The following is a 57,671-nucleotide window of genomic DNA, read 5'->3' as shown; positions in this document are numbered from 1 at the left end:
CGCCATTCGCGGCAAATACTCCTGAATAAAAAAACATAAATCAGCCTAAAGTTTTCCCGGCGAAGGACGATGAGGCAAGCAACAGGACGTGGAAAACCGTAACGGATCGGCCAACGCGGTTATCCATAGGCAAGGAAGCCTAACAGTTTCAAGGAGGAAACCATGTCTCTCGTTATCAATCACAACATGTCTGCAATGAATGCAGCACGTAACCTGTCGGACTCCTTCGGGTCTCTGTCTGAATCCACCAGGCGCCTGTCTTCCGGTCTTCGCATCGGAACCGCGGCGGACGACGCAGCAGGCCTTGCGGTTCGCGAACTCATGCGTGCGGAAATCTCTTCCCTGAACCAGGGTATCCGCAACGCCAACGACGCGATATCCATGATCCAGACCGCTGACGGCGCCCTCGGCGTCATCGACGAAAAGCTCATCCGCATGAAGGAACTCGCACAGCAGGCATCCACGGGTACCTACAACTCCGACCAGCGTCTGATTATCGACTCCGAATATCAGGCCATGGCTTCGGAAATCACCCGTATCGCCAGCTCCACCGACTTCAACGGCATCTACCTGCTCAACGGTGCCATGTCCGGTGAGAACAGCGACCACAGCGGCTCCGACCTCAAGTCCACCGGCCCCATGAAGGTTCACTTCGGTACCGGTAACGACTGCGCCGAGGACTACTACTACGTGTCCATCGGCACTTCCACCGCATCCGCTCTGGGTGTCGGCCTCGGCGCCACCACTTCCGCCGGTAAGTCGATCTCCACCCAGCAGCTCGCGCAGGAGTCTCTGGACCAGCTGAACGACTCGATCATCTCCAAGGACAAGATTCGTGCAAACCTCGGTGCGCTCCAGAACAGGCTCGAGAACACCGTTTCGGTTCTGGGTATCCAGGCCGAGAACACCCAGGCCGCAGAATCCCAGATTTCCGACGTGGATGTGGCAAACGAAATGACCCGCTTCACAAGGAACCAGATCCTGACCCAGGCCGGCGTGTCCATGCTGTCTCAGGCCAACAGCCTGCCGCAGATGGCCCTGTCCCTCATCGGCTAACGATGACGGCAGTCGCAGCCTAAAGACGACTCAAGGGGCCGGGCACCGAGAGGTTGTCCGGCCCTCGTCTTTAGATGGCACCGACCTTGCAAAATGACGGGCGAACCATCGAAAAAGGAAATTTTTTCCCCACGAGGACGCCTCAATGTCTGACTACCTTTCTGGAGAGATAAACTTCGCCGGACTCGGCAACGGCACCGACTTCAATGAGCTCATCGACGGGCTCATGAAGATCGAGAAGCGTCGTGTCACCAGTCTTGAGCAATGGCGATCCAGCTGGGAAGCCAAGGTCGAGCAGTTCGACGAGCTCAACTCCAAGATGGTCTCGCTCAGGTCCACGCTCACCTCGCTGGACACCATGAACGAGTTCCTGTCCAAGAACGTCAGCAGCTCCAACAGCACCATCCTCACCGCCACAGCCACTTCGGACGCGCAAGAGGCCAGCCACTCCGTCGTGGTGGGCAATCTGGCGACAAACGACGTGCTCATCACCACCTCGGGCGTCGGAGCGCTCTCCGACTCCGTGGTCACCGCGGACAGCGACTTCACGTTCTCCTACGCCGGCACCAGCCACACCATCAGCAATATTTCCGCCGGCACAAACCTCGAGACCCTGGTCAACATCATCAACACCCACCCGGAATCGCAGCAGCACATCCGGGCCTCCACGGTCTACGACGGGACGAACTACCATCTGCAGATCACTGGGCGCGACCTCGGCGCGGACAATCAGGTCATAATTTCCAACACCGGCAGCATCGTCTTCGCGGCGGGGGACTTCGACGAGACGCAGGGGGCGTCCAACGCCAAGATACGCGTGGACGGCTACCCAAACGACGGCACATGGATCGAGCGATCCAGCAACACCGTCAGCGATGTCATCGAAGGCATTTCGCTGAACCTCAAGCAGGCCGACCCGTCAACCACGGTCACCATCGGCGTCAACACCGACACCGAGAAGATCAAGGAGAACGTGCGCACCGTCGTCGACAAGATCAACGAAGTGCGAACCATGATCATGGCGTTGACCAAGGTCGACTCGTCGGGCGGCGACGACGAGGTAAAGGGGTCCATCCTCACGGGTAACTACGGCGTGGAGATGATCAACCAGAACCTGAAGAACATCACTGCCTCGAAGGGCCTCGGGTTCCAGTATTACGATCCTGATACCGGAAGCGGCGATTTCTACTCCGCGCTGGGTCAGATCGGCATCACCACCGACACGGACGAAAGCTCGCCGACGTTCGGCATGCTGACCATCGAGGAGACCACGGACGATCCGGACAAGCAGAAGTTCACGCTGGACTACGCGCTTGACAACAATCCCGAGGCGGTCGCCAGACTTTTCGCCGCGGACAACGAGGGGACGTCCCTTTCTTCGGATTTCACTTTCGATTCGCAGCTCGACACGACTCAGCCCGGAACATACGAGGTGGAGGTCGTCACCAGCGGCGGCGGCATCTCGAGCGCCACCATTGGCGGCGAGCCGTGCAGCATCTCCGGCTGGACCATCACCTGTACGTCGGGCGACCCCAAGGGTCTGGCCGTCACCCTCAACGACCAGTCCACGGTGGGCACCATCACGGGCGAAGTCGCCATCAGACAGGGCAAGGTCGGCGAAATGGTGGACGAACTCACCGAACTGACCAAGCCCTACAACCACGCCACTCATGAAGGCGGAACCCTCGCAATTCTCAAGGAGAACTACGGGGACATCATGGAGGGCATCGACAAGAAGATCGAACGGGAAAACGAGCGCATCGCCCGCAAGGAGCGCATGCTCAGGAACAAATACGCCCGTCTCGACGCCCTTCTTGGAGAACTGAACAACCAACAGCAGGCGCTGAGCAGTCAGCTCGCGCAGCTTGCGGGATAAGAAAAAGACGACCTTCACGGTAAGGAGCGCAGCACATGGCCAATCCGGCAAAGGCATACCTCGCGGTACAGGTGGAAACCACCTCACAGGGACAACTGCTGCTCATGCTTTACGAGGCATGCATCAAGTTTCTCAGGCAGGCCAAGGTCGAAATAGAGAAGAAGGACTACGCCAAGAAGGGGATTCTCATTTCACGGGCCCTGTCCATCATCCATGAGCTCACCGAGAGCCTCAACAAGGAAAAAGGCGGCGAGATCAGCCAGAACCTCGCCGGGATCTACATGTTCTGCACCAACGAGCTGACGCAGGCCAACATCAAGCTCGACGTGGAGAAAATCGAAAACGTCATCAAGATGTTGGACAGCATCCGCTCGGCCTATGAACAGATCATCCCCGAGGCGCAGAAGAAAAACGGCACCGCTGCGACGCAGCCAGCCGCCCCCGCTGCTCCTCAGGCCGTTCCCCGGCCCGAAACGCAGAAACCGGCGGAACAGCAGACAGCGCAGCAGGGCCAGCAGCCCGCTCAGGAACAGAAGCAGCAGCCGACGCCCTCCACGCCGCCCAACGGATATCCCGGGACCATGCGCCCCGGACAGCCCGGCGGACCGCAGCTGCGCCCGGTTTCACCCAAGCCGCAGGTCAACGCGGCCAAGAGCAGGGCCAACAGCGCCTACAGCAACGCCAACCGATAGACCGCACCAACGGGGACCGGCAACAAGCCGGTCCCCGTTTTATCCGGGGCAATTTACTTCCGCCCCGCCATGTGTCACGTTCCCCCCATGTCCTCAGAAAGAATCAAAGTCCTGCACTGCGCAGGGTCGCTCGGAATCGGCGGCACGGAGAAGGTCATGCAGACCTTTGCCGAGACGCTCGACTCCGACCGCTTCGAGGTCGCCGTTCACAGCCCCGTGGACGGAGTTCGCGCAGCCATGCTCAGGGAAAAGGGCATACCCACGCATATCGGCACGGACCTGTTCCGGACGCTGGAACGCTTTCGCCCCCACATAGCGCATATTCACCGCGCGGGCTGGCCTGAACCCGGCAGCCTCAAACCGTTCCGCACGGCCGGAACGCCTGCCGTCATCGAAACCAACGTCTTCGGCAGGCATGATCCCAGCCCGGAGGCACGCGTCATCTCCCGCACCCTTTTCGTTTCCCGCTTCTGCCTCGACCGCTTTCACCGGCTCAACGGGATTCCGCCAAATCCGCCCCGCTACGACTTCCTCTACAATCCAGTGGACACCGATTGTTTCGAATCCGCGGCACGATCCGAGCGCGACTTTTCCCTCCCTGCCGCAGCGCGCATCTCCCGGCCCGACCCGGGAAAATGGAGCGCGCTGGCCCTGACCTTTCTCCCAGCGCTGGTGGAACGGGTGCCCGACTTCCGCTATCATGTCATCGGAGCCATTGAAGAAGCGCGCGACTTCGTGCGCAAGCTCGGGCTGGAAGCCAACATCGTCTTTCACGACCCGGTGGAGACCGATGATGAAATCGCGTCCTTCCTTGACAAGGCTTCGGTGCTGGCCCACGCCAACGACACAGGGGAATCCTTCGGGCTCGTCATCGCCGAGGCCATGGCCTGCGGGCTGCCCGTTGTCACCCATCCGGCACAGGGCGAGCGAGACAACGCCCAGCTGGAGCTCGTCGACGACGGCGTCACCGGAATCGTCGCCCGCAACGCCGCAGAATACGGCGCGGCGCTGGAGTGGCTATTCGCCCACCCCGACCGCGCCCGCGCCATGGGTCAGGCCGGACGCGACAAGGCCGCAAGGCTGTACCGCAGGCAGACCGTGACCCGAAGACTCGAAGCCGTGTATGAAGAAGTCCTTGCAGCCGTGGAGGAAGCGTGAACCTACCGCTCATACGACGATACACCGACGCCGTCCTGGCCTTTCATCTGCAGGAGGAGCCCGGCCCGGCCATTCCGGCATCCGACACGGCCCGCCATGCCCAGCGTTGCCTCAAGGCTTTCACCCGCGTCCCCTCCCCGGTCCTGATCCTGTTCGGGTTCGGCTCCGGCCAGCTTGCCGGCGAGCTGGACGCGACGCTTCCCCCGGAAGCCGTGCTGGCGGTCTGCGAGACCTCCCCCGAGGCAGCCCGGAACGCCCGCGACAATCACTCCGACTTGTTTGACGACAGCGGTCGCACCGTCCTGCTCGCCGACACGTCGGTCTGGGCGATTCTTCTGCTGCTCCATATGGCCGACCTGCGACCGGATGAAGCCTGCCTCATGCTGAACCCGGAGATCGGCAAGGGAGCAAAACGCGACGAACTCGAAGCGCTTCGGCGCATCACCGCCGCCGCCAGACCGGAAGCGTATCCGCAGACACACGCGAATCCATCGCTTTCGGCCGGGGCCATCCTGCACCCGCAGGACGAAGGCCTCGATCGTTTTTTTGCGCAGTTCCCGTCTTGGCTGGAGGAACTCGTGGTGGTCTGGGACGCGGAGCAGCCGCCCGGCACCCGGTTTCCCTGCGCCTGTCCTGTGAGACACCTCGCCAGCCCGCTCGACGATTTTGCCTCGCAGCGGAACCGGATGCTGGAGGCATGTCGGGGCGAATCGGTGCTGTATCTGGATGCGGACGAGACCCTTCCACGCGGCGCGTGGGACGAGGTGGCAAAACTGGCTGCTTCGGATTTTCAGGCCGTGTGGTTTCCCCGGCGCACCCTGTTTCCGGACGAAACCCGCTGCAAAGTGGGGTACGGCCTGTGGCCCGACCTGCAGATGCGCCTTTTCCGCCGCGAAGGAACACGCTTCGTGCGTCCGGTGCACGAACGGGTGGAAGGGCTTGACGGCCCCGCCGCCATTTTGCTGAACTTGCCCATCATGCACGAAAGCCGCATCCGCAAGGACGACTCGCGCATCCGGGAGAAGCTGGCCCGCTTCGACTCGGCCTCCGGCGGCAGCCTGAGCCATACGCTCAACGAGGACTACCCGACGCTGTCGCACGGGCGGCTTTCCGGCGGCCCTTCACTGCTTCGCCTGCGTCGCAATCCCGGATGATTCCTGCACGCATTGCGGCCTTGATTCCCGGGGTGTTTCCCGGTAGAAATCGGCAAACCTGAAAATTACAGCCAATACAGGATTTTCATAATGATCATCACCTGCCCGGAATGCAAATTCGAGCGTGAAGTAAATCTGGACAAGATTCCCGCGCGCGCCCAGACCGCGACCTGCCCGAAATGCAAGACCAAATTCAAGTTTCGTGAAATCGACGACGAGTTCGACTTCCAACCCGAAGCCGTCGGACAGGAACCTGCGGCCCCCTCTTCGGAGGAAGCCCCCGGCGAACCGCAGGCCACGCAGGACGACTCCGCTGCCACAAAGCCTGAAAAGGCTGACTCCGAAGCGCCCGCCGATCCTCCGACATCCGAGGATCTGCTGCCCGGACTGGACGATCCCTCCAAAGACAAGGGCGAGGAGCTCTGGGACAAGCTCGGCGTCATGACGCCGCCGGAGGAGCGTCGTCGGGAGGAGGGCGAAAAGCAGTCCCCCGCCGGATACGACGACGCGCCGCTGCCGGACTGGGCCCGCAAGCGCGAGGAGCGGGCGCAGGCAGAGCAGGCGGAACAGGCCGCTCAGGAGGAAGAGGTCCCGGTGGTTAAACCGCCTTTCGAGGACCTCGAACGCTTCGGCTTCTTCCCCGGCCTCTTCGAGACCATCAAGCGTATCGTCCTTGCCCCGCGCATGTTCTTCGATTTCATGCCCATCGGTGGCGGCATCGGAAGGCCGCTGGTCTTCGCCCTGCTCATCATCCTCATTCACGACCTGTTCAATTCCATTTATATTTACGCCGGGCTCGTTCCGCCCCCGCAGCTCAACGGCCAGACCGCCGAGTTCATGACCGACAGCCTCGGGATGCAGATGGGCCTCGTGCTGCTGCTCTCTCCCGTGGCCGGGGCTGTGGCCCTGTTCGCCGCGGCATGGCTCTATCACGCGGTGCTCTCCATACTGCGCGCCGCCAACGGAGGCTTCGAGGGCACGTTCCGGGCCGTGGCCTATTCAACGCCGCCCCTGCTGCTGGGTCTGATCCCCGAGGTCAACACCCTCGTGCAGCAGGGAAGCCTCATCGCCTCCTCTTCATGGTTCATGGTGCTCGTTATCATTGCCTGGAAGCACCTGCACAGGACAACGTACCTGAAAGCCGGACTGACCATCGTGCTGCCGGTGCTGGTGATGATGGTCCTCGTGTTTTTCTCCATGAGCTACATGCCCACGGTCTAGGAGGAGCATGGCCGTATTCGACAGGCTGAAGAACTGGTGGGGGGATTTCAAGGCCCGCCGCGCACTCGCAAGGGAGGTGGCCCCGAAGAACATCAGGGCCATGGCCAGCGAGGTGGGCGAACTCGCACGCCTCGCCTCGCAGGTCTCCCCCGCCTCACCCGAACTGCACGAACTCATTGAGAACGTCCGTGCCGAGATGGCCCGTCTCGAAGAGCTCGCCGGCAAGCCCGAATTCCGCAAGCTCTCCACGGGCAAACGCATCCTGCTCAGGCAGGGACTGATCCAATCCAAGGAACAGCTCCTCGAATCCATCGACAAGGCGCCCACTCCGACCGAGCGGTTGCAGTAACTCTTTCACGGTACGATACTTGCTTCAAACGGGGCGACCGAGGCCGCGCCGTCAAGAAACCGGCGCGCTGAATCGCGAACCCGAACTCCGGTACCGCCATGAAACGAATATTACTGCTTTCGATGCTGCTCCTGCTTGGAGCGTGCGCCTATGTAGACCCGAGCCTGACCGACCAGACCGAGGTATACACCGACGCCGAGACCCGGCGCTCCGATCTCGTGGTGGCAGTGGCTCCCAAGGCCAAAAGCCGCAAGCCCCTTACCGCGCTGTTCTATCCCTTTCACGTTCAGCAACCCACGCCGGACCACAAACATCTCGGCCGCACGTTCGGGCAGATTTTCCAGAACGAATGGCTCAGGCGCCGCCTCTTCACCACGCTGGAGATGGACCCGCAGCTCACCTACTACAACAAGCGCCGCTCACTGGCCGAAGCGCGCAGGCGCGGCGCCGACCTGCTGATCCTCGGCTTCATCCCGTATTTCTATGCAGGTTCCACGCTGGACGATACCGCCATGACGCTTCAGGTGAACATCTACAACGTGGAGACCGGCATTCTGCTGTTCAGCATGGCGCAGTCAGGCCGCATCGAAGAGCGCATGGAGGAGGACTGGATCTACTTCCGCTACAAAACGCGGATGACGGAAAGCCCGTTCTTCCGGCTGGTCACCGACATCGCCGGAGACATGTCCGTGCCCGTCAAGTCGTGGCTGCCGGACCCTGACGCAAGGCCTTACTCCTTTGCCGGAAACAAGGGGCAGATCGTCACCGCTCTGACCACCCCGCCGAGCGCGACATCACGGGGCGCCGATTCCAATGCCCCCTCCGGCAGCTCTCCCCGCGATTCCGGGGACACTTCGGGAAGCACGGGTGACAGCCCGGACACCCCCGGAGTCCAGTCGCGGGGCGGCGAGGATTCGACCATGGAGCGCGACCTGACACAGTCCGGAAAGGATGTGCCCGGCGTAAACCTCGACATCCGATTCGATCTGGACAAGGCCACCATCCGTCCTGAATCCTATCCGCTTCTGGACGAGCTGGCCCGGGCGCTGAAATCCCCGGAGCTGAAAGGCAAGCCCATCATCGTCGCCGGACACACCGATTCCAGCGCCAGCCAGCGGTACAACCTCGACCTCTCCGCCCGGCGAGCGGACGCCGTGAAAAAGTATCTGGTCATGAAACACGCAATACCGCCCAAGCTCATCGAAACCGTCGGCTACGGGGAATCACGCCCCATCGCGGACAACGAGACCGAACAGGGCCGGATGCAGAACCGACGCGTGGAAGTCCGCATGGCGGAATAGGAATGATTCTTGACTTGAAGTCCCGCATCCCTACATAGTACGGGGGCGGGCCAAAGGGGTGGACACCGGTTCCATCCCTTCTTTTTTCGGGTTTTCGCCCGTCCGCATTTGTGATACGCCAACCGCACACCTTTCAATACCGAGGAACGAACATATGATCGGCATTTCGAAACTATACTGTGGTACCGTGGAGCCTTCGGACGCACTGCGCTACGGTCGCGAGTCCGGCAAGCTCCCCTCCCACCTCCTCCAGTTCGCCGAGGACAAGAAGCCCGTCGTGGTCTGGAACATGACCCAGCGGTGCAACCTCAAGTGCGTGCACTGTTACGCACAGGCCGTGGATCCCAGCGAGCACAAGGACCCCATCGACACCGACAAGGGCAAGGAAATCATCGACGACCTCGCGCAGTTCGGCGCTCCGGTCATGCTCTTCTCCGGCGGCGAACCGCTGGTTCGCGAAGACCTGCCGGAACTGGCCAGCTACGCCACCGAAAAAGGCATGCGCGCCGTCATTTCCACCAACGGCACCCTCATCACCAAGAAAAAAGCCAAGGAACTCAAGGAAGTCGGCCTCTCCTACGTGGGCATCTCCCTTGACGGCGCCGAAGAAGTGCACGACAAGTTCCGCGGCGTGAAGGGCTCCTACAAGCAGGCCCTCAAGGGCGTCGAAAACTGTCAGGCCGAAGGCCTCAAGGTCGGCCTGCGTTTCACCATCAACAAGTGGAACGCCCCCGAGGTTCCCCACCTCTTCCGCCTGCTGGAAGACATGGAGATCCCCCGCATCTGTTTCTATCACCTCGTCTACTCCGGACGCGGTTCCGAGCTCATCAAGGAAGACCTCTCCCATCAGGAGACCCGCGACATCGTGGACCTGATCATGGACGAGACCCGCGCCCTGTTCGAAAAGGGCAAGGAGAAGGAAGTCCTCACCGTGGACAACCACGCCGACGGACCCTACGTCTACTTCCGACTGCTCAAGGAAAACCCCGAGCGCGCCAAGGAAGTCCTGGAACTGCTCAAGTGGAACGAGGGCAACTCCTCGGGACGCGGCATCGGCTGCATCTCCTGGGACGGCAAGGTGCACGCGGACCAGTTCATGCGTCACCACACCTTCGGCAACGTGCTGGAACGCCCGTTCTCCGAGATCTGGACCGACAGCAACATCGAGCTGCTGCACAAGATGAAGGACAAGCGTCCGCATGTGAAGGGTCGCTGTGCCCAGTGCCGCTTCCTGAACATCTGCGGCGGCAACTTCCGCGCCCGCGCCGAAGCCTACTACGACGACTTCTGGGCGCAGGACCCGGCATGCTACCTCACCGACGAGGAAATCTCCGGCGAACCGCTGTAGCAAGGGAGCAACCATGTCGTTTCTCGACTTCCATCGCGGCCGCAGGCTGCGCACCTCCGCCTCCATGCGGGAGCTGGTGCGCGAAAACGAAGTACGCCCGCAGGACCTGATGATGCCCTACTTCGTCGTCGAAACCGACGACGAGGACTTTTGCAAACCCATCGGTTCCATGCCCGGCCAGCACCAACTCTCCATGAAGCAGCTGAAAAAGCGCGTGGGCGAGGCCGTGGCCATGGGCATGAAGAGCTGCATCCTCTTCGGCATCCCCGCCGAAAAGGACCCCAAAGGCTCACAGGCCTATGCGGACGAGGGCATCGTGCAGGAGTCCATCCGCATGCTCAAGGACGCCTATCCGGACCTGATCGTGGCCGCGGATACCTGCCTGTGCGAGTTCACCTCCCACGGGCACTGCGGCCTGCTCAGCCCCTCCGGCGAAGTGCTCAACGACCCCACCCTCGACCTGCTGGCGCAGACCGCGCTCTCGCAGGTTCGCGCAGGGGCCGACATTGTGGCCCCGTCCGACATGATGGACGGCCGCGTTGCCGCCATCCGCGACACGCTGGACGAGGCCGGGTTCGTGAACACGCCCATTATGAGCTACGCGGTCAAGTACGCTTCGGCCTTTTACGGTCCGTTCCGCGAAGCTGCGGAAAACAGCCCCACCAGCGGCGACCGCAAGAGCTACCAGATGGACCCGGCCAACCGGCGCGAAGCCCTTCGCGAGGCCGAGGCCGACATCGCGGAAGGCGCGGACATCCTCATGGTCAAACCCGGCCTGCCCTATCTGGACGTCATCCGCTCCCTGCGCGAGAACTTCGACGCTCCCGTGGCCGCCTATCAGGTCAGCGGGGAGTACAGCATGATCAAGGCCGCCGCGCAGAACGGCTGGATGGACGGCGACGCGGTCATGATGGAGTCGCTGGTCTCCTTCAAGCGCGCCGGGGCCGAACTGATTCTGACCTACTTCACCGAGGACGCCCTGAGGCTCCTCAACGGGTAACGATATGCACGGAAACAAAGGCTGCCCGCCCGAAGGGCACCCCGGAGGCCATCCCGGCGGACACCCGCACGGCAAGGGCCATCCCGGAGCCGAGACCAAACCGAAGATGACACTCGAGGACGGCAGCCCGGTCTGCCGCCTCGTGGCATGGGAAGTCACCCGTTCCTGCAACCTCGCCTGCAAGCACTGCCGGGCCGAGGCGCATGTGGAGCCCTACGAGGGAGAGCTGTCCACCGAGCAGGCCAAGGCGCTGATCGACACCTTCCCCGAGGTGGGCAACCCCATCATCATCTTCACCGGCGGCGAACCCATGATGCGCCACGACGTGTACGAGCTCATCGCCTACGCCAAGAGCAAGGGCCTGCGCTGCGTCATGGCGCCCAACGGCACGCTGATAACCCCGGAGACCGCCGCGAAGATGAAGGAAGCGGGCATCGAGCGCTGCTCCATCTCCATCGACGCGCCCACCGCCGCCCAGCACGACGAGTTTCGCGGCGAGATCGGCGCGTTCGACAAGGCCATGCAGGGCATCCAGTACCTGAAGGACGCGGGCATCGAGTTCCAGCTCAATACCACCGTCACCCGTGACAATCTCCCGTTCTTCAAGGACATCTTCCACCTCTGCGACGACCTTGGAGCCGCCGCGTGGCACATCTTCCTGCTGGTTCCCACCGGACGCGCCGAGGAGCTCGGCGCACAGGTGATCACCGCCGAGGAATACGAGGAAGTGCTCAACTGGTTCTACGACTTCCGCAAGACCACCAACATGCAGCTCAAGGCCACCTGCGCGCCGCACTACCACCGCATCCTGCGTCAGCGGGCCAAGGAGGAAGGCGTTCCGGTGACCTTCGAGAACTTCGGGCTGGACGCGGTGAGCCGCGGGTGTCTCGGCGGCGTGGGCTTCTGCTTCATATCCCATCGCGGGCAGGTGCAGCCCTGCGGCTATCTGGAACTGGACTGCGGGAACGTGCTGGAGACCCCGTTCCCGGAACTGTGGCGCAACACGCCCCACTTCAGGAACCTGCGCAACCCCGAAGTTTACGAAGGCAAATGCGGCCACTGCGAGTACGAGCGCGTCTGCGGCGGCTGCCGGGCCCGGGCCCAGACCATGAAGGGCAGCTACCTTGAGGCCGAACCCCTGTGCTCCCACCAGCCCAAGAAAAAGCCCAAGGGGGAATGATGGACAGCTACGACAAGGAAATCCTGAACATCATTCAGTCCTATTTTCCCCTCACCTCCCGGCCATATCAGGAGATCGGGGATCAGGTGGGGTTGACCGAAGGCGAAACCCTTGCCCGCGTTCGCGCGCTCAAGGATTCCGGACTCATTCGCCGCATGGGGGCCAACTTCCAATCCAAGCAGCTTGGCTGGCAGTCCACCTTGTGCGCCGCGAGCGTCCCCGAAGAAAAAATGGACGAGTTCGTCGCCGAGGTGAACCGGCATGACGGCGTCACCCATAACTATCTTCGCGAAAACGAGTTCAACGTCTGGTTCGCCCTCATCGCCCCGGACATGGACGCGGTGGAAGCGATTCTAGCGGAAATCACGGAAAAAACAGGAATCAAGATATTGAATCTTCCTGCCGAAAAAATGTTCAAAATCAAGGTCGACTTTCAAATGGAGAAATGATTCTCCACCGACATGGCCCTGCTATGCAAAGGGAACCGTTCAAACGGTTCCCTTTTTTAGTGCACGCGGTCAGTCGATATCAGATATTCGTATACAATTTTGTGCGACAACCATGTGACGAACCGAGCATCTTGTGGTAGCGGCAAACCTTCAAGACGCTCACGCAGGAGGTTCTCGTGTTCAACAAAATCAGTATGCTGGGCAAGCAGCTGGCGCTTGCCTGCATCACTCTCGCAGCAGCCGCACTGATCATTTTCGCCGGGTACAGGGGCATCAGTTCCGTGGGGCAGGAGCTGACCATCTACAGCAACTGGACCGAAATCGACAGCACCATGCAGCAGCGCGTGGTCATGAATCTTCTGAAAGCAAACAACAAGATTCATATCTACATGCACAGCCCGAACCAGCCCAACTACATTCAGTACGCGCGGGCCATGAGCAAGGCGCGGGGCGGGTTCAGCAGATGGGCCGAGTCCGTGAAGGGCCACCCGGAGCTGCTTGAGCAGGGCCGGCCGGTGGCCAAGCGCATCAAGGCCATCGAAAGCGCCATGGCCGACTACCGGAACCTCGTCCGAGAGCGCAAGAAGACCCTCGGATATACCGACACCCTTGCGCAGAGCCTTTCCAAGAAGCTGCGCCAGTCGGTGACCATGGTAATCTCCCCCGAAAGGCAGTTCAGCCAGGCCGATGGCGACATGGAGGCCGTGGTCCGCTGGTACAACATGCAGGTGATTCTCGAAGAAAAGATCGCCGGGCCGGTGAGCAAGGCCGTGGCCGGTATTCATGAATACGTCTACTCCTCCGACCCCAAGCTGCTCAACGCCATCGAGAACGACCTCGCCATGGCAGGCAGCGGCCTCTTCGAGTGGGAGGATGCGGTGGCTGGAAACAAGGAACTGGAACAGACCGCCAAACAGATTGGCGACATCCTCAAGGGGCTCAAGAAGAACCTCGACAAGCTGACTGAAATCAGCAAGCAGGAAGTCGTTATTCGCAAGCAGATCAATGACAATTCGCAGGCAGCCACCGACGCCGTGGACTCCTTGATCTCCAAATTCATCGCCCCGGCCAAGGCCGAAGCAGTCGAGAGCGCCAACAAGGCCGAATCCGCCGCACTGGTCGGCATGGGCGTCATGGCCGCCATCGCGGCAGGCATCTCGCTTCTGGCCTCGCTGTTCTTCGCGCTGTCCGTCTCCCGCTCCCTTCGCAAGGCTGAACGGTTTGCCCAGTCCGTGGCCGAAGGCGACCTCAACGCCGAACTGGACGTCCACCGGGGCGACGAGATAGGCCGCATCGCAACCGCCATCAGCCACATCCCACAAAACCTCAAGCAGGTGCTGGGCGACTTCGAGCATGTGGCCGAGAATATCCGTGAGGGTCGCCTGAACACGAGAGGCGACGAGGCCAAGTTCCAAGGCGCGTATGCCGAGATGATCGAGAACGCCAACGGCATGGCCGACACCCTGATCGGCCTGCTGGACGACCTGCCGCTTCCGGTCATGGCCGTGGATACCGACAAGAACATCATTTACATAAACAAGCTCGGCGCACAGCAGGGCGAGGCCGAACCCGACGCCCTGGTTGGTTCCAAATGCTTCGAGCACTTCCGGACCACCGACTGCAACACCGAGGACTGCGCCTGCCTCAAGGCCATCAACGGCGACGAGGTTTCACGTGCCAACACCGAAGCCCGTCCCGACGCCGGACGCATGGACATCGAATACATCGGCACGCCCATTCACGACGAGCGCGGCAAGGTCGTGGGCGCGTTCAAGATCATCATGGACCAGACCTCCATCAAGGACGCCCAGAAGCGCATGATGGAGTCCGCCGACCGCGCCGAGGAGATCGTTTCGAACCTCTCCTCAGCAGCCGAGCAGCTCACCGTGCAGATGGAACAGATCAAGCGCGGGGCCGCCAACCAGAAGTCCATGAGTGCGGAAGCAGCCAGCGCCATGGAGCAGATGAGCTCCACGGTCATCGAAATCGCCCGCAACGCTTCCGACGCCGCCGAGAACGCCGCCAACGCCAACCAGCACGCCACTGACGGCGGGCAGGTGGTCAAGCAGGTGGTCAGCGCCATTCAGGAAGTGCAGCACCGGGCCGACGCCATGGACAGCTCCATCAAGGACCTCGGCGTCAAGGTCGAGAACATCGGCGACATAATGAACGTCATTAACGACATCGCGGACCAGACAAACCTGCTGGCGCTCAACGCGGCCATCGAGGCTGCCCGCGCGGGCGAGGCCGGACGCGGATTCGCAGTGGTCGCGGACGAAGTCCGCAAGCTGGCGGAAAAGACCATGCAGGCCACCGGCGAGGTGGAAACCGCGGTTTCCTCCATCCGCTCCGGCGCGGAGCAGAACGCCACCGCCATCCGCGAAGCCGTCACCGCCGTCGGACAGGCCACGGAGCTGGCGGACAACGCGGGCGAGGCTCTTTCCTCCATCGTGGGCATCGTCGCCACCACGGACGACCGGGTGCGCAACATCGCCACCGCCGCCGAGGAGCAGTCCGCCACCAGCGAGGAAGTGACGCGCACCGTGGCCAACGTGGACGAGCAGGCCTCCGAGATGGACGAGGCCATGTCGCAGTCCGCCTCCGCCGTGGCAGATCTGGCCCGCCTGGCCGCAGAAGTCCGCACGCTTGTGGAGGAGCTCAAGGCCTGATCAGCTCCGCCACGGGTTGCCCTTCGGCAATAAACGAACTACAAGACCGTTGCCGCGCCTGATGCGGCAACGGTCTTACTCATTACAAGAAACGGAGAAGTGCAATGATTCTCTCCCCGTCCATGCTTTCCTCGGACTTCGCCAACATGCAGGCGGAACTTGAAGCCCTCGAAGCCGCCGGGCTCGAATGGGTCCACCTCGACGTGATGGACGGCAGCTTCGTGCCCAACATCACCTTCGGCCCGCCCATCATCAAGGCCATGCGCAAACGCTCCAACCTCTTTTTCGACTGCCACCTGATGATCGAGGATCCGGGCCGCTACATCGAAGAATTCGCCAGCGCCGGGGCCGACCTCATCTGCGTACACGCCGAGGCCTGCACCCATCTGGAACGCGTCTGCGCCCAGATTGTGGACGCCGGATGCAAGCCGGCCGTCTCGCTCAATCCGCACACTCCGCTGGAAGTCATCAAGTACCTTATCCCGCAGCTGCACATGGTGCTGCTCATGTCCGTAAACCCCGGCTTCGGCGGTCAGAAGTTCATCCCGTTCACCATGGACAAGCTTCGCGAACTCAAGGGAATGATCACCGCCCACGGCGCCGAGACGCTCATCCAGATCGACGGCGGCGTGACTCCGGACAACACCCCGGAACTGGTGGCGGCAGGCGCGGACGTCCTCGTCTCCGGCTCCGCGTTCTTCAAACATCCGCCCTACGACGAACGCCTCAAGACCTTCATGGACGCCGCGGCAAAGGCCGAGTAAGCGATCATGGCGCTGCTGAACGTCAAAGACGTCACCCTCAACTTCACCGGAACCACGCTGCTCGACAACGTGAGCTTCCTCGTGGAACCGGGCGAACGCGTCTGTCTCGTGGGCCGGAACGGCGAAGGCAAGTCGACGCTGCTCAAGATCGTCAGCGGCGACACCGCCGCCGATTCGGGCGACATCGCCCACTCGCAGGGCACCAAGGTGGCCATGCTGCCGCAGGAAGTGCCCGAAGGCGTAGAAGGCACTGTCTACCAGGTGGCCTGTCAGGGGCTGGGGAATCTGGGCAGGCATCTTGTCGCATACCACGAAGCCAGCCACCGCCTGCAAACCGGTGAAGGCGACGAGACCGAGCTCATCGCCGCCATGGAACGCGCCCAAGGGGCCATCGAAGCCGAATCCGGCTGGGAGGCGCACCGCACCGTGGAGACCGTTATCTCGCACCTCGACCTTGACGCGGACCAGCAGTTTCACACTCTCTCCGGCGGCAACCAGCGCCGCGCTCTGCTCGCCCGCGCGCTCGTGAGCGAGCCGGACCTGCTGGTGCTGGACGAGCCCACCAACCATCTGGACATCGAGGCCATCGTCTGGCTGGAGCAGTTCCTCAAACGCCGGGTCAAGACCATTCTTTTCGTGACCCACGACCGGGCCTTTCTGCGCAACCTCTCCACCCGCATCCTCGAACTCGACCGCGGGGTGCTCACCAGCTACGACTGTGGTTACGAGGCGTATCTCGAACGCAAGGAACACGACCTCGAATCCGAAGAACGGCAGCGCAAGAACTTCGACAAGAAGCTGGCGCAGGAAGAGGCGTGGATCAGGACAGGCATCAAGGCGCGCCGCACCCGCAACATGGGCCGCGTGCGTGAATTGCGCAAACTGCGGGAACAGCGCTCCCAGCGTCGCGAACGTCCCGGCAAGGCCGACATGCTCATGCAGGAGGCGTCGCGCACCGGCAAGCTGGTGACCGAGGCCCGGGACCTGTGCTTCGGCTACGACGAATCCCCCGTGGTCTCCGGCCTGAACACCGCCATCATGCGCGGGGACAAGGTCGGCGTCATCGGTCCCAACGGGGCGGGCAAGACCACCCTCTTGCGCCTGCTGCTGGGAAGACTCGAACCCCAGTCCGGTTCGGTGCGCCACGGCACCAACCTCGAAGTGATCTACTATGACCAGCACCGCGAGACGCTGGACATGAGCAAGACCGCCCGCGAGAACATCGCACAGGGAGCGGACTTCATCACCGTCGGCGAGCGGCGCGTCCACGTCATGGGCTGGCTCAAGCGTTTCCTGTTCACGCCGGACCGCGCACAGCTTCCGGTGCACGTCCTCTCCGGCGGCGAACGGAACCGCCTCCTGCTGGCGCGGCTGTTCACCCGCCCGTCCAACGTGCTGGTCATGGACGAACCCACCAACGACCTCGACGTGGAGACCCTAGCCCTGCTTGAGGAGATTCTGCTCGACTACTCCGGCACCCTGCTTCTGGTCAGCCACGACCGCGAATTCCTCAACAACGTCGCGACCTCCACGCTCGCGCTGGAAGGCGGTGGCCGCGTGAACGAATACGTGGGCGGTTACGACGACTGGCTGCGACAGCGTCCCTCCGAGCAGCCAGCCCCCGCCTCCTCCTGTCCTCCGAAAGAGGAAAAGCCCCGCAGGGAGAACACTCCCGTCCGCAAACCCAAACTCAGCTACAAGGACAAGTTTCGTCTGGAAAAGATGGCCGAGGACATCAAGGAGATGCCCGGACACATCGAAGAGCTGGAAAAAGGCATCGAAGCGTGTCAGGAAAAACTCGGCGATCCGGAACTGTACAAGTCTGCCGGCACCGAGGTCGCGAACCTGACCGAGCGGATGGAATCGCTCGAGGCGGAACTCGAGTCAGCCTTCGCCCGGTGGGAAAGCATGGAGGCGGAGCTGTCCGAGCACGGTCTGCTGGAATAATACTTGTGTGCAAGAGCAGTATTGGTATGCTTTGCGTTGTCCTAGACAGATAACCGAAGCTCCGGGAACACCATGCCGCACAAAACATCTTCCCCATACCGGGCCGCGCTCTTCATTGCGGGCGTTTACGCATTGGTCGGATGTCTCTGGATTCTTCTTTCCGACAGTTTGCTCGAGTGGCTGGTGCGTGACCCTGAACTGATCTACCGACTGCAGACCTTCAAGGGTTGGTTCTACGTCATCGTCACCGCCCTGCTCGTCTACTCCCTTGTACAGGGACACCTGAAAACTGTCAGAAGAGAACAGCGCAAGACCCTGCAGAACCACCGAGACCTCGAACTGACCATCACCGCATCCGGGTCCGGATACTGGAGATGGGAAGGTGCGGAAGGCCGCATGTTCTACAGTGAACAGGCCGGAGCGATACTCCGCATGTCTCCAGAAGAGATGCCTTCGCTCCCATCGGAGTGGAAGGATCGAATTCACCCTGACGACCGCAGTGAAGTGTTCAACCGCGCGTTCGAACACATCACCGGCAACTCGGACGCCTTCAGCGTGGAATGCCGTATGCTTGACGGAAACGGCGGCTGGATATGGGTGCTTGGAGCAGGCAGGGTGGTGTCCAGAAACGAAGAGGGCGCCCCCATTCGGGCCATGGGCATCATTCAGGACATCGCGGAACGAAAGTTCGCCGAGGAGCACGTCCATCAAGCCAGGCGGCAGGCCGAGCAGGCCAACCGCTCCAAGACCCACTTTCTCGCCAGCATCAGCCACGAGCTGCGCACCCCCCTCAACGGCGTGCTTGCCATGCTCCAGCTTCTGCACGGCTCCGAACTGGACGAAAAACACAAGGAGCAGGTGGAAGTCGCCTACGACTCGGGACAGTCGCTGCTCCGGATCATCAACAACCTGCTCAGTCTGACCAGCGCTGAGTCCGGCAACCTGAAGCTGCATGAAGAGCCCGTGAACATCCGCCGGATGATCGCCTCCATAACCCGCAGCATGCAGGTCCAGCTGCCGGACAGTGTCCGCATGAACGTAACCATCCCGGAGGACCTGCCCACGAAAGTCATCACGGACCTCGGCAAATTGGAACAGGTCCTGTTCAACCTCCTGGGTAACGCCATCAAATTCACCCATCACGGGCAGATCAGCGTCAGCGTCACGCGGCTGCACCATGTCCTGCACGGCAAGCGGCACTACCTCTTCATGGTGGAGGACACCGGCTCAGGCATACCGGAAGGCAAGCTGCCCAGAGTCTTCGACGCTTTCTATCAGGCCCGGAGCGGTCCCAACCCCAAGCGCCCCGGCGCAGGCCTCGGTCTCAGCATCATCAGCAGACTGGTGAACATGATGAACGGCAGCGTCTGCATCGACAGCGAGGAAGACCGCGGCACCACCGTGGCAGTTCTGCTGCCGCTTTCGGAGGATGTTCCCGACGAACAGACGCCGGAGCCGGAAGACGCCGATTCCCTGCGGGTGATGGTGACCGACGACGACCGCGTCAACCGCATCGCGGCCCTGCGTCTTTTGGAAAGCCTCGGACACAGCGCGGTGGCCTGTCAGGATGCGCGCGAAGCTATCGACACCTTGCACAGAGAACGGTTCGACTGCGTGCTCATGGACATAGAAATGCCGGAAATAAACGGCATGGACGCTACGAAAATGATTCGCCGAATGCGGGAGAGCGCCACCCCGACAGACGTGCCGGTCATCGCCATGACAGCACACGTCCTTGAAGAGGAGCGGCACAAATTCGCTCAGGCGGGCATGGACGGCTTCGTGGCCAAACCCATGGAGCTCGAACAGCTACGGGCCGCCCTGAACCGGCTGGATCAGGAGAGTGATCCGGAAAAAGCCGAAAGCAGATCCGACTCCAGCGCGGAATAAATATCGGTTGTCGCCGCGTTCATGGCCTTCACCAGCGCCTCCGGCGACTGCTCCGTCAGAGGAGTGCGTCGCAGATAGGTCTTGTTGAAGAGCACCCCGGTCCCGCCCCGTTCATCCACGAGAAAGAACTGCATCTCCACCACCGCCTCGGCATCCGCCTTGCTGAAGTCACCGTAAAGAGCCGTCACCACGCCCTCCAGTGAGGCGTCCGCAATGGCGGCGCTGTCCTGCGGCACAACGTCGACGAAATCGGCGTCACGCAGCCAGCCCGAAAGCTCCAGAGAAAGCATGAGCTCGGGCGAAGAGAAAAACTCGTTGTAGTAATCCGACTGCACTTCGCCGTTCTCCAGACGGTACACCAGCCCCTTCCCGCCGTAGACCGGCGTGATGCCGAGCCTGCCCAGCCGCAACAGCTTTCCGGTGTCCTCGTGCGACGGCGCGTCGCGCTGCACTTCAAGCACGAAGCTCCGCCGCTCAAGGGGACGGCTCTTGAGGTTGACGCAGGCCGCGGTGACGGAAACGGCGAGCAGCAGCGCCAGCAGGATGCATGAGGTCTTTTTCATCGGGATTCTCCGGGGGTGCGTTTTTCAGGGGGCGCGCCGAAAATGACGCCCGAGGGGTATTCCTTGGCTTCGCCGCTGATTTCCTTGAGATTCTCCATGAGTACGCGGGCATCGTCCAGAATGGAGCGAATGTTGCCCTGCTGCCCGGCGCTGATGGCGTTGAGGCGGTTGAGCACGGCGTGGAGCTTGGTTATGGAAACCTTCACTTCTGCCGAGGCCTCGCTGATGTTGCGCAGCGCCTTGCCGAACTCTTCCATGTTGTCGGCCATGTCCGGATTGCTCAGGAAGCGGTCCAGAGAACTCGAAGCGCTCCGGAACGCCTTCATGGCCCTCCTCGCGTCGCCGAGCGCGGCCACGGCGTCGTCCCCACCCTTCTCCACGATCTCGCGCAGCCCGGCCATGGCGTGGGCACCGTCGGGGATGATCGTCTCGGCCTCGGGCGCGGCCAGCAGTTCGTTCAGGCGCCTGAGAGTCTTCTCCGTCTGCACCAGATTGGCCCGGATCAGCTTGCCGATGGCCTTGCCGTCGTCGGTCTTCACGAACTTGCCGACGGCCTCCACTATGTCGCGGATCTTGGAGATGATGGTCTCCACGTCCTCCTTGGAGAGGCCCTTCACGAAGTTGCTCACGTTGTCCACCGCCGCTTCCAGCCGGTTCATTGTGCTGGAAACAGAGGGGATATAGACGTTCTCCGGCTGCCAGTCGATGAGCAGGGGCGGGTTCTCCTTGGGCGGAACGTAGTCGATGTTCAGGTACAGCTGGCCCGTAAGCCCGATGGTACTCGGCTTGATGCGCAGGCCGCGCTTCACGTCGTCGCGGATTTTCTTCGCATAGCTGTTGGCGTTTTCCGCACCGAGCCTGTCGAGGTCAAGCTCGCACTCCACGAGCACGTAGCGGTACTCGTCGGTATACCGGTTATGGACAAAGCCGATCTCCGAGACGGACCCGACCTTCACGCCCTTGAGCTTGACCGGAGAGCCGATGTCCAGCCCGTTCACGGACTCCTTGATGTACGTCTCCACGGTCATGGTCTTCTTGAAATAATGTCCGGCACCGAGGATCACCACCATGGCCACCAGCAGCAGCGTGCCGAGGATGACGAAGGTCCCGAGCTTGAGATAGTCCTGTTTGCGGATCATGCATCCTCCTCGACCGGAACGCGACAGGCCTCGCGCTCCGCCGACTGGGGCGGTTGCCTGTTGAAGAAGCGTCCCACCACTTCATTGCCGGGACGGTCGCGGAGCAGGCGAGGGTCCCCCTCCGCCACGAGCCCCTTGCTGGTCCTGTCGAGCATTATCACGCGGTCCGCGATGCTGTAGATGCTGGCCAGCTCGTGGGAAACGATGACGAACGTAATGCCGAGGTTGCGCGAAAGCCCCCGGATCAGTTCGTCCAGTTCGGCCGAGGTAACGGGATCGAGCCCGGCGCTCGGCTCGTCAAGAAAAAGGATGCCCGGATCAAGGGCCATGGCGCGGGCGATGGCCGCGCGCTTCTGCATCCCGCCGGAGAGGGTGGACGGCTGATTGTAGGCGAACTGCTCCAGCCCCACCATGGCGAGCTTGGCCATGGCCACCATCTCGCGCGCCTGCCTCGGCAGGTCCGTGAACTCCTCGAGCGGCAGCATTACGTTCTGCATCAGCGACATGGACCCGAACAGCGCGCCCATCTGATACATGACGCCGAAATCGCGCATGATGTCCTGCCGCTGCGTTTCATCGGCGGCGGCCATATCCCTGCCGTGAATGAGGATGCTCCCCTCTGCGGGCTCGTACAGGCCGATCATGTGCTTGAGCACCGTACTCTTGCCGCACCCCGAACCGCCCAGAATCACGAAGACCTCACCGGCGCGCACGTTGAAACTCACATTGCGCACGACCACGAAGTCGTCATAGGCGCATGTGAGGTTCCGAACCTGTATGACATGAGAATCGTGCATGATCACAGTCCAAGGTAGTAGTAGACCACGGCAAAGATGCCGTCGGCAAAAGCGATGAGGATAATGGCGGAAACCACGGCGCTCGTTGTGGAGTCACCCACCGAGCTGGCTCCCGAACGGGTCTGCAGGCCGCGCAGGCATCCCACGCCAGCCACGAGCACGCTGAACACGAAGGCCTTGACCATGCCTCCGAGGAAATCCGCGTACTGAAGATTCTGGAAAACTCGCGAGGTGAAGGTCACGCTCGGATATCCCAGCGAAAGCATGACGAGCAGCCCGCCCAGCAGGCTGGCAAAGTTGAAGAAAAGCGTCATGAGCGGCACCATGGTCACCGAGGCGATGAGCTTGGGCGAGACCAGAAAGCGCGCCGGGGAAAGCCCCATGGTTTTCAGGGCGTCCACTTCCTCGTTGACCTTCATGGTCCCGATCTCGGCGGCGAACGCCGATCCGGACCGCGCGGCCAGCAGGATGCACGTCACCAGCGGCCCCATCTCGCGGAACATCACCAGCCCCAGCATGTTGGGCACGAATATCTCGCCGCCGAAGCGCTGCAGGGTTACGGCAGACTGGAAGGAAAGGATCAGCCCCATAAGGAAACCGATGAGCAGGATGATGGGCATGCTGTCAACGCCGACCCGCACGCAGGAGAGCAGAATGTCCTTCCAGCGCAGCGTCCCCGGACGCCGCAGGCTGAGGTAGAAGATGTAGATCATCTCCCCGGCGAAACTCAGGGACTGGAGCAGGTCGTTCACCCCGATCGAGGCTTTGGCCCCGACCATTTCGCGCAGCCCCCTGCGCTCGTCCTCTCGCCCTTCCCACTTCGGACGCTTGCAGGCCCAGGTCATCTCAAGCACGCGAAGCAGCTCTTCGCGCAGGCCGCGCACCCGCACCAACGCGCCGCGCTCCTGCGCGATGTCGCGCATCATGACCATGAGCGCGGCACCGGAGCCGTCGAGATAATCCACGGCGGCGCAGTCGAGGACCACCTCCTGCTGGCTTCCGGCCACGGCGCGCGAGGCGCTCTCCCAAAGCGCTCCCACGGAACTGCCGTCAAGGCGACCGAAGAGCTCCACAACGGCCTCGTCGCCGGAAATCCGGCTCCGGATTTCCGCGCCACCGGGAAGGTTCATACCGCCTTTTTCGACCATGCCCACCATTTACGTTTGAAAGATTCCACCATTTCGCAACCATACCTCAGCGCACGACGATTGGCAAAACCTGTTTGCCGCGCGGCCTCCATGCTTGACAGGACTTGGACAGAAGAATATTCTTTATTATTATGAGTGAGAGAACTATCGACGAACTTGACAGAGTAATCCTGAACATACTTCAGGAGAACGGCAGAATTTCCAATGCCGAGATCGCCAGACAGGTCGGCAAGGCCCCCTCGGCGGTGCTGGAGCGCGTTCGCAAGCTCGAACGCAAGGGCTTCATCACCGGATACGAGGCGATAGTGGACCAGAGCAAGGTGGGTCGCAAGCTCACCGCGTTCACGATGGTCTTCACCGACGAGCCGGCGGGCAGCTTCGAGACCGGACGGGAACTGGCAAAGATTCCCGAAGTGCTTGAAGTGCACTATACCGCCGGACAGGCACCCTACCTCGTCAAGGTCCGCGTGGAAAGCACGGAGGACCTGCAGCGCATCCTCGCAAGGTTCGGCGCCATCCCCACTGTCAGGGATACCAACTCCACCATAGTGCTGACAACCGTCAAGGAATCGAGAGGGATTCCCGTCGCGCCGGAAACGGCCTCGGACGGGGACGAACCGCACTAGGCGGTCCGAAGGCGGCCTCCCCCGCGCTTTTCGCGGCCCCGAAAGGGGGCGTGGGGGACGGCCGAAACGCATCAAGGAGAGGAACATGAGCATCGACATCAAGGACATCGATCCGAAAATCGTAGCCCGGGGCAGGGAGTTCTTCCAGTCCATCTCGGGCGAGGCGCCCTCCATCTTCAACAAGGGCTGGTGGACCGGCAAGGTCATGGACTGGTCCATGAAGAACGAGGACTTCAAGGTCCAGATGTTCCGCTTTGTGGACGTGCTGCCCTATCTCAACACCTCGGAATCCCTTTCGAGGCACATCGAAGAATATTTCGCGGGCGATGACTCCAACATCCCCGACGTGCTCAAGTGGGGCGCCAGCAAAACGAAGATCGGCGGCGGCCTCGTCGCCAAGGTGCTCAACAAGACCATCCGCTCCAACATCGAGGGCATGGCCCGCCAGTTCATCATCGGGCAGGAAGGCAAGGAGGCGGTCAAGGGCATCAAGAAGCTGCGCAAGGACGGCTTCACCTTCGTGCTCGATCTGCTGGGCGAGGCCACGGTTTCCGAGGAAGAGGCCGTGGACTACATGAACGGCTACCTCGATGTGCTCGACGCCATCCAGAAGGAATACGGCAAGTGGAGCGCGCTGGACTCCGACAACGACATGGACTGGGGCCACGCGCCCAAGGTCAATGTGTCGGTCAAACCTTCCGCCTTCTACTCCCAGTCCAAGCCGGTGGACGTGGAAGGCACCGTGCAGGGCATGATGAAGAACATCGAGCCCGTCTACAAAAAGGTCATGGAGATGGACGGGTTCCTGTGCATCGACATGGAACAGCTCAAGTACAAGGAAGCCACCATCGAGCTGTACAAACGCCTTCGCACCAAATATCGCGACTACCCGCATCTGGGCATCGTCTTCCAGACCTACCTGACCTGCACCGAGGACGACGTCCGCGAATTCCTCGACTGGGCGCGCGAAGAGGACGTCCCGGTCTCCATCCGACTGGTCAAGGGCGCATACTGGGACTACGAAACCGTGCTCGCCAAGCAGAACGACTGGCCGGTGCCCGTGTGGACGCACAAGCCCGAGTCCGACATCTGCTTCGAGAAGGTCTCCAGAATGATTCTGGAAAACCACGACATTTGCCATTACGCGTGCGCTTCCCACAACATCCGCTCCATTTCGGCCGTCATGGAGATGGCTCAGGCCATCGGCGTTCCCGAAGAGAAGTACGAATTCCAGGTGCTCTACGGCATGGCGGAGCCGGTACGCAAGGGGCTCAAGAACGTGGCAAAGCGCGTGCGCCTCTACTGCCCGTATGGTGAGCTGATCCCCGGCATGGCCTACCTCGTGCGCCGTCTGCTAGAAAACACCGCCAACGAATCCTTCCTCAAGCAGACCTTCGCTGACGAAGCCGACATGGACCGCCTGCTGGAGAACCCGGAAGAGACCCTGCGCCGCCAGATGGTTGAGAGGCAGTGCACCGCGCCCCCCCGTCAGGGCGTACAGGGGCTGGAAGGCGAACTCCCGCCCTTCAACAACTATCCGCCCACTGACTTCACCATCCCGTCCCAGCGCGCTGCGTTCCCCGAGGAAATGAAGCGCTGGCGGGAGGAGACCGGCAGGCAGTATCCGCTTTTCATCAACGGCAAAGAAATCACCACAGACGACACCCTCGACTCGTACAACCCCGCGAAGCCCTCCGAGATCATCGGCACCATCTGTCAGGCAGGCACCGACGAGATCGATCAGGCCATGGACGGCGCCAAACAGGCGTATCTGTCATGGCGTGACGTTGATCCCAAAAAGCGCGCCCAGTACCTTCTGGACGCCGCCGAATGGTGCCGCAAGAACGTCTGGCGGCTCTCCGCGCTGCAGGTGCTCGAAGTGGGCAAGCAGTGGGATCAGGCGCAGGCCGACGTGGGCGAGGCCATCGACTTCATGGAATACTACGCCCGCGAGATGATCCGCCTCGGCGACCCGCGCCGCATGGGCAACGCGCCTGGCGAATACAGCCGCTACTTCTATCAGGGCAAGGGTGTGGCCGCGGTCATCGCGCCGTGGAACTTCCCCTTCGCCATCTCCGTGGGCATGGTCTCCGCGGCCATCGTCTCCGGCTGCCCGGTGCTCTACAAGCCTTCCGGGCTGTCCTCGGTCATCGGCTGGCAGCTCGCGGAAATGTGGCGCGAGGTCGGTCTGCCGGACGGCGTGTTCAACTACACTCCCGGCCGCGGCTCGGTCATCGGCGACTACATCGTCGAACACCCGGACATCGCGCTCATCGCGTTCACCGGCTCCATGGAAGTGGGCCTGCGGATTCAGGAAAAGGCCGCCGTCAAGCAGCCCGGCCAGCAGCAGTGCAAGCGGGTCATCGCCGAGATGGGCGGCAAGAACGGCATCATCATCGACGACGACGCCGACCTCGACGAAGCCGTGCTCGGCGTCCTGTACTCGGCATTCGGGTTCCAGGGACAGAAATGTTCCGCCTGCTCGCGGGTCATCGTCCTCGACTCCATTTACGACCGCTTCGTACACCGGCTGCGCGAGGCCGCCGAGTCCGTCAAGCTCGGCCCGGCCGAGGAGCCCGGCAACTACATGGGTCCCGTGGTGGACAAGGGCGCCCAGCAGAACGTGCTCAACTACGCGAAGATCGCCGCCGAGGAAGGCAGCGTGCTCGTGCAGCGCGAGGCCGACGAGAAATATCGCGCAGACGGCGGCTGCTACGTGCCGCTGACCATCGTGGAAGACATCACCCCCGAGCACCGCATCGCGCAGGAAGAGGTCTTCGGGCCGGTACTCTCCGTCATGCGGGTCAAGGACTTCGATCAGGCGCTCGAATGGGCCAACTCCACGCAGTTCGCCCTGACCGGCGCGATCTACTCCAGAAGCCCCAACAACCTCGAGCGCGGCGCACGCGAATTCCGCGTGGGCAACCTGTACCTCAACAAGCCCTCGGTGGGCGCGCTGGTGGAGCGTCACGCCTTCGGCGGCTTCAAGATGTCCGGCGTGGGCTCCAAATCCGGCGGCCCCGACTACCTGCTCCAGTTCATGGACCCGCGCATCGTGTGTGAAAACACCATGCGCCGCGGCTTTGCTCCCATCAGCGAAGACGACGACTGGATCTAACTTACGGCGTTTCCGGGCCATTCACGGCCCGACCTACTCTCCGCGGACCGGGGTCGGCATCACGCCGCCCCGGTCCGTCGACTTTCGCCCCTAGCCAGCGGACGTGAAATGCGATAGACGGGGATACGGCTTCCGGGCGCGCTGCGTGCCCCGAAGCCCTTTTCATCACAGCCGACACCACCAAGCGATACATGGCCAAAAACACCCTGCTGACCAACATACGTCCCGGTTCCGTCGTGGAATTCATGCAAGGCGACCAGCCGCAGCTGGCATTCGTGCTCGACGAGCAGTCCGGCAAGCTCCGGCTGTGGACCATCAACAAGCGCGAGACCAAGATGCCCGCTGCCCGCGTTCTGCCATGGGCCGGCCCCAACTACGCGCCTGACGCCTCCAAGCAGGAGATTCAGGACATCCTGAACCGGCATCAGGAGAAGCGCGGCGAGATACAGGCCGGGCTGGACGTGATGGAGCTCTGGGAGCTCTCGCAGGGCGAACTGCCCGAAGCGGACGTCAGGTGGTTTGCCGATCTGCTCTGGGAAGACATCAGCCCGGACCGGCTCGCGGCCCTCGGCAGAGCCATGCTCTCCACCAAGACCCACTTCAAGTTCCGCCCGCCGAGATTCGAGATCTACACCCACGAGCAGGTGGAGCAGCGCCTTAGACAGCAGGCCGAGGAAAAGGCCCGCGAGGCCGTAACCCGCGCCGGACAGGACCTCTTCAAGGCGCTCTGGGACGCCCGCAAGCACGGCAGCGAGCCCAAGCCGCCGAAACTGGACGAAGAGGTGGCCGAAAGCCTCGCCCGCCTGCTCAAGGCCGCCGTGGCCGACTGCCTCGACGACCGCCAGCAGCAGATATGGACAGCCGTGAGAAAGGGTCTCCCCGACCATCCGCACCTGCCGCTGCAGCTGGCCCAGACCTGGGGCATCCTGCCCGAGCACCACAATTTTCATCTGGACCTCGCCGGTTTCGAATGGGGAGACGACTGGTCCGCCGAGCATGAACAGGAAATCAAGGCGCTGCAAGAACGGTTCGAGGCCGCACGCCGCGAGCCGATTGAAACGCCCTTTGAATCCATCGACGGCCCCACCACCCGCGATATCGACGACGCATTCTTCATCGAACGTGACGGCGACGGGTACCGGCTTCAGCTGGCACTTGCCCGTCCCACCGCGCACTGGGAGTTCGGCTCCGGACTGGACCGCGCCGTCTTCAACCGCGTCACGAGCCTCTACCTGCCCGAAGGCTCCAGCCACATGCTGCCGGAGACCCTCGGCACCGGGCTGTACAGCCTGCTTGAAAACGAGGACCGCCCCGCGCTGGTCGCCGAGTTCCGGCTGGACGCGCATGGCAACCTTGTCGAAACCGCCCCCCGCCTCGACTGGGTACGGCTCAAGGCCAACACCACCTATGAAGCGGTGGAGAAGCGCCTCGACGAAGACGACGGCACCTACGCCGTGGCCCATGAACTCTCCGAAAAGCTCATTGAACGCCGCATCGACAACGGAGCCTGCATCATCCGCAAGCCCGAGCCGGAAGTCAGGGTGGAAGGATTTCCCGGCAACGCCGACGTGCGAATCGTAATGAAGGACGCCTATCCGCGCAGCGAACTGATCGTCAGCGAATTCATGATCCTCGCCAACCGGGGGCTTGCCGAATGGGCGCAGGAACACGGCGTCACCCTGATGCACCGCACGCAGGCCATAGCCCTGCCCCCGGAAGCGGCCGGAATCTTTACCGACCCGTCAGACATCGCGGCAGTGGTGCGGCTGCTGGCCCCCACCTCGGTGGAGACCTCCCCGCGCCCTCACGCCGCGCTCGGCGTGGACGTCTACGCTCCCTGCACCTCGCCGCTTCGCCGCTACACCGATTTTCTGAACATGGCGCAGATCGAATCCTACCTGAAGGACGGTCAGGCGCGCCTTTCCAAGGAAGACATGGAAGCCCTGCTTCCCGGCCTTTCCGCCCGCATCCAGTCCGTGACGCAGGTACAGCGGTTCCGCCCGCGGTACTGGAAGCTGCACTACCTCGCCCTGCGCAAGAACGAGTGGCACTCCGCGCTGGTGGCCGACGAAAACGGCCCCCTGCCCAATCTGGCCATGCCGGAACTGCAGATCAACGTACGCGCGCCACTCAAACTGCTGGGCGACAAACTCTATCCCGGCCAGCGCTTCGCCATTCGCTTTGGCAGGATCGACCCGCTTACCAACGAGATCAGGGTCGTCGAGGCGCTGGAAGAATAACCAACCCACCGGGCCAGTTACCGGCCCACCGCATCGGAGAAACGCATGAACGCCATGAACTTCAACTTTCTCAGAAGCGAGCCCCTGCCCTGCAACGGCCGCCGCGTCGCGGTCGTGGGGGCCGGACCTTCCGGGCTCGCAGCCGCCGGATACCTCGGCGGACTGGGCTATCAGGTGGAGGTCTACGACAAGCTGCCCTCGCCCGGCGGCCTCATGACCTTCGGCATCCCCTCGCACCGAATCCCCACCGACCGCATCGAGGATGGGGTGCGCCTGCTCGAGCGCAAGCTCGGCGTCAATTTTCACTGCTCCACCAAGGTCTGCTGCTCCGCCCCGCTGCACGAGGAAGAGGGCGACCACTTCTCCGCCGACATGATCGGTCTCGGCGAAATGGTGGAAGACCACGACGCGGTCCTTATCTGCACCGGCGCGTGGAAATCCCGCAGACTCGGCATTCCCGGCGAAGACCTCCCCGGCTCGTATTCCGGGCTGGAATTCCTCTTCCCTATTCGTGCGGCCCGGTACGCCCGGCCCGACGTTTCCGTGCCCGACGTGGCCGGGAAGCGCGTGGCCGTCATCGGGGCGGGACACTCCGCCATGGACGCGGCGCACAGCGCCAACCACCTCGGCGCGGAAAAGGTTTCCGTCCTGTACCGGCGCACGAAACGCGACGCGCCCTGCGGCACCTTCGAGATCGACCGCCTTGAGGAACTGGGCATCGATTGGGTGGAGAAGGTCACCCCGCTCGAGCTGACCGGCGAGGACAGGGTTCGCGGCGTGCAACTGTCATGCGCCGACGGCTCCGAGACGGAGATGCCCGCCGACATGGTCATCATCGCCATCGGCGAAATCCCGACCCCGCCGTTCGCCGGCAAGCTCGGGCTGGAAAACATCCGCAAGGGTGACGTGCGCTGGCTGAACATGACCAGCATCGACAACGTCTTTGTGGCCGGCGACGTGCTCACCGGGCCGAGCAAAATCGGCAAGGCCGTGGAATCGGGACTCAAGGCGGCGCGCTCGCTCGGCAACTGGCTGGACCTTCGCGGCGAGAACCTCGAAGCGGCGTCCGAAGACGGCGAAAGCGCCCGGAGGTAGGCATGGAAGGCAAGACACTGTACATAGATTATTCCAAATGCATCGGTTGCGAGACCTGCGAGGCGGTCTGCGGATTCATCCACGACACGCCGCGCATCCACATGACCCGCACGCGTGACGGGCTCATGGTCCCGCTGTACTGTCGGCACTGCGAGGACGCGCCCTGCGCCAAGGCCTGCAAGAAGGGCGCGCTGGTTCGCGACCGCGACGGGGCCCTCGTGCTGCAGCCCATGCTCTGCCGTGGGTGCGAAACGCGCCAGTGCCTGCTGGCCTGCCCGTTCGGCGCAATATTCCTGACGTCGACGGGCGTTGCGGTACGCAAATGCGACCTGTGCGCCTCCCGCCGCGACATCGGCCTCGGCCCCGCGTGCGTGGAGATGTGCCCCTGCGGCGCGGTCATGCACGTGGAGCGCGATACGGTGCCCGAGCTGTGCACACAGGAGTCCGAGGAGGCCCTCAAGCGTGTCATCGCGCATATCCGCCCGGCTGTGAAGCGGCCCAAGTGACCGGCGGGACTTTTCAAAATCTCGTAAAACGGCTACAATCCGGCCTGTTGCAATTCACAAGGAGATCCGCATGAAACTTATACTGATACTTTTCGCCTTTTTCCTCGGCTCCCTGCCCTTCGGGCTCTACGTGGCCCGCACGTTCAAGGGCATCGACCCGCGCGAGGGGGGAAGCCGCAACACCGGCGCCACCAACGTGGCGCGCCTCTGCGGAACCAAGTACGGCATAACGGTGCTGGCCCTCGACCTGCTCAAGGGTTTTCTGCCGGTCGTCATGGCCGCCCAGCACGGCGGATGGCTCTTCACCAGCCTCGTGATGCTCGCCGCGGTTTTCGGGCACGCCTACTCTCCCTTCCTCGGGTGGAAGGGCGGCAAGGCCGTCGCCACCTCGGTGGGCGTTTTTCTCGGCGCGTCCTTCTGGATCGGGCTGATTGCCTCCGCCGCCTGCATCGGCGCGGTACTGCTCTCAGGCTACGTGAGCATGGGCTCCCTGACGTTTGCCGTCATGCTGCCGGTGCTCTCGCTGCTCTCCGGCAACATCGAGCTCCTGCCCGTCTCGCTCATCATCATGCTGCTGATCTTCTGGAAGCACCGGGAGAACATCCAGCGCCTGTCGAGCGGCCAGGAAAAGCCGTGGCGCCGCTCCAAGTACGCCGAAGGCGAGGAAAAGGCCTGGCGGACATTCGACGCGTCCGACGAAGACAAGTAATCCTCAGGCCCGCTCCGGCGGGCCTTTTTTCGCTCCGAGCATAAGCGGACAACCGCTCAGGAACCACTCATCATGCACATGCAAGCCGACCTGACCGACACCGACACACCGGTCCGCTACGCCTGGTACTCCGTGGCCGCCTCACTGCTCACGTTGGGCATGAAGTTCGGCGCATGGGCCATGACCGATTCCGTGGGGTTGCTCTCCGACGCCGCGGAATCCTTCATAAACCTCGCCGCGGGCCTCATGGCGCTCACCGCCATCACCGTGGCCATGCGCCCGGCGGACGATGACCACGCCTACGGACACGGCAAGGCGGAATACTTTTCCAGCGGCGTGGAGGGCGTGCTGATCATCATTGCGGCCGTGGGCATCGCCTGGGCCTCCTTCGACCGCTTCCTTCACCCAAGGCCCCTCACCAGCCTCGGCCCCGGCCTGATCCTCGCGGCGGTGTCGTCGGTGGTGAATTACGTCACCGCAAAGATCATGCTGCGCGCGTCAAAGCGGTTCGACTCCATCACCCTCGAAGCGGATGCAAAGCACCTGCTCACGGACGTCTGGACCTCCCTCGGCCTCGTGGCCGGGCTCTCGGTCCTCATCTTTTTCCCCGAGTACACCGTCCTCGACCCGATCATCGCCGTGCTCATGGCGGCCAACATCGTCTGGACCGGGGTCCAACTGGTTCAGCGTGCTATCAGAGGCCTCATGGACGACGCCCTGCCCGAGGAGGAACTGGAAATCATCGCCGAGGCGATCCGTGGCCGTGCGGGTGTTGATGCGGTATTTCACGGGCTCAGGACGCGCAAGGCAGGCGCCCTGCGCTTCATCGACTTCCATCTGCTGCTGCCGGGAGCCATGAGCGTCAAGGAATCGCACGACCTGTGCTGCGACATCGAGGACGACATCAAGCACAGGCTCGACAGCGCGCAGATCACCATCCATGTGGAGCCGCTGGAAGACCGCGCCTCGTTCGACGGAAAGGAAACCGGCGGCGCCTGCCAGCATGTGCTTTCCGGCGGATCGGAGGGACCTGTTCTGGAATAGGTTTCCTAGTTCGGAAGGTTGTCGAGAATTTCTTCCACCAACGGCTCGAGCGAAGGCCGGTCAAGCGCGGAGACGGTCAGGGCGTCCGGGAACACGTTGCCCATGGCGACACGTTCCTCCTCGTCCAGCCTGTCCCACTTGTTCAGCACGAGGATGGTCGGCGTATCAGCGAGGTCCATCTCGTTGATGATGCTGCGCACGGCCGCCACCTGCTCTTCCACCTCGGGATGCGAGGCATCCGCCACCAGAACCATGACATCCGCGGAATCCAGTTCCTCCAGTGTGGCCCGAAACGCCTCCTGAAGGTCCGCCGGAAGCCGCCGGATGAAGCCGACCGTGTCGGTCAGCACCACCTCGCGCTCACGCGGAAAGCGGATGCGCCGGCTGGTGGGGTCCAGCGTTGCGAACAGTTTGTTCTCCGCCAGCACCTCGGAGCCGGTGAGGGTGTTGAGCAGCGTCGACTTGCCCGCGTTGGTGTAACCCACGAGGGAGACTATGGGCAGCCCCGCCTTTGCGCGGCGCTCACGCGTCTGTCCGCGTCGCTTGCGGACCTGATCCAGCTCCTTCTTGAGCCGGGTCAGACGGTCCCGTGCCCGCCTGCGGTCGATCTCGAGCTTGGTCTCACCCGGGCCCCGCCCGCCGATGCCGCCAACGAGACGTGACATTGCCCTGTTCTTGCCCACGAGCCGAGGCAGCGCGTACTTGAGCTGAGCCATCTCCACCTGCAGCTTGCCCGAGCGGCTGGTGGCATGCTGGGCAAAGATATCCAGAATCAGCTGGGTGCGGTCGATGATCTTGCGCTCCGTCACCTCGGCGAGGTTGCGGATCTGCGCCGGAGAGAGATCCTGATCGAAGACGATGACGCCGGCATCGGCCTGAAGCGCCTTGACCTCGAGCTCGGCCAGCTTGCCCTTGCCCATTATGAACTTGGGATTGAGCTTGCGCACGCGCTGGATCATGGTGCCCGCCGCGTCGAGCCCGGCGGTTTCCGCAAGGTCGGCCAGCTCTTCGAGAGACAGCTCCTGCACCTGACGCGGCGCGGTGTCCACGCTGACCAGCAGCGCACGGTTCTCGTCGCTGACTTCGGCGGTTCCGGCCGATCGCGCCAGCTCGTCCTCCAGCGCATCCACGATGGCGGCGAGGTCCACGTCGAGCCGGTCCCAGCGGACAGGGTCCAGCACTTCGTAGCTCCGCCCTTCCACCTCCGCGGGCAACAGGTAGCCTACCTGTGCGGCCACCGGCTCCCCCTGTTCGCACATGAGCGCACACACATTGTCCAGTCGCAGGAACACCATGTCCATGAGGTCTTCCTGCGTCAGCTTTTCACCGCTTATGTGGGTATGCAGCAGTCGCAGGCCGCGCAGACGGCGGGAGCCCAGACGGGCACGTGGCAGCTCCGGGATGTAGATGGAGCCGGTATCGCCCACGAGCACCATGTACGGCTTGCCCGCACGGTCGATGAGCAGCGCCACCTGCCGTCCGATGTCCTCGCTGATGGAGGCCAGCTCACGAGCCTGCTCCGGGGTGAACCCCGAATCTATGGGATATGAACGAAAGTACAGTCTGTTCAGCCGCTTGAGCTGACTCGGTTTTAATCCCTGCGTATTGCCGCGCGCCTTCTGTGCTATGGGAGTGCTCCTTTGGTTTCACGCCGGTGGCGTCTGCCGCACGGTCTTGTCGTTAGTGGCAAAGACCGGGCGTCTTGGAAAAAAGCTCCTGAATGAGAATACCCGATTTCGGTCCTCTCGCTCAAGAAAAACGTCCTCCCCGGGACCGGGGAGGAGGCATGGTCAGTCTTATTCCTCGTGAGAGGCAAGATACTGCGAGATCATGCCGTCGTAACGGCTGGTGAGCTCGAACGTGCGGGCCGCCATTTCCTTGCGGAACCCGAGGGTGAGGCCGCCGTCCTGCAGCTCTTCCATGATGCGCTCATAGTATTCGGGGCCGGGCACCACCGCGATGCTGTGGTAGTTTTTCGCGGAAGCGCGAAGCATGCAGGGACCGCCGATGTCGATCTGCTCCACCGCGTCCTTGAGCGGCAGCTCCTGTTCGGCCGCCTTGGCGAAATCGTAGAGATTGACGCAGATGAGGTCGAACGGCGCGATGTCCAGCTCGGAGAGGGTCTGCATGTGCGACGGGTCATCCTTGTCGGCAAGGATGCCGCCATGAATCCTCGGATGCAGGGTCTTGACCCTTCCGCCGAGGATTTCGGGAAATTCGGTGACGTCGCTCACGGAAATGACGGGGAGGCCGGCTTCCGCGATCTTCTTCTTGGTACCGCCTGTGGAAACAAGCTCCACTCCGTTGTCCACGAGGAACCGGGCGAAGTCCACAAGGCCGCTTTTATCGGTGACGCTCAACAATGCGCGCTTGACGGGCAACAGGTCCATTCACAACCCCCTAATGTTTTTTGGGTGGTTGTGCCGGATTTGCACCGCAAAGGCAAGCGGCGGGCGCACTGCCCCGCTGATATGGTTCGCGACGCTCCCGGCCTCGTGTGAGGCTGGTCCCCCGCACTCACGCCGCCCATTGCGACGGGCGCGGGGGACCAACGGGAGGGGAGATACCGTTGGCTACGCCTGAATCTGGTTCAGGAGTTCGTTGGCCGCCTCGTGCTCCGGGTCGGCTTCCAGGATCCTGTTCAGATGGTCGGCGGCTTCGTCCTTTCGTTCAAGGCAGACGAGGCAGCCGGCCAGGGAGTAGCGGACTTCCTTGTTGTCGGGAGCCACCTCCAGGTGACTCTCCAGGAAGGGCATGATCTCCTTCAGGCGGTCGAGCTCATGTCCAAGCCTGATGAGGCTGAACAGGGCGACCATGTTTTCGGGGTTCTTCCGAAGGGCGTCGGCGAACTGCTCGAAGGCAGCCTCATGCTCGCCGAGTTCCATGCGGATGAGCCCGATGCCGGAAAAACTCTTGTCGGTGGGCTCGATTGCGTGGGCCTTGCCGTACAGCTCGAGGGCCTCCTCGAGAGCACCGCGCTGGATGGCTACGGTGGCCAGACCGATGTAGGGATCGGAATGGATGCCGTTGGAACCGATGGCCTTGAGGTAGTATTCCTCGGCCTTTTCGAGTTCACCCATGAACAGGTAGCACTCACCCAGTTCCTTGTTGATTTCGTAATCAAGATGACCACTCATGACATTTCCCCTCCAAAGGATGTCCCGTCCGGTTTGTGGTTGCGGACGGAAGTTGTTGTCAGGCGAATGTGCCTGAGCACTTTTAAGCAACGCGTGTGCCAAAAACTTTCACCAAGCCAGAAAACTCTGTGGCCGCCCGCGCACCAAAACCACATCCCTTTGAAATAAATAGCTAAAAACAATGAACACCACGATATCCTCTTTATTTCACTGGAAATGGAACTATTTGCCACCGCCATGTCAGCCATGAAGCTGACACTTCGGACTGAGGCAGGCACGCACCCTCACGCCACCCTAAAAGAAAAGTAATTCAAAACAACTACTTACACAAAATGGAACACCGATTGCTTAAGCTCACCCGAAACCGCCCGGAATTTTTTTCCGGCCACGGGGAGAAAACGGCTGAAAATGCAGGAGACACAGGCATGAAAGGACTTTTCGGATCGCACATCCACATTACCGCAAAGGTTCTTGACCTCCGGCTGGAACGTCAAAACGTTGTCACCGGAAACATTGCGAACCAGAATACCCCGAACTACCGCCCCCGCAGGCTGGAGTTCGAGGAAAAGATGCAGGACGCTCTGGCGCTGGACCAGCGCGGGAAGATGACCCGCACCCAGGAGAGCCACCTTCCGGCAGCGTTCGACGCCAACTCCTTCGAAGGCAACAACTGGAAGGAATTCCACGCCAAGCAGGTATACGGTGAAGACTCCGTGGACATCGACAAGGAAATGTCCACCATGGCCAAGAACTCCATGATGTACAACGCGCTGAGTCAGGTCATTAAGAAGAACTTCACCGGCATGGAAAAAGTCATCACCAAGGGGAGCATGTAATCATGGATTTCATGACCGCCTTAGATATCAGCGCGTCCGGCCTCAAGGCGCAGCGTTCGTACCTGAACGTCGTTTCCATGAACCTCGCCAACGCCCGGACCACACGCACAATGGAAGGCGGCCCATACCGCCGCAAGAGCGTGTCCTTCGAGTCCACCCCGGTGTACTCGCCCTTCGATCAGGCCATGTGGGACCAGAAGAACCGCGATCTGCACGGCGTCAAGGCCACCGGCGTGGTCAATGACAACCGCCCGTTCAAGCAGGTCTTCGACCCCAGCCACCCGGACGCCAACGACCAGGGCTACGTCTTCTACCCGGACATCAACGTGGTGGAGGAAATGGCGAACATGATGACCGCCACCCGGTCCTACGAGGCAAACGTCCAGACGGTTCAGTCCGTCAAGCGCATGTTCATGAAGGCCACGCGGATAGGCGCGGGCTAGGAAGCCTGAGGAGTAAGAGACGATGAATGTCAAGTCCGCAGCAGCAATGCAGGCATACGGCAGGGCCATGGCGCAGCAGAAGCAGCAGCGCGAGATGACGGCCAAGGTCAACGAGAACCTCAAGAAGCCGGAACAGCCCAGAACGCCCTTCGGCGACACCGTGGAGAACTCTCTGGCACGGGTCAACGAACTCCAGGGCGAAAAGAAGAAGATGATCGAGGAGTTCGCGTCCGGCAAGAACCAGAACGTGCACGAACTCATGATCCATATGCAGAAGGCCGGTCTGGCCATGTCCATGACCACGGCCGTGCGGAACAAGGTCATGGCCTCATATCAGAAAATTATGCAGATGCCCCTCTAGCCCTGACGGGATAAAGCAACCAAGAGCGACGAGCCACCCAGCGGAGAGAAACCATGCCGAGCTTCATCACAGACATCTGGAACAAGGTCACCAACTTCTGGTCCGACCGCACCCTGCCCCAGCGGGTGCTCATCGGCGGACTGGCCGTGTCTGTCATCATCGCCTTCATCCTGATGGTCTACTGGATGAACCGGCCCGACTACAAGGTGCTCTACACCAAGCTCTACCCCGAGGACGCCTCCAAGGTCGTGAACATGCTTCAGGCCTCCAAGGAGCCCTACAAGCTCCAGAACAACGGCTCCACCATCCTCGTCCCCGCCGACCGCGTCTACGAACTCCGCCTGAAGATCGCCGGGGAAGGCAACCTGCACGGCCAGGGCATCGGCTTCGAGATCTTCGACGAGATGAAGATCGGCCAGACCGACTTCGTCCAGCACGTCAACTACACGCGCGCCCTTCAGGGCGAGCTGGCCCGCACCATCAGCGAATTTCCCCAGGTGGAACGCGCCCGCGTCCATCTGGTCATCCCGGACAAGTCCCTGTTCATTGAGGAGCAGGTTCCGCCGTCCGCATCCGTGGTGCTCAAGCTCAAGAACGACGGCAAACTCGACGACAAGGAAATCCGCGGCATCGTCAACCTCGTGACCATGTCCGTGGAGGGACTCGACGAAAAGCACATCACCGTCACCAACATGAAGGGGCTGCCGCTCTACGAGCCGCAGGACGACGAGACCGGCGTGGGCATGTCCAACACTCAGCTCGAGTACAAGACCACCTACGAACGCAAGCTGGAACGCCGCATCATGGAGCTGCTCGGCCCCGTGGTCGGCCCCGAGAAGGTCATCGCGCGCGTCAACGCCGACATGGACTTCAGCCAGAAGACAATCCGCAAGGAAACCTACGACCCCGACGGCTCCGTGGTCCGCTCCGAGACCCGCAGCGAGGAAACCACCGAGGGCGCGGCCTCCATGGCAGGCGGCGAGCCCGACGTGAACTTCCGCGGCGACGGCTTCACCGGCACGCAGACAACGCAGGACTCCAGCCGCGAGACACGCACCACCAACTTCGAGATCAACAAGCAGGAAGAAAACATCATCGCTCCGGTGGGAGAGTTGCAGCGCCTGAGCATTGCGGTTATCGTGGACGGCAAGTACGCTGAAAACGAGGACGGCACGTTCACCTACGAGGAACGCACCGCCGAGGAGATGGAGAAGATCCGCAACCTCGTCACCAATGCGGCCGGTTTCGATCAGGTCAGGGGCGACTCCGTGGAAGTGACCAACGTCTCCTTCGGCGAGCCCGAACCGGTGGATTCCCAGACGCTCATGCGCACCATGCTGGAATACGCGCAGCGCCTCGGAAAGCCTTTCCTCAACGGCATACTGATCTTCCTCTTCCTGATCCTGGTCGTCAGGCCGGTGATCATGGCCCTGATCCGCCCCCGCGTCACCGAACACGAGGTGGAAGAAATGGCGGGCCTGCCCGGCGCGGAACGCCTGGCGCTGGAAGAGGACGAAGTGGACGAGGAAGCTCTGGACACCACCCGTCGTCTGGAGAACGCCAAGGCCCACGCCTCCCAGCTCTCGGAAGAGAACATGGATCAGGCTGTGCGTCTGCTCAAGAGCTGGCTCACTCAGGAGGCTTAGACCGTGAGCGACTTTTCCGGCCCCCAGAAAACCGCCATCGTGCTGCTCGCAATGGGCGAGAAATTCACGGCGGACGTATTCAAGCGCCTGGAGCGAAACGAGATCGCGGCCGTATCCAAGGCCATGCTCGAAACCGACTCCATCCCCAAGGAGCAGGTGCTCGAAGTCCTGAAGGAATACAACGAAGCCCTCGCCTACGGTGCGGAACTGCTCGTGGGCGGCGCGGATCAGGTCAAACGCATACTGACCAAGTCGCTGGACGCGGAGACGGCGAAGTACATCATGGACATGCTCGATCTGGACACCGGGCCCACGCCGTTCCAGGAGCTGGAGAACGTCAGCCCGCGCATTCTGGCCCAGATACTCAGGAACGAGCACCCGCAGACGCTGGCGCTCATCCTCGGCCACCTGCAGTCGGATCAGGCGGCAGAGCTCATCAGCAACCTTCCGGCAGGCGTCCGCGCCGAGGTGCTCATGCGCCTGGCCAAACTCGAAGCCGTTGCGGAGGACATGCTCATGGAAGTCGACAAGGTCCTGCAAAGCCAGCTCATCGCCATGGGCGGCAAAGAAGGCAAGAAGGTCGGCGGCGTACAGGCCGTTGCCGAGATTCTCAACGCGGTGGACCGCAACACCGAAGAGGACGTCCTCTCCGAAATCGAAGAGGAATCCACACAGATGGCGGAAGACATCAGGAACCTCATGTTCGTCTTCGAAGACATCAAGCAGATCGAAGACGTGGCCATCCGCGAAGTGCTCAAGGAGGTCTCCAACGAGGACCTCACCGTCGCCCTCAAGGGAGCCAGCGACGAACTCAAGGAAAAGTTCTTCAAGAACCTGTCCGAGCGCGCCAGCACCATGATCCGGGAAGACCTCGAGATCATGCCGCCGAAGAAGCTCTCCGAGGTGGAAAGCGCCCAGCAGAACGTGGTCAAGACCGTGCGCAGGCTGGAGGACGAGGGCAAGATAGTCATCAGCAGAGGAAGCGGCGATGTCTTCGTCTAGCGCCGACGAACCGGTCAGAACCCGCAACTCCGGCCGGGTCATCATGGGCATGGACACTCCCGGGCCCAATGAGATGAGCCTTCAGGAGCTTGAAGGGAAGAAGCGCCTGATGTGGGACGAAACCATCGACGAGGAGTACACCTCCCGCGTTCGGGCCCGCGCGCAGGCCATGGCCAAGGACATCCTCGCCAAGGCCATGAAGGAGGCAGACGCCCTCAAGGCCTCCGCGCACGAGGAAGGCTACAACGAGGGTCTCGCGCAGGCGCAGCAGCAGCTCGACCAGCACGTGTCCTCCATCAGCCAGACCTTTCAGGCCGCCGTGGAGTCGCTCGACAGTCAAGGGCGGAACCTCTGGAGCGCCAGACGCGACGACCTCCTCGCGCTCGTGAAGGCCGCCGTGGCCAAGACCATTCAGGTGGAACTTTCCGAGCAGCGCGTCGAATCATTGACGGCCCTGCTCGAAGAGGCCCTGACCAAGCTCGAGGAACAGCGCGAACTGACCATCCGCTGCGCCCCGCAGGACCAGGAGCTGCTCGACGAGCTCATGCGTCAGGCCAAAGAACGCAACCCCGGCATCGGCCACTGGCAGCTGCGGCCCGACCCGGCGCTGGAGAACGGCGGCGTGGTCGTGGAGACCGCGCAGGGCCGCGTGGACAACACGGTAGACTCCCGCTGGGCCGCCGTGGACCTCATCCTCGAGCAGATGACCCTGACGCAGACGTCGCAGGACGACTCCCCGGAAGAATAAATGGGCATCGACTGCAGGGACTCGATCAGTCTTCTCGAAGAGCTGGACCCGTGCCAGAGCTTCGGCAAGGTCACCAAGGTGGTGGGCCTCATTGCCGAAGGCCAGGGTATCAAGGCTCCGCTGGGCGCGGTTTGCCACCTGATGCCGGATGACGAGAGCGACCCCATCGCCGCCGAGGTGGTGGGATTCCGCGACAGCTCATGCCTGCTCATGCCCTACCGCGACATGCGCGGCATCGGACCGGGCAGCCTCATCCGAAATTCAAACGTCCCGCCGCACATTCCGGTCAGCTCCGAAATGCTGGGCCGGGCCGTGGACGCCTTCGGCGAGCCGCTGGACGGCAAGGGCGGCTTTGGCCCGACCGGGTATGCCCCGCTGCACCGGGAAGCGCCCAACCCGCTGGAGCGGCCTCGCATCAATGAACCGCTGGACGTGGGCGTGCGCGCCATCAACGGTCTGCTGACCCTCGGCAAGGGGCAGCGCGTGGGCATCATGGCTGGCTCAGGCGTAGGAAAGTCCACCCTTATGGGCATGATGGCCCGCTACACCGAGGCCGACGTGAACGTCATCGCCCTCGTCGGCGAGCGCGGCCGCGAAGTGGTCGAATTCATGGAGAACAGTCTTGGCGAGGAAGGCATGGCCCGCAGCGTCATGGTGGTGGCCACCAGCGACAAGAGCCCGCTCATCCGGCAACGCGCGGCTTATACCGCCACGGCCATCGCCGAATATTTCCGCGACGAGGGCAAGGACGTCCTGCTGATGATGGACTCGGTGACGCGCTTCGCCATGGCCGGACGCGAGGTGGGACTCGCCGCCGGAGAACCGCCGACCCGCGGCGGATACACGCCGAGCGTCTTCGCGCACCTGCCCCAGCTGTTGGAGCGCGCGGGCAAGAACCCCAAGGGCTCGATCACCGGCATCTACACCGTTCTCGTGGACGGCGACGACTTCAACGAGCCGGTCTGCGACGCCGTGCGTTCCATCCTCGACGGCCACATCGTGCTTACACGCGAGCTTGCGGATCAGGGTCACTACCCTTCCATCGACGTGCTCAAGAGCGTCAGCCGCCTGCGCTCCGACATCACCCCTGAGCAGGTTCAGCAGGACGGACGAGAGGTGACACGCCACATGGCGACCTTCAACCGCGTGGAAGACATGGTCAACATCGGTGCATACAAAAAGGGGGCGAACCCGGAGGTGGACAAAGCCATCGCCATGGTCGGCCCCATCAACAACTACCTTCGCCAGCTCGTCACGGAGCAGTCCACATTGGATGACGCCTACGGCAGACTGCGCGACCTCGCGGGCAAGTAGCCCTACTCTTCAAGACTGGCGGGAATCCCCTTCACCATCTCGCGAATTTCGTCGCGAACTCGACGATACACGTCGACGCCGGCCTCCCCGTCCTCCAACTCCTTTGCCAGCGCCGGCGGATCATCGAATCCCCGATGCACCCGTTTGGCAGATCCGGGGAAAAACGGGCAGGTCTCGTTCGCATGGCCGCAGAGCGTCACCACGTAATCGAACTCCACCTCGCCCAACTCGTCGAGCAGCTTGGATTCGTTGCCGGAAATATCCACGCCTTCCTCGGCCATGACGCGCACCGCGTAAGGGTTGATGCCGTGCTTCTCGATGCCGGCCGAAAACGCAGCAATATCGGGCCTGAGATGCCTGGCCCATCCTTCGGCCATCTGGCTGCGGCAGGAATTGCCGGTACACAGGAAAAGTATTTTCTTCATTCGAGTCTCCTTGGGTGCCAACAGAAATACACCGGACGCACCCCGAGAGACAGGGCGGTCCGGTGACGATTCGGCAAATTGTATAGTGCTGAAGTCTAAAACTCGGCTTCGAGCCTGTCTATGACTTTCCGGGGATCGTCATCAACACGCAGTGCTTTGATTTCCTTCATCTTCTCCTTCTCCTGCTGACGAGAAAGGCCGCCGAGGGTCAAAATGTTGCCCACTCCGGAGATGACGTCGCCCACGGTTCCCACCACGGCGCCGCTGAGAATCTGAATATACTGTGTCACATCCACGAACCACGAGGGATTCGTGATGGTGCCGCCCAGCCGGACGGGAACGGCAATGCCCGTCATATCGCCATACGACTCGCCGCCCTGTCCCTTGGACGAGGCCACCAGCTTGGCCTTGACCACATAGCCGAGGTCTCCGTCGTACAGATTCACGCTGCCGTCGCCCACGGCGCGGAGGCCCGGCGCCTTGATGCTCAGGTCGGGATTGAAGAGCACTCCGTCTTCGATGACACCGCTGCCGGTGACGGCCCCGAACTTGGTCCGGGAATCCTTGGTGGCCCTGATGGTACCGCCCTTGTCCTTCCGCTGCTCGGTCTTTTCCGTGATGCCCTTGAGGTCGACGCCCGGAAACACGCCGTCCTGCACATCGAACTTGAAGGCTCCGTTCATGGTCTTGAGCATGGCGGGGACCGTGTTGCCGTTGGAGTGCGCATGGCCCGCGAAGTCGATGTTTCCGGCGATATCGTCCCGTCCGGCAAAGCCCTTGGCGAGCGGTCCGGCCTGAATGTCGTCCACATGGATCGCCACACCGCTGTGAGGAGAGGCCTTGCGCACATCGGCCACGGCGGCGGCGACCACCCTGCCTCCATAGCTCTCGAACTTCAGCGGCTTCACCCAGACCACGCCGTCCCCTGCGCGCACCTTGGCGCTGAATTTGTCGAAACGAACGCCGCGCACCTGAAGCGTCCCGGCTTCCAGATCGGCGGAGAGCCGCAGCTCTCTGAGCATCTCCACCGGAAGAACGCCCTCGCTCCCAACCGACTCGGCAGCGCCATCCCTGTCGGATGTCGCGGTTTCCTCCGGTCCGGCCGTGGCGTTGGACGCATTCTCGACCGTTGCGTTCGACTCCACATCGGCCGCGCCGGTCGCATTGGACGCGACGGCTCCCGTGGCGTTGTCGGCTTCAGTGCCGGAGGAAGCGCTCGTCTCCGGCCCGGATGCGGGTTCGTCACTCCCTGCTCCGGAAGCAGAAGCCTTGCCGCGAGGGGGCAGATACGGGTCGATATTGAGTGAATCGGCGGCAATGTCCACGATGTATTCCGGTTTTTCAAAGCCGGACATGGTGGCCTTGCCTTCTATGCTCTGTCCGTCCACCACCAGCATGGCCTTTTTGATGTCCACGGTGTCCTTTTTAAGGTCAACCGTCAGTTCGCCTTGCGCTTCGGAAAGCGCGTCCGGACCGCTCATTTCCGGCAGATCAAACCCGAGATTCCTGAAGACCTGCACCGGAGTGCACTGGGCCAGACGAATGACAGCCTTGCCCGCAGGAGCCGAGGCGAAGCCGTCCAGTTCCACGCTGCCGGTCAGCTGGGCGCCGTATGCGGCGAGCCTGTACTCCGAGAGCTTGAGCACCTCGTCGGCAAACCCGATGCTGCCCTTTTCCACGAAAAACGAGCCCGAAAGATCATGGGAAGGCACGAGCGGGGCTTCGCCCGAGGCTTCCAGGCCGAGATTGCCGAACACCAGCCGCCGCGCCTGAGGGTGAACATCAAGCGAATCGGCCTGAAGGTCGAATTCGACCGCGCCGTCCCTGAGCACCGCCCCGGCGAGATTGCCGTTGCCGGATATGTCCCTGAGGTAATAGGTGTCTTCAAACGGCTTGAGCACCGCCGTACAGCGAACCGAGGCATCGGCCTTCAGTCCGGGATCGGAGAGGGCCACGCCGAGCGAGGTGCGCACCTTCATGGGCTTGCCGAGCTCCACCGGCGTCGCGCTCAAATCTATGTCGGAGAGATCAAGGGATCGGTTGTCCTGACGGTTGTCCAGAATGAAGCGGAGTCTGGCGGCTTCAAGGGATTGGGCCCGGAACGAATAGGTCGCGCCGCTGTCTCCTTCAACGCCCTTCTCGTCAGGCTCGTCCTTGCCCGCCAGCCCTTCGAGGTTCGAGCGACCGTTTTCATCGATGAGCAGCCGGAACGTCACATCTTCCAGTTCCACGTCGCCCATCTCGATCCGCTTGGAAAGAAGCGGCATGATGTTCACGGAAACGTCGGCCATCCCCACTCGCAGCATGGGATCATCGTCAAAACCGTCCGGGTTGGAAAGGGTCGCGTCGTGGAGCCTGACGCCGAAGCCGGGGAAAAAGGTGAGCTTCATGTCGCCGGATATCTCCAGAGTTCGCCCGGTCTGCTCCATGACGATCCCGGCCAGGTCGCGCTTGAGGCGTTCCGGTTCGAAACGGCTCTTGACGTATGCCGCGGCGGCGGCGCCGAGGATGACGGCTGCAATTCCTGCTATCATGATCCACTTCAGAACCTTGCGCATGTTCCCTCCCGGGACTTGTTCACTCGAGAAGTCTGGCTATCTCCATCAGCTCGTGCCTGACCTCGGCCAGCGTGTCGCGCTCTTCACCGCTCTCCAGCCGCCTGCGCGCACCTTCAATGGTCAGCCCCTCCTCATAGAGGAGAGACCTGATCTCTTCCAGCATACGCATCTGTTCAGGTCCGTAAAGCCGTTGTCCGGATTCGGTTCTGATGGGGCGCAACATGGAGAATTCGGTTTCCCAGTAGCGAAGCACGTAGGATTTCAACCCGAGCTTCGAGGCGGCCTGACCGATTTTCAGCGGCCTGTCTTCGTTGGTTGCTGTCATGGCATTCCGGATGGTTTTCGCGTGCGTGGATACGGAAACGGGCCGCCGGCCGGACACTCACCATGCCCGGGATCATGCCCCGTCAGCGGGTCGCGTCCCATGATAACCGGGGACTCAGCCCGCAAAGGCCAACCCCTGCGGCGCGGTCTTGCCTTCGAACAGCTCTTCCACAGCCTGCCGTGAGCCGGCGGCAATCTTGAGCTCCGACACATTGAGTCCGCTCTCCATGCCGCCGTGAACCATGATGGCCCGGTCAATGAAATCCGCCTCCACGAAGGCGGCGCTTATCTCATAGACCTTGCCGCTCCACGTGACGCCAAGCGTCACCACGGGATCGCGCTTCGGCGGACGCGTAATGAGGTTGCCGGTCCTGACCAGCGTCTCCACCACGCTCTCGGGGAACAGCCCCGAGTAGCGGGCCAGTTTTTCGACAAAGGCGGGCATGACCGCCAGATAATAGTACTGGTCCAGTTTGCAGGCAATCGACTTGCCCGGCAGGTTCAGCGCCCATGGCTCGGCCTCGAAGGCGCGGCCCAGTCCCCGCTGCAAACGCTCGATTCGCTCCGTATAGTCGATCAGGGGCATGACGAAGTCCTCCGTGCATGAATAGACCACAAAAAGCCCCCCTGTTCAAGCTCGTCAAACAGCCCAACCGCCTTGAATTACGTCCGGTTGTACTTGACAACGTAGTGCCCCGCTTCCTATAGCACTACACTACTGGAAATTTTACACGGTGCTTTCAATGGCGTGCCCCGGGGGGCCGTCCGTATTGAAAAAATCACACTATATCGAGGGAGTACTACATGTCGGATCTGAACACGCAGAGAACCTACGCCATTGTGGGCCACGGCGGCAGCGGCAAGACCTCGGTCGCGGAAATGCTCTTGTACAAGGCCGGAGTCGTCAATCGGCTCGGCAAGGTTGAAGAGGGCAACACCGTACTGGATTACGAACCCGAGGAGATCAAGCGCCGCGGCTCCATTCAGCCCGGATTCGCCAACTTCAAGTGGAACAAGAACCAGCACTTCCTCATCGATACGCCGGGAGCATCAAATTTCAACGGCGACCTGTCCTTCAGCGTGAAGGCCGCGGACGGCGCCGTGCTCGTGGTTGACGCGGTGGATGGCGTCAAGCCGCTGACCCGCAAGATATGGGGGCGCGTGACCGACGCGGAGCTGCCCTCCATCGTGTTCATCAACAAAATGGACCGCGACCGCGCCGACTTCGACAGCGCCTTCAACGGACTCTCCGAGATGCTCGGCATGCGTCCGGTGCTGCTCTACTACCCCATCGGCAGCAAAGAGGATTTCCGAGGCGTGGTGGACATGCTCTCCGGCAAGGCGCTCATGTTCGGCGACGACGGGGAGGCATCCGAGGGCGACATCCCGGCCGACATCGCCGACGAAGTGGAAGCCATGCGCGAGACCATGATCGAGAACATCGCCGAGTCCGATGAAGAGCTCATGGAACTGTATTTCGAAGAGGGCGAGCTGACCCCGGATCAGATCACCCAGGGCCTCAAGGCGGGCGTGCTGTCCGGCGAGCTGGTCCCCGTCGTTGTCGGCTCCGCGCTGGAAAACAAGGGCGGCAGACAGCTGCTGGACACCGTTCAGACCCTGCTGCCGTCCCCGCTGGAGCACAAGCCCTGGCAGGGCGAGGAAGGCGAGCGCGCCAGTTCCCCGGACGAGCCCCTGTCCTGCTTCGTGTTCAAGACCATCGCCGACCCCTTCGCCGGTCAGCTCACCGTGGTGCGCGTCTGCTCCGGCACCCTTCAGCCCGACTCCGTGGTCGCCAACTCCGTGAACGGCGAGAAGGAACGCATCGGCCAGCTGAATCTCATGACCGGCAAGGAACAGACAACCTCCAAAACCCCCATGGGCCCCGGGAGCATTGTCACCCTTGCCAAGCTCAAGGGCACTCACACCGGGGACACCCTCGTTGGCGAAAAGGACGACTTCAGGATCGTCAAGCCCGAGCTGGCCCCTCAGCTCATCACCTACGCGCTGGCCCCGGCAGAAAAGGGCGACGAGGACAAGGTCTTTGCCGCCGTGGGCAAGCTGCTCGAAGAGGACATCACCCTCACGCTCTCTCGCGACGAGGAATCCTCCGACGTGCTGCTCTCCGGCATGGGCCAGAACCACATCGAGGTCTCCGTGGAACGCGCCAAACGCCGCTCCAAGGTGGACATCGTGCTGAAAACCCCGAAGGTTCCCTACCGCGAGACCTTCAAGGTCGGGGCGCAGGAAGTTCAGGGCCGCCACAAGAAGCAGTCCGGCGGACGCGGGCAGTTCGGCGACTGCTGGATCAACGTGGAGCCGCAGCCCGCCGGCACCGGATACGTCTTCGAAGACAAGATCGTCGGCGGCGCCATCCCGCGCCAGTTCATCCCGGCCGTTGACAAGGGCATTCAGGAGACCGCCCAGCGCGGCGTACTCGCCGGATATCCGGTCATCGACTTCAAGGTCACCCTCTACGACGGCTCCTACCACAACGTGGACTCCTCCGAGATGGCCTTCAAGGTCGCCGGTTCGCTGGCGTTCAAGAAGGCCGCCGAAAAGGGACAGGTGGCGCTTCTTGAGCCCGTCATGACCGTGACCGTTGCCGTGCCCGACTCCTTCATGGGCGACGTCATCGGCGACCTCTCCTCCCGCCGCGGCAAGGTGCTCGGCTCCGAGTCCCAGTCCGGCGTCACCGAGGTCAAGGCTCACGTGCCCATGGCCGAAATGCTCAAGTACGCGCCTTCCCTCAACGCCATGACCGGCGGTCAGGGCACCTTCTTCATGGAGTTCTCCCACTATGAAGAATGCCCGCCGAACATCACCGAACAGGTCATCGCCGAGAACAAGAGGGACGACGAGGAATAACCATCTCATCAAACAATGACGCAAACAGCGGGCGGTTCTTCGGGAATCGCCCGCTTTTGCGTGTGTTCCGGCCCATTCCCGAAACGATCAACCGCGTTGCCGCCCTTGTGGTGCAAACCGTTTTCGGATACTTAATGACGACCGCGTCAACCGCGACATTCATTTGCAATCCGTCCGCGGCGGCCATGGAACCGCCCGGCAGTGACGACGCAGCGCCGCACCCCGTTGCACAGCTCTCACCGGGCATCCCGGCTGCGTCCATACGAAGAGGAAGCGCCGAAAGCCTTCCGATCTCCCGACAAGGAATACCGATGTTTCGCATCCTTCTTTTCTACCTCTGCATCGCCCCCGTCACCGTCTGGTACAGCCTGAAAATGATCCGCCTCAAAAGAAAGGGCGCCTCCGCCGACAAGCTCGACCCCGTTCCCATCAAATGGGCCACCACACTGGTGAAGCTGGCGGGAATCCGCGTGGAGGCGGACCTGGGGGATCTGGACCCGGAGGGCCACTACGTCTTCATGGGCAACCACCAGAGCAACTTCGACATCCCGCTCGTCTTTTCCATCTTCCAGAAAAACCGCATCCGCTTCGTGGCCAAAAAGAGTCTGTTCGACATCCCGGTTTTCGGCCCCGCCCTCAAGGAGGCCGACAACATCCCCATAGACCGGGAGAACCGCCGGGCCGCCATGAAAAGCATCAGCCACGCCGTGGAGATAGCCAACAGCGGCGTCTCCCCGCTCATCTTCCCGGAAGGCACGCGCAACAAGAACCCGGAAGAACTCATGGATTTCAAGTCCGGGGGCATGATCATCGCCCTCAAGTGCGGGCTGCCCGTGGTGCCCTTCGTCATGGAAGGCACGCACGACCTGCTGCCCCCCGGCAAACTTCTCTTCAACAGAAAACGCACCATCCGAATCAAAGTCTTGCCCATCATCGATCCGTCGCGCTACACCCTCAAGGAGCGGGACGTCTTCAAAAACGACCTGCGGCAGATAATGACCGATGCCTATCAGGACCTCAGAAGCGAGAAAGAAAATGGCTAACGACCCGCAACTGACAATAACGCCGCTGGGCGGACTCGGCGAGATCGGCATGAACTGCATGCTCTACTCGACGCCCGACTCCATGGTCATCGTGGACTGCGGCCTCATGTTTCCCGAGGACTATCTCTACGGCGTGGACGTGGTCATCCCCTGTTTCGACCACATCGTCCAGAACAAGGACAAGCTCAAGGCCATCATCCTGACCCACGGGCACGAGGACCACATCGGCGCCCTGCCCTGGCTGCTCAAACAGGTCAACGCCCCTGTCTACGGCTCGCTCTTCACCCTCGGGCTGGTTGAAAACAAACTGCGAGAACACGAACTCGACAAATGGACCGAGCTCGTCCCCGTCGCGGACCTCGAACGCGTGGACTTCGGGGACATGGCCTTCAACTTCATCCCGGTCTGCCACTCCATCATCGAAGGTTTCGGCCTCGGCATCGAGACGCCCGTCGGGCGCATCGTCCACACCGGCGACTTCAAGATCGACCGCAACCCTCTGGACGGACACGCCACCGATCTGCACGCTTTCAAGAAATTCTCGGAAGACGGCGTGACCCTCATGCTCTCGGACTCCACCAACGTGGAGCGCTCCGGGTTCGCCCTCACCGAGCGCGAAATCAAATCCTCCCTGCGCGAAATATTCAATTCGGCACGGGGCCGCATTCTGGTCACGCTCTTCTCGAGCCACATTCAGCGCATGCAGGAGGTCTTCGACCTCGCCGAAGCCTGCAACCGCAAGGTGGCCGTCAGCGGACGAAGCCTGTCGCGGAACGTCGACCTCGCCCGTGATCTCGGCCACATGAAGATTCCCGAGAACACCCTAATCACCATCGACGAGCTGTCCGACTACGAAGACCACGAAGTCGTGCTGCTCGTCACCGGCTCGCAGGGAGAACCCCTCGCCGCGCTCTCGCGCATGTCCACCGGAGAGCACCGCCAGCTCTCCATTCAGGAAGGGGACCTCGTCCTGCTCTCATCCCGCTTCATCCCCGGCAACGTGCGAGCCATCACCAAGGTCATCAACCGCCTCTACAAGCTCGGCGCCGAAGTCCTCTATGAACGCGTACAGGGCATCCACGCCTCAGGACACGCACACGGCGAAGAACTGCGAATCATGTTCGAAACCGTGAAGCCCAAATACTTCATCCCCGTCCACGGCGAATACCGCCACCTCGTCAAACACAAACGCCTCGCCCTGGATTGCGGCGTTCAAGACGAAAACGCCATCGTCATAGAAAACGGCCAGCCCCTCACCTTCACCGAGCAAGGCGTCGAATACGAAGCCCCCGTCTCCGCAGACAAGATTCTCGTTGACGGCAAAGGCGTCGGCGACGTCGGGCAGAGCGTGCTCAAGGAAAGACAGCTCCTCGCCGGAGAAGGCATGGTCATCGTCCTGCTCGTGGTGGACGAAAACACCGGCGAAATCAGCGTCGGCCCCGAAATCGTCTCCAAGGGCTTCGTCTTCGAACAGCGCTACGCGCACCTGCTTGAAGACGCCAAATGCATCGTCCTTGATGTGCACGAAAACATCCCCCCCGGATCCACCAAAAAACTCAAGGAACGCATCCGCTCCGCGCTGCGCCGCTTCTTCAGAAGAGTCCTCGACCGCGACCCCGTCGTCGTGCCGCTGGTTATCTCCATTTAATAAGACGCCTCCGGCGGGCAGGGGCGCGGAAAAGAAACGTGAAGGCCGCTTATTTTCGTTATTTCAGGCACTTGTAGGTCGCACCGTTCACAGGTAAGCCGTGTTTAACACGACTGAAGACACGGGAGGGCCACGAAATGTGGAGGCAGGGGCAAAGGTCCTTTTGCCCAAAAGGTTCACCATATTTTCGAAATGCTAGGAGCTGCCATCATTTTCAATGATGGCAGCTCCTTCTTTTTAATATTCCTTTTTTATTCAAGGCAGATTCTGCTGTTTTTTGGGTAAAATTCATACATGCTTTCCCACATGTTCTAAGTTCAAAGCTGGACATTTCGCTTGTTCACTTAGAAAGGGTCAAGGTCCAACCTTAATCCACGACCCTTTGAATGCCATTCTTGTTGACCCCAATCAACACAACAGCCGACTAATTAAATAGGACTTATTTGCCGCCAAGCCCAAACCGAAAGGTTGGGAAGGTGTAGAGACTAGACGGTCTTTACAAATGGCTTGACACCTTACCTACTGGTAAGTTATTCACGTTTTTAACGGAGGCAAGCAATGAGCGACAGAAAACAGCAAATACTCGATATTGCCCTTGAATTACTGCAAACACGTGTTTTCAGCGCGTTCAGTTATCAGGACATAGCTGACCGGCTCGGCATAACCAAGGCGGCCATCCATAGTCACTATCGCTCCAAGGAAATTCTTGGTAATGCTCTACTTGAGCAATACCTTGAACATACAATTGAGCTTCATAACCATGCTGATAGTAGCAGCGTTTCAGCAGTGGAAAGGCTTAAATTTTACGTTTCAGAGCTAGAACGAATGACTATCGGTTCTGGCAAAGTATGCATTGTTGCAGTGTTGCAAGTTGAGCACTATGTCATCCCGGAGTCTCTTCAGATTGGCGTCAGCAAAGTATATCAATGCGACAAAGTTTGGGTGACCAAGACTTTGACGTTAGGGCGCGAGCAGGGAACCATGCGATTTGAAGGTTCCCCTGAAGATCAGGCCAATCTTGTGCAGGCAGCAATCCACGGTGCATTGCTGAATTCACGGGCCGAAGGGGGAGAGGTGTTCACAAAAACCATGCACCAACTCCTGCTTGGTATGAAAGCAGAATAGATTTCAGCAATTGGCATGAAACTTTTGGATTCAGCCAATTGCATTTTTTAAACAAGCTCAACTTACCTACCAGTAAGATAGCAAAAAAGGAGAAGCAAATGAGCGACCTGAATAACAAAAAGCAGCTGGCTGAAAACGAAATTGACGAAGTGATCAAGAGAAGGGTCTACGGCAACGGGGCCACAGAAATGACCGAAGAACTGCGCTTGAAAATGATTGAAATCCTTGGGCAGTGCAAAGACATGGTCATCTGCACCACTCGTGAAGACGGCTGGCCGCAGGCAAATACAGTAGGCTTTGTCAGCATGGAAGAGAATATCTATTTCGAGACCTTCACTAAATCGTCCAAGGCTCTCAATATCGCACGTGACAACCGTGTTTCCATCGCCATTTCACCTTTCTATGAAAACGTTGCCAATGGTTGCGGTATTTCGCTGGCAGGCTACGCAGAACCCGTCACAAACGAGGAAACTGCCAAGGAATGCACCCGCTTGCTGCTCGAAAAAATGCCGGAATTGGCTGACATCACATACAATGACGGTGATCCTGTTTTCCCTGACCCCAATATCACCAAGTTCCGCATCATCCCCACTGTGATCTCCATTCTTGATTTCACCAAGGGCTTCGGTCACGCCGATTTAGTGCTGATGGGAGAAGAAGTCAAAATGGACTAATAAGGAGCTATCATGATCAAAATAAACGATGGAAAGCGAGATTTCGTGGCCGAAATGACCGAAATCATGGCCAACTGGAACCCCACAGGCGAACCTGCCAAGTTGAACGATGAACTGCGCCAGACCATACTCGACATGTATGCACGACAAAGTGAGATATCGCTCGCCACGGTACGCTCCGATGGTTGGCCCCAGGCGAACGTGGTCGACATCTGGAATCTTGGCCTGACGCTGTACTTCCAGACGTACGAAGCCGCGTCCAAAGCGCAGAACATCGAGCGGGACGAACGCGTTTCCCTCACGCTCACACCTTCCTTTGACCACGACTTCGGAAAGATGCAGGGCATCACCATGGCCGCCCGCGCCGAAAAAGTGACAAGCAAAGCCGAAATCGGCGACCTGTATCATCTGTTTCTGGAACGTCTTCCCCATATGAAGCAGTTCGCTCAATATGAAGGTGAAACCGCCTACCCCGGAGAGGGCATGGCCGTGTATCGCATCCGCCCGGAAATGGGCTGTGTTCTGGACTTTACCAAGGGTTATGGTCATTGGGATTATGTCCGCTTCAGTTCGGAGGATTTCCAGGAATGGGAAGCAAAACATCAGGAATGGGCTGATAAATAACAACGTCTCGCCAGGCACAAGGCCAGTTGGGGAATATCCTGGCCGGCCTTGTGAAAAAAATTCTAACAAGCTTTACTGTACTTTCGCTTGTACAGATTTGGACTGAGACCGGTGCTTTTCTTGAAAACCCTGCTGAATGTGCTGCTGTCCTCATATCCGACCAGATAATGGGATGTTTACCCTTTAACAAACGACAATAGCCTGACCCGGCACATGGAGTATGATCAATATGCATCAAATTAATGACCCGCAATTGGCTGCAGCCCTAGCCACATACGAAGAGATGGTACCAGACGGTGTTGATTTTGATGTTCTTCCACGCACAAGGAAGTTTTTCAGCTATTTGATGTCCTTAGTGAATGAGGCTGTGCCCGCTGTCCCCGGTATTCTGAGCAAAGACCACCTTGCACCCGGCCCCACAGGGGGACCTGATGTGAAGGTGCGGATTTATCAACCTGAGAAACGTCCAGAGACTTTACCCGCTCTGCTTTGGATTCATGGCGGAGGATATGTGCTTGGCGACATTGATCAGGACGACGCCCTTGCTCGCAACCTGGCTCTTTCCCTGAATTGCGTTGTCGCCTCAGTGGAATACCGCCTGGCCCCAGAGCATCCTTTCCCGGCTCCCCTTGAAGACTGCTACACGGCCCTCAAGTGGCTGGCAGGCAACTCCGACATATTGGAGATCAACCCCAAACGCATTGCCATCGGTGGTGCAAGTGCGGGTGGTGGATTGGCTGCGGGGCTCGGTCTTTTGGTTCGGGACCGAGCAGAGATCGACCTCTGCTTTCAACTGCTCATCTACCCGATGCTTGATGACTCCAATGTGGGGCAGGCAGGCCCTGAGCACCCGGACACACCAGTCTGGAGCAGAGCCAATAATCTGGCAGGCTGGAGCCTGTATCTACAAAAAGCCCCCGGAAGTGAGGGCATTTCACCATATGCCGCCGCCATCCGTGCTGAAGACGTAAGCGGTCTGCCGCCGACTTTCATCGGCGTTGGTTCGCCAGACTTGTTCCGCGACGAAAACATCGCATATGCCCGCCGGTTGATGGATGCAGGAGTACCAACTGAACTGCATATCTGCGCCGATGGATATCACGGTTTTGACATGCTGGCCCCTGATTCCGAAGCAGCCAGACGTTTCACCACGGTCTACACAGACATCCTCAAACAAGTTTTGCACCCCACCAATCATCAAAATATAACCATGGAGAATACGATGACCACTCACACTGCATCCCATTTCATGGAACAGGGCTTTTCCTGATCCGAATCCGTATTGCTGGCCGTGAGCCAGAAGCTCGACATTGAAAGCGACATCATCCCGCACATCGCCACCGGATTCAGCGGCGGCATGGGACTTACCGGAGCCGTGTGCGGAGCCGTATCCGGTGCTATTATGGCTATCGGCCTTGCTCAAGGTCCTGCTGAAAACAAGGAAATCTGGTATCAAAACATGACCGTGATTCAGGAATTCCGACGTCGATTCGAAGCCGCGATGAAGACCATTCACTGTCGCGAGTTGACCGGAGTTGACCTGACAGACCCGGAAGCATTCGCGAAATACATCGAGTCGGACACACCCAAGGATGTCTGCATGCCCGCCGCTGACACGGCCAACCGCATTGTGGTCGAGTTGTTGGATTTGAATTCTTAAAAAACACTCTATTCATTGGAACAGAGCCTGCCTGCCCACCGAAAAGGTAGACGGGCCGGGCTCTGCTCTCATCAAAACATGAGAGGGGAAATGACAACTGCATTCAATCGTCCCAAGGTAATCAGCATTAACCCGATCACCGGGTGCGATCGTCACAGTCCGGGCTGCCAAAACTGCTATGCGCTGAGGATGATTCCCAGACTGCAAAGCTTCGGAAACCAAAAATATAAAAATGGAGCAAAGATCACCTGCCATCCCGGAGTCATGGAAGCTGTGCTCAAACGCAAAAAACCGACCTTTTACTTTGTAAACAGCATGTCGGACACCTTTCACAGGGATGTGCCGATTGAATTTCTGCGCGAAATCTTCGCCATCATGAATCAGGCCCCGCAGCATACTTTTCATTTCCTGACCAAACGCTCCACCCGGCTTGCCGAGTTGGCCCACGAGTTTAATTACACCCCCAACATCATGCCCGGCGTGACCGTTGAGGCTAACCAATATCTCTATCGCATTGAAAATTTGAAAAAAGTTCCCGCTGCAGTACGGGCTGTAACCTTTGAACCTCTACTGGACGACTTACCGGACCTTGTTCCTCAAATGCTGAAAGACATGGACTGGGTTGTTGCCGGAGGTGAATCCGGGAACGGCGCACGAGAAATGAAACCGGAATGGGCAAGGAAACTCCGCGACACCTGCAAAATTGCCGGGGTCCCCTTCTGGCTGAAACAAATAGGAAGCCATGGCCGTAAACCAAACAAGGGCGGGAACGTACTTGACGGAAATGTTTTTGAGGAATGGCCCAATTTTGTAGCCACAAAGCATATTTTCAACCACTAGAATATAACACTAGTAGCTTCTAAAGCTTACATCTTATGCTCAGGCACAAAACAAGTTAGGTGTTTGTTATGAATATGGAGAAGGCGTATCCAAGGATGCCCGCAAGGCCGTGGAGTGGTATACCAAGGCTGCTGAGCAAGGATATGCTCAGGCACAAAACAGGTTAGGTCCAAATTCCTTCAAAAACGGGCAGTTTGTACGATGTCCACATTGCGGAGGCAGTAGGCTTTACGTTTCAAAAAATGGCACGATTGGACAGTCGCACCGGTGTAGACAGTGCGGCGAAGAACTCTGGCGTTCCAAGGCATAAGAGTCTTTACAGTTGACGTCTTGTGATAGTCCCCTCTCTTCTGGGGGCCGAAGAGTATAGCTTGGGCAGTCCTTCCGCACTTCTCTCATGGGGAACTCTCCTCAAAGAAATGAATCGGTTTGTTGGACCAGTGGGGGAACATTACAAATAGAAACGAGATTCAATCGGCCTATTCCCGCAATATGTTTTCCCTAATATCCCTTGAACCAGAGCCACAGCCGTCATCCCCGTCACCGTCGCCTGAGACTGACACGGCACGGGTAAGGCGGTTTGGTCAAGGCCGGATGACCAAAGGGAATCCGCCCGAAAGGGCTTGGCATTGACCGGGCCGGTGACCGTGCCAGCCTGCGGGCAGGCGACGGGCGGCAATAAGAAATCTGCAGAAAGTCGGGGCCCCGAGTGGAAATCTGCAAAAGTGCCGTGGTATGGAAAACCATAAACCTAAACAGAAGGAGGCATTACCAACGACCTGGTCGTCATAAGTTCGTGATGAAATCCGAACTGATGACGACGTACGAAGCCTACGGCTTCAACGCTTACCGCCGTTTTTCCGAAACAAACGGCATTCTTTCCAAAACAAACGCCAAGCTTACACAAATCCATTTGCCAGATGAACGGTTGGACCCGAGCGCCGATCGTTGCCAGCTTCCCCGAAGGTCACATTTCTGCCCCCAGCGGCAGGCGCAAGGCGCATGAACTTGTGCTGTGACACCCACTATTGAATTGGACCGTTGAAAGGAGATTTCTTTCACTGGGAACAGGGCATTCTTCATCCCGTATGGTTTTGTGTTGCAGTTTCTGCAACAGGCTGTTTCTTTGAGACGGCTTGGCCCACCTTGCTCTGAAGCGTCAGTGACGTTTTGAGGTGAGGAATTGAAAGCAGATCTTCTTGTGTCCAATTGGCGTTTCGGCTCCGAGCCGACCCCTTTTTTATCCCTGTCAGGCGTCCCGCAGGGACGACGGACCTTCATGACAAGACCCTTGCTTGGAGCATAGTTGCGTCAGGCATTCATATTTTCAAGAGAAGCCCCTTTCTGGGGCTTTTTCTG

General features: G+C 60.7%; 52 protein-coding genes and 1 pseudogene. 41 read left to right on the top strand and 12 right to left on the bottom strand.

Annotated elements, in window-relative coordinates; all coding sequences use genetic code 11:
- The first annotated feature begins 162 nt into the window (after positions 1-162).
- From BR24_RS01205 to BR24_RS01130, 16 genes are all read left to right on the top strand, one after another.
- Positions 163-1,056, top strand: a complete 894-nt coding sequence (locus BR24_RS01205) for a flagellin N-terminal helical domain-containing protein (protein ID WP_496539691.1) — start codon at positions 163-165, stop codon at positions 1,054-1,056.
- Positions 1,057-1,201: 145 nt separating this feature from the next.
- Positions 1,202-2,932: a flagellar filament capping protein FliD gene (fliD, locus tag BR24_RS01200; RefSeq protein WP_496539690.1), complete on the top strand. Its 1,731-nt coding sequence runs from the start codon at positions 1,202-1,204 to the stop codon at positions 2,930-2,932.
- 35 nt (positions 2,933-2,967) lie between these two features.
- Positions 2,968-3,624, top strand: coding sequence for a flagellar export chaperone FliS (fliS, locus tag BR24_RS01195; protein WP_496539689.1), 657 nt, complete (start codon positions 2,968-2,970; stop codon positions 3,622-3,624).
- Positions 3,625-3,711: 87 nt separating this feature from the next.
- Complete coding sequence (locus BR24_RS01190) at positions 3,712-4,782, top strand: glycosyltransferase family 4 protein (protein WP_496539688.1); 1,071 nt, start codon at positions 3,712-3,714, stop codon at positions 4,780-4,782.
- Positions 4,779-5,936 carry a glycosyltransferase family protein gene (locus BR24_RS01185; protein ID WP_496539687.1) on the top strand — a complete coding sequence of 386 codons (1,158 nt, stop codon included), beginning with the start codon at positions 4,779-4,781 and terminating at the stop codon, positions 5,934-5,936. Before BR24_RS01190 ends, BR24_RS01185 begins: the two co-directional genes overlap by 4 nt.
- Before the next feature lie 90 nt (positions 5,937-6,026).
- The gene (locus BR24_RS01180; RefSeq protein WP_496539686.1) at positions 6,027-7,157 is read left to right on the top strand and encodes a zinc-ribbon domain-containing protein; all 1,131 of its coding nucleotides are present in this window, start codon (positions 6,027-6,029) and stop codon (positions 7,155-7,157) included.
- 7 nt (positions 7,158-7,164) lie between these two features.
- On the top strand, positions 7,165-7,506 hold the full coding sequence (locus tag BR24_RS01175) for a hypothetical protein (RefSeq protein WP_496539685.1): 342 nt from the start codon (positions 7,165-7,167) through the stop codon (positions 7,504-7,506).
- 98 nt (positions 7,507-7,604) lie between these two features.
- On the top strand, positions 7,605-8,807 hold the full coding sequence (locus tag BR24_RS01170) for an OmpA family protein (protein WP_496539684.1): 1,203 nt from the start codon (positions 7,605-7,607) through the stop codon (positions 8,805-8,807).
- A gap of 154 nt (positions 8,808-8,961) precedes the next feature.
- A complete protein-coding gene (gene ahbC / locus BR24_RS01165) occupies positions 8,962-10,155 on the top strand; it encodes a 12,18-didecarboxysiroheme deacetylase (RefSeq protein WP_496539683.1) in 1,194 nt (397 codons plus the stop codon).
- Positions 10,156-10,168: 13 nt separating this feature from the next.
- Entirely contained in the window at positions 10,169-11,155 is a 987-nt protein-coding gene (hemB, locus tag BR24_RS01160; protein ID WP_496539682.1) for a porphobilinogen synthase, read from the top strand.
- A 4-nt stretch (positions 11,156-11,159) separates the two neighbouring features.
- Positions 11,160-12,335, top strand: a complete 1,176-nt coding sequence (gene ahbD, locus BR24_RS01155) for a heme b synthase (RefSeq protein ID WP_496539681.1) — start codon at positions 11,160-11,162, stop codon at positions 12,333-12,335.
- A complete protein-coding gene (ahbA, locus tag BR24_RS01150; protein ID WP_496539680.1) occupies positions 12,335-12,784 on the top strand; it encodes a siroheme decarboxylase subunit alpha in 450 nt (149 codons plus the stop codon). The genes ahbD and ahbA overlap by 1 nt, the downstream gene beginning before the upstream one ends.
- 176 nt (positions 12,785-12,960) lie before the next feature.
- Positions 12,961-15,453, top strand: coding sequence for a methyl-accepting chemotaxis protein (locus tag BR24_RS01145; RefSeq protein WP_496539679.1), 2,493 nt, complete (start codon positions 12,961-12,963; stop codon positions 15,451-15,453).
- Positions 15,454-15,557: 104 nt separating this feature from the next.
- Entirely contained in the window at positions 15,558-16,217 is a 660-nt protein-coding gene (rpe, locus tag BR24_RS01140; RefSeq protein WP_496539678.1) for a ribulose-phosphate 3-epimerase, read from the top strand.
- A gap of 6 nt (positions 16,218-16,223) precedes the next feature.
- Entirely contained in the window at positions 16,224-18,164 is a 1,941-nt protein-coding gene (locus tag BR24_RS01135) for an ATP-binding cassette domain-containing protein (RefSeq protein ID WP_496539677.1), read from the top strand.
- A gap of 72 nt (positions 18,165-18,236) precedes the next feature.
- The gene (locus BR24_RS01130; protein ID WP_496539676.1) at positions 18,237-20,054 is read left to right on the top strand and encodes a PAS domain-containing hybrid sensor histidine kinase/response regulator family protein; all 1,818 of its coding nucleotides are present in this window, start codon (positions 18,237-18,239) and stop codon (positions 20,052-20,054) included.
- Here BR24_RS01130 and BR24_RS01125 read toward each other — a convergent pair.
- The 4 genes from BR24_RS01125 to BR24_RS01110 are packed head-to-tail and all read right to left on the bottom strand — an operon-like array spanning position 20,000 to position 23,683.
- Positions 20,000-20,617, bottom strand: coding sequence for an ABC-type transport auxiliary lipoprotein family protein (locus BR24_RS01125; protein WP_496539675.1), 618 nt, complete (start codon positions 20,615-20,617; stop codon positions 20,000-20,002). The genes BR24_RS01130 and BR24_RS01125 overlap by 55 nt on opposite strands.
- Positions 20,614-21,756, bottom strand: a complete 1,143-nt coding sequence (locus tag BR24_RS01120; protein ID WP_496539674.1) for an MlaD family protein — start codon at positions 21,754-21,756, stop codon at positions 20,614-20,616. The genes BR24_RS01125 and BR24_RS01120 overlap by 4 nt, the downstream gene beginning before the upstream one ends.
- On the bottom strand, positions 21,753-22,553 hold the full coding sequence (locus tag BR24_RS01115; protein WP_496539673.1) for an ABC transporter ATP-binding protein: 801 nt from the start codon (positions 22,551-22,553) through the stop codon (positions 21,753-21,755). Before BR24_RS01115 ends, BR24_RS01120 begins: the two co-directional genes overlap by 4 nt.
- Before the next feature lie 2 nt (positions 22,554-22,555).
- A complete protein-coding gene (locus BR24_RS01110; protein ID WP_496539672.1) occupies positions 22,556-23,683 on the bottom strand; it encodes an MlaE family lipid ABC transporter permease subunit in 1,128 nt (375 codons plus the stop codon).
- A gap of 149 nt (positions 23,684-23,832) precedes the next feature.
- On the opposite strand from BR24_RS01110, the gene BR24_RS01105 reads away from it, so the two are divergent.
- The 7 genes from BR24_RS01105 (at position 23,833) to BR24_RS01075 (ending at position 33,039) form a co-directional block, all read left to right on the top strand.
- Entirely contained in the window at positions 23,833-24,327 is a 495-nt protein-coding gene (locus BR24_RS01105) for an Lrp/AsnC family transcriptional regulator (protein ID WP_496539671.1), read from the top strand.
- Positions 24,328-24,412: 85 nt separating this feature from the next.
- On the top strand, positions 24,413-27,445 hold the full coding sequence (locus tag BR24_RS01100) for a proline dehydrogenase family protein (RefSeq protein WP_496539670.1): 3,033 nt from the start codon (positions 24,413-24,415) through the stop codon (positions 27,443-27,445).
- 191 nt (positions 27,446-27,636) lie between these two features.
- Positions 27,637-29,685, top strand: coding sequence for a ribonuclease catalytic domain-containing protein (locus BR24_RS01095; protein WP_496539669.1), 2,049 nt, complete (start codon positions 27,637-27,639; stop codon positions 29,683-29,685).
- 45 nt (positions 29,686-29,730) lie between these two features.
- On the top strand, positions 29,731-30,780 hold the full coding sequence (locus tag BR24_RS01090; protein WP_496539668.1) for an FAD-dependent oxidoreductase: 1,050 nt from the start codon (positions 29,731-29,733) through the stop codon (positions 30,778-30,780).
- Between the two features lie 2 nt (positions 30,781-30,782).
- Positions 30,783-31,286: a 4Fe-4S dicluster domain-containing protein gene (locus BR24_RS01085; RefSeq protein WP_496539667.1), complete on the top strand. Its 504-nt coding sequence runs from the start codon at positions 30,783-30,785 to the stop codon at positions 31,284-31,286.
- Positions 31,287-31,356: 70 nt separating this feature from the next.
- Positions 31,357-31,995: a glycerol-3-phosphate 1-O-acyltransferase PlsY gene (plsY, locus tag BR24_RS01080; protein ID WP_496539666.1), complete on the top strand. Its 639-nt coding sequence runs from the start codon at positions 31,357-31,359 to the stop codon at positions 31,993-31,995.
- A gap of 72 nt (positions 31,996-32,067) precedes the next feature.
- Entirely contained in the window at positions 32,068-33,039 is a 972-nt protein-coding gene (locus BR24_RS01075) for a cation diffusion facilitator family transporter (protein WP_496539665.1), read from the top strand.
- Between the two features lie 5 nt (positions 33,040-33,044).
- Here the strand turns inward: BR24_RS01075 and hflX are convergent, their stop codons facing one another.
- From hflX to BR24_RS01060, 3 genes are all read right to left on the bottom strand, one after another.
- The gene (hflX, locus tag BR24_RS01070; protein WP_496539664.1) at positions 33,045-34,511 is read right to left on the bottom strand and encodes a GTPase HflX; all 1,467 of its coding nucleotides are present in this window, start codon (positions 34,509-34,511) and stop codon (positions 33,045-33,047) included.
- Positions 34,512-34,835: 324 nt separating this feature from the next.
- The gene (locus BR24_RS01065) at positions 34,836-35,429 is read right to left on the bottom strand and encodes an IMP cyclohydrolase (protein WP_496539663.1); all 594 of its coding nucleotides are present in this window, start codon (positions 35,427-35,429) and stop codon (positions 34,836-34,838) included.
- Positions 35,430-35,612: 183 nt separating this feature from the next.
- Positions 35,613-36,176, bottom strand: coding sequence for a tetratricopeptide repeat protein (locus BR24_RS01060; protein WP_496539662.1), 564 nt, complete (start codon positions 36,174-36,176; stop codon positions 35,613-35,615).
- A gap of 425 nt (positions 36,177-36,601) precedes the next feature.
- Here BR24_RS01060 and flgB point away from each other — a divergent pair, with 425 nt between their 5' ends.
- From flgB to BR24_RS01025, 7 genes are read left to right on the top strand one after another with little or no spacing between them, the layout of a single operon-like run.
- Positions 36,602-37,012 carry a flagellar basal body rod protein FlgB gene (gene flgB / locus BR24_RS01055; RefSeq protein WP_496539661.1) on the top strand — a complete coding sequence of 137 codons (411 nt, stop codon included), beginning with the start codon at positions 36,602-36,604 and terminating at the stop codon, positions 37,010-37,012.
- 2 nt (positions 37,013-37,014) lie between these two features.
- Positions 37,015-37,455 carry a flagellar basal body rod protein FlgC gene (gene flgC / locus BR24_RS01050; protein ID WP_496539660.1) on the top strand — a complete coding sequence of 147 codons (441 nt, stop codon included), beginning with the start codon at positions 37,015-37,017 and terminating at the stop codon, positions 37,453-37,455.
- 22 nt (positions 37,456-37,477) lie between these two features.
- The gene (fliE, locus tag BR24_RS01045; RefSeq protein ID WP_496539659.1) at positions 37,478-37,816 is read left to right on the top strand and encodes a flagellar hook-basal body complex protein FliE; all 339 of its coding nucleotides are present in this window, start codon (positions 37,478-37,480) and stop codon (positions 37,814-37,816) included.
- A gap of 53 nt (positions 37,817-37,869) precedes the next feature.
- A complete protein-coding gene (gene fliF, locus BR24_RS01040) occupies positions 37,870-39,462 on the top strand; it encodes a flagellar basal-body MS-ring/collar protein FliF (protein ID WP_496539658.1) in 1,593 nt (530 codons plus the stop codon).
- 3 nt (positions 39,463-39,465) lie between these two features.
- A complete protein-coding gene (fliG, locus tag BR24_RS01035; protein WP_496539657.1) occupies positions 39,466-40,464 on the top strand; it encodes a flagellar motor switch protein FliG in 999 nt (332 codons plus the stop codon).
- Positions 40,451-41,212 carry a FliH/SctL family protein gene (locus BR24_RS01030; RefSeq protein ID WP_496539656.1) on the top strand — a complete coding sequence of 254 codons (762 nt, stop codon included), beginning with the start codon at positions 40,451-40,453 and terminating at the stop codon, positions 41,210-41,212. Before fliG ends, BR24_RS01030 begins: the two co-directional genes overlap by 14 nt.
- The gene (locus tag BR24_RS01025) at positions 41,213-42,526 is read left to right on the top strand and encodes a FliI/YscN family ATPase (protein ID WP_496539655.1); all 1,314 of its coding nucleotides are present in this window, start codon (positions 41,213-41,215) and stop codon (positions 42,524-42,526) included.
- Between the two features lie 2 nt (positions 42,527-42,528).
- Here BR24_RS01025 and BR24_RS01020 read toward each other — a convergent pair whose 3' ends face one another.
- From BR24_RS01020 to BR24_RS01005, 4 genes are all read right to left on the bottom strand, one after another.
- Positions 42,529-42,951, bottom strand: coding sequence for an arsenate reductase ArsC (locus BR24_RS01020; RefSeq protein ID WP_496539654.1), 423 nt, complete (start codon positions 42,949-42,951; stop codon positions 42,529-42,531).
- 95 nt (positions 42,952-43,046) lie between these two features.
- The gene (locus BR24_RS01015; RefSeq protein WP_496539653.1) at positions 43,047-45,509 is read right to left on the bottom strand and encodes an AsmA family protein; all 2,463 of its coding nucleotides are present in this window, start codon (positions 45,507-45,509) and stop codon (positions 43,047-43,049) included.
- A 19-nt stretch (positions 45,510-45,528) separates the two neighbouring features.
- Positions 45,529-45,834, bottom strand: coding sequence for a MerR family transcriptional regulator (locus tag BR24_RS01010; RefSeq protein WP_496539652.1), 306 nt, complete (start codon positions 45,832-45,834; stop codon positions 45,529-45,531).
- A 114-nt stretch (positions 45,835-45,948) separates the two neighbouring features.
- Positions 45,949-46,419: a hypothetical protein gene (locus BR24_RS01005; RefSeq protein WP_496539651.1), complete on the bottom strand. Its 471-nt coding sequence runs from the start codon at positions 46,417-46,419 to the stop codon at positions 45,949-45,951.
- A 218-nt stretch (positions 46,420-46,637) separates the two neighbouring features.
- Between BR24_RS01005 and fusA the strand changes: the two genes are divergently transcribed.
- The 6 genes from fusA (at position 46,638) to BR24_RS00975 (ending at position 53,812) form a co-directional block, all read left to right on the top strand.
- Positions 46,638-48,698: an elongation factor G gene (gene fusA / locus BR24_RS01000; protein ID WP_496539650.1), complete on the top strand. Its 2,061-nt coding sequence runs from the start codon at positions 46,638-46,640 to the stop codon at positions 48,696-48,698.
- A gap of 311 nt (positions 48,699-49,009) precedes the next feature.
- Entirely contained in the window at positions 49,010-49,741 is a 732-nt protein-coding gene (locus BR24_RS00995) for a lysophospholipid acyltransferase family protein (protein WP_496539649.1), read from the top strand.
- Complete coding sequence (locus tag BR24_RS00990; RefSeq protein WP_496539648.1) at positions 49,734-51,389, top strand: ribonuclease J; 1,656 nt, start codon at positions 49,734-49,736, stop codon at positions 51,387-51,389. Before BR24_RS00995 ends, BR24_RS00990 begins: the two co-directional genes overlap by 8 nt.
- A 558-nt stretch (positions 51,390-51,947) precedes the next feature.
- A complete protein-coding gene (locus tag BR24_RS00985; protein ID WP_496539647.1) occupies positions 51,948-52,514 on the top strand; it encodes a TetR/AcrR family transcriptional regulator in 567 nt (188 codons plus the stop codon).
- Positions 52,515-52,612: 98 nt separating this feature from the next.
- Positions 52,613-53,188 (top strand): pyridoxamine 5'-phosphate oxidase family protein, encoded by a 576-nt coding sequence (locus BR24_RS00980; protein WP_496539646.1) that lies wholly within the window; start codon positions 52,613-52,615, stop codon positions 53,186-53,188.
- A gap of 12 nt (positions 53,189-53,200) precedes the next feature.
- A complete protein-coding gene (locus tag BR24_RS00975; RefSeq protein ID WP_496539645.1) occupies positions 53,201-53,812 on the top strand; it encodes a pyridoxamine 5'-phosphate oxidase family protein in 612 nt (203 codons plus the stop codon).
- A 62-nt stretch (positions 53,813-53,874) separates the two neighbouring features.
- On the opposite strand, the gene BR24_RS00970 is transcribed toward BR24_RS00975, so the two are convergent.
- Entirely contained in the window at positions 53,875-53,976 is a 102-nt protein-coding gene (locus BR24_RS00970; RefSeq protein ID WP_496539734.1) for an AraC family transcriptional regulator, read from the bottom strand.
- Between the two features lie 56 nt (positions 53,977-54,032).
- Between BR24_RS00970 and BR24_RS00965 the strand changes: the two genes are divergently transcribed.
- The 5 genes and pseudogenes from BR24_RS00965 (at position 54,033) to BR24_RS00945 (ending at position 57,318) form a co-directional block, all read left to right on the top strand.
- Positions 54,033-55,082 (top strand): alpha/beta hydrolase, encoded by a 1,050-nt coding sequence (locus BR24_RS00965; protein WP_496539644.1) that lies wholly within the window; start codon positions 54,033-54,035, stop codon positions 55,080-55,082.
- 12 nt (positions 55,083-55,094) lie between these two features.
- Entirely contained in the window at positions 55,095-55,472 is a 378-nt protein-coding gene (locus BR24_RS00960; RefSeq protein ID WP_496539643.1) for a C-GCAxxG-C-C family protein, read from the top strand.
- Between the two features lie 90 nt (positions 55,473-55,562).
- Positions 55,563-56,312, top strand: a complete 750-nt coding sequence (locus BR24_RS00955) for a DUF5131 family protein (RefSeq protein WP_496539642.1) — start codon at positions 55,563-55,565, stop codon at positions 56,310-56,312.
- A gap of 49 nt (positions 56,313-56,361) precedes the next feature.
- Positions 56,362-56,622 (top strand): annotated as a pseudogene (locus BR24_RS00950) (tetratricopeptide repeat protein); the annotation flags it as partial.
- A gap of 489 nt (positions 56,623-57,111) precedes the next feature.
- A complete protein-coding gene (locus BR24_RS00945) occupies positions 57,112-57,318 on the top strand; it encodes a hypothetical protein (RefSeq protein ID WP_496539641.1) in 207 nt (68 codons plus the stop codon).
- Positions 57,319-57,671: the final 353 nt, after the last annotated feature.

Source organism: Pseudodesulfovibrio halophilus DSM 5663 (assembly GCF_059568665.1).
The sequence above is the reverse complement of the archived record's forward strand: the minus strand, read 5'-3'. Positions and strand labels throughout refer to the sequence as shown.

Bases quoted from the DNA above. Each gene is read 5' to 3' on its own strand.
- ahbA (WP_496539680.1), top strand. From the start codon at position 12,335: ATGGACAGCTACGACAAGGAAATCCTGAACATCATTCAGTCCTATTTT.
- flgC (WP_496539660.1), top strand. From the start codon at position 37,015: ATGGATTTCATGACCGCCTTAGATATCAGCGCGTCCGGCCTCAAGGCG.
- hemB (WP_496539682.1), top strand. From the start codon at position 10,169: ATGTCGTTTCTCGACTTCCATCGCGGCCGCAGGCTGCGCACCTCCGCC.
- ahbD (WP_496539681.1), top strand. From the start codon at position 11,160: ATGCACGGAAACAAAGGCTGCCCGCCCGAAGGGCACCCCGGAGGCCAT.
- BR24_RS01120 (WP_496539674.1), bottom strand. From the start codon at position 21,756: ATGATCCGCAAACAGGACTATCTCAAGCTCGGGACCTTCGTCATCCTC.
- BR24_RS00965 (WP_496539644.1), top strand. From the start codon at position 54,033: ATGATCAATATGCATCAAATTAATGACCCGCAATTGGCTGCAGCCCTA.
- BR24_RS01015 (WP_496539653.1), bottom strand. From the start codon at position 45,509: ATGCGCAAGGTTCTGAAGTGGATCATGATAGCAGGAATTGCAGCCGTC.
- BR24_RS01135 (WP_496539677.1), top strand. From the start codon at position 16,224: ATGGCGCTGCTGAACGTCAAAGACGTCACCCTCAACTTCACCGGAACC.
- BR24_RS01175 (WP_496539685.1), top strand. From the start codon at position 7,165: ATGGCCGTATTCGACAGGCTGAAGAACTGGTGGGGGGATTTCAAGGCC.
- BR24_RS01090 (WP_496539668.1), top strand. From the start codon at position 29,731: ATGAACGCCATGAACTTCAACTTTCTCAGAAGCGAGCCCCTGCCCTGC.
- BR24_RS01060 (WP_496539662.1), bottom strand. From the start codon at position 36,176: ATGAGTGGTCATCTTGATTACGAAATCAACAAGGAACTGGGTGAGTGC.
- BR24_RS01025 (WP_496539655.1), top strand. From the start codon at position 41,213: ATGGGCATCGACTGCAGGGACTCGATCAGTCTTCTCGAAGAGCTGGAC.
- BR24_RS00995 (WP_496539649.1), top strand. From the start codon at position 49,010: ATGTTTCGCATCCTTCTTTTCTACCTCTGCATCGCCCCCGTCACCGTC.
- BR24_RS01065 (WP_496539663.1), bottom strand. From the start codon at position 35,429: ATGGACCTGTTGCCCGTCAAGCGCGCATTGTTGAGCGTCACCGATAAA.
- plsY (WP_496539666.1), top strand. From the start codon at position 31,357: ATGAAACTTATACTGATACTTTTCGCCTTTTTCCTCGGCTCCCTGCCC.
- BR24_RS00985 (WP_496539647.1), top strand. From the start codon at position 51,948: ATGAGCGACAGAAAACAGCAAATACTCGATATTGCCCTTGAATTACTG.
- fliE (WP_496539659.1), top strand. From the start codon at position 37,478: ATGAATGTCAAGTCCGCAGCAGCAATGCAGGCATACGGCAGGGCCATG.
- BR24_RS01130 (WP_496539676.1), top strand. From the start codon at position 18,237: ATGCCGCACAAAACATCTTCCCCATACCGGGCCGCGCTCTTCATTGCG.
- BR24_RS01010 (WP_496539652.1), bottom strand. From the start codon at position 45,834: ATGACAGCAACCAACGAAGACAGGCCGCTGAAAATCGGTCAGGCCGCC.
- BR24_RS00975 (WP_496539645.1), top strand. From the start codon at position 53,201: ATGATCAAAATAAACGATGGAAAGCGAGATTTCGTGGCCGAAATGACC.
- BR24_RS01180 (WP_496539686.1), top strand. From the start codon at position 6,027: ATGATCATCACCTGCCCGGAATGCAAATTCGAGCGTGAAGTAAATCTG.
- BR24_RS01105 (WP_496539671.1), top strand. From the start codon at position 23,833: ATGAGTGAGAGAACTATCGACGAACTTGACAGAGTAATCCTGAACATA.
- BR24_RS00955 (WP_496539642.1), top strand. From the start codon at position 55,563: ATGACAACTGCATTCAATCGTCCCAAGGTAATCAGCATTAACCCGATC.
- BR24_RS01205 (WP_496539691.1), top strand. From the start codon at position 163: ATGTCTCTCGTTATCAATCACAACATGTCTGCAATGAATGCAGCACGT.
- fliS (WP_496539689.1), top strand. From the start codon at position 2,968: ATGGCCAATCCGGCAAAGGCATACCTCGCGGTACAGGTGGAAACCACC.
- BR24_RS01110 (WP_496539672.1), bottom strand. From the start codon at position 23,683: ATGAACCTTCCCGGTGGCGCGGAAATCCGGAGCCGGATTTCCGGCGAC.
- BR24_RS00990 (WP_496539648.1), top strand. From the start codon at position 49,734: ATGGCTAACGACCCGCAACTGACAATAACGCCGCTGGGCGGACTCGGC.
- fliF (WP_496539658.1), top strand. From the start codon at position 37,870: ATGCCGAGCTTCATCACAGACATCTGGAACAAGGTCACCAACTTCTGG.
- BR24_RS01005 (WP_496539651.1), bottom strand. From the start codon at position 46,419: ATGCCCCTGATCGACTATACGGAGCGAATCGAGCGTTTGCAGCGGGGA.
- BR24_RS01085 (WP_496539667.1), top strand. From the start codon at position 30,783: ATGGAAGGCAAGACACTGTACATAGATTATTCCAAATGCATCGGTTGC.
- BR24_RS01115 (WP_496539673.1), bottom strand. From the start codon at position 22,553: ATGCACGATTCTCATGTCATACAGGTTCGGAACCTCACATGCGCCTAT.
- BR24_RS01030 (WP_496539656.1), top strand. From the start codon at position 40,451: ATGTCTTCGTCTAGCGCCGACGAACCGGTCAGAACCCGCAACTCCGGC.
- BR24_RS01075 (WP_496539665.1), top strand. From the start codon at position 32,068: ATGCACATGCAAGCCGACCTGACCGACACCGACACACCGGTCCGCTAC.
- BR24_RS01125 (WP_496539675.1), bottom strand. From the start codon at position 20,617: ATGAAAAAGACCTCATGCATCCTGCTGGCGCTGCTGCTCGCCGTTTCC.
- BR24_RS01100 (WP_496539670.1), top strand. From the start codon at position 24,413: ATGAGCATCGACATCAAGGACATCGATCCGAAAATCGTAGCCCGGGGC.
- ahbC (WP_496539683.1), top strand. From the start codon at position 8,962: ATGATCGGCATTTCGAAACTATACTGTGGTACCGTGGAGCCTTCGGAC.
- BR24_RS01190 (WP_496539688.1), top strand. From the start codon at position 3,712: ATGTCCTCAGAAAGAATCAAAGTCCTGCACTGCGCAGGGTCGCTCGGA.
- BR24_RS01095 (WP_496539669.1), top strand. From the start codon at position 27,637: ATGGCCAAAAACACCCTGCTGACCAACATACGTCCCGGTTCCGTCGTG.
- rpe (WP_496539678.1), top strand. From the start codon at position 15,558: ATGATTCTCTCCCCGTCCATGCTTTCCTCGGACTTCGCCAACATGCAG.
- BR24_RS00980 (WP_496539646.1), top strand. From the start codon at position 52,613: ATGAGCGACCTGAATAACAAAAAGCAGCTGGCTGAAAACGAAATTGAC.
- fliD (WP_496539690.1), top strand. From the start codon at position 1,202: ATGTCTGACTACCTTTCTGGAGAGATAAACTTCGCCGGACTCGGCAAC.
- flgB (WP_496539661.1), top strand. From the start codon at position 36,602: ATGAAAGGACTTTTCGGATCGCACATCCACATTACCGCAAAGGTTCTT.
- fusA (WP_496539650.1), top strand. From the start codon at position 46,638: ATGTCGGATCTGAACACGCAGAGAACCTACGCCATTGTGGGCCACGGC.
- BR24_RS01020 (WP_496539654.1), bottom strand. From the start codon at position 42,951: ATGAAGAAAATACTTTTCCTGTGTACCGGCAATTCCTGCCGCAGCCAG.
- BR24_RS00945 (WP_496539641.1), top strand. From the start codon at position 57,112: ATGAAATCCGAACTGATGACGACGTACGAAGCCTACGGCTTCAACGCT.
- BR24_RS01170 (WP_496539684.1), top strand. From the start codon at position 7,605: ATGAAACGAATATTACTGCTTTCGATGCTGCTCCTGCTTGGAGCGTGC.